This window comes from Sphingomonas sp. TF3 (assembly GCF_003985085.1).
Lineage (GTDB): Bacteria > Pseudomonadota > Alphaproteobacteria > Sphingomonadales > Sphingomonadaceae > Sphingomonas.
Map to the genome: position 1 here is coordinate 57,672 of NZ_RWKS01000014.1, position 57,671 is coordinate 115,342.

Consider the following 57,671-nt stretch of genomic DNA (forward strand, 5'->3'; position numbering starts at 1 on the left):
TCGGTCTTTCGGCGCAAGGTGCGACGATTGCGCCCGATTGGTGGACCGTGTTCCAGGACCCGCAGCTCGACTCGCTGGTCGCGATGGGGCTTGCCGCCAATCCGACGCTCGACCGCGCGCTGGCGCGGGCGCGAAGCGCGGAGGCGACGCTGGGAGTGCGGCGCGCCGACCAGTTGCCGCAGGTCACCGTTGACGGCCAGTCGCTCTACCAACGTTTTCCCGAACGTTCGCTGTATCCGCCGCCTTACGCGGGCAATGCCTATCCGATGTCGACGGTGCAGGCGAACCTCAACTGGAACCTTGATCTGTTTGGGCGTCAGCGCGCGTTGGTGGTCGGCGCGCGTGCCGATGTCGCTGCCGCAGCGCTCGATGCCGCCGCAGCCCGGCTGATGGTGTCGACCTCGATTGCGCAGGCCTATATCGGCCTGGCGCGGGCCGAGCGGTTGATCGGCGTCGCCGACAGTTTCGTCGCGACACGGCGGCAGGCGTTGGGCTTCGTCAATTCGCGGATCCACAACAAGCTCGCGAGCCAGTTCGAATTGCGGCAAGCGGAAACGCTGCTCGCCGAGGCCGAGCAAGCGCGCACGCGGGCGGTTTCGCAGCGGGAGTTGCTGGTCCATGCGATCGCTGCGCTGGTCGGGCGGGGGGCCGATTTCTACCCGCAGATCGCCAGCCCCAAGCTCGCCTTCGACACGCCACCGGTCGTGCCCGAGACGCTCCCCGCCGATCTGCTCGGGCGGCGTCCTGATCTTCTCGCCGGACAAGCGCGGATCGACTCCGCCGCGGCTGGACGGCGGGTGGCGCGCGCAGACTTCCTGCCCAATGTCAGCATCCAGGCGCTGGCGGGTTTTGCTGCACTTGGCCTTGGCAGCTTCTTCGATCTGGGCGCGCGCACCTATGGCGCGGGCCCGGCGATCCACGTGCCCATCTTTGAGGGCGGCAAGCTAAAGGCGCAGTATCGCGGCGCGACGGCGGCACTCGACGAAGCGGTTGCCGCTTATGACGACGCCGTGCTCGGCGCGGTGCGCGATTCGGCCGATGCGTTGACGCATGTCCGCGCGTCCGACCAGGACACCGCTGAACAGCGGCGCGTTGTGGCGGGCTTGCGCGAGACGGTCCGGCTCAACCAGGTCCGCGTCTCCACCGGACTCGGGTCGCAACTCGACACGATCGATGCGGGTTTCCGCTTGCTCGAAGCCGAGCAAGCCTTGGTCTCGCTCCAGTCCGACGCCCTCACGCATCGCATCCAGCTCATCGCCGCACTCGGCGGTGGGTTTCAATCCTCCCCGCCGCTTGCTGCGGCCCATGCGGACATGCCCTCATGAACGACCAGACCCCCGCCGACTGGAAGCGCCAGGCCGAAACGGCCGAATCTGTCGATCCGATCGTTGGCCCTGAACCGATCGCCGCCGAACCTGCGCCCGCGCCTGTCGACCCCGCGATTGCCCGCCGTTCGCGCACGCGGCGGATCGGTTTTGCCGTACTCGCGCTGATCGTGCTGGTCGGGCTCGCGCTATACGCGCTCAGCGTCTTCACCGCGCCAGCGACCGAAGCAACCGATGATGCCTATGTCGCGGGCAATGTCGTTGCGGTCACTGCGCGCGACGGTGGCACGGTGCTGGCGCTGCACGCCGACAATACCCAGTCGGTCAAGCGCGGTCAGCCGTTGATCGATCTCGATCCTGCAACCACCGCTGTCCAGATGGACGCTGCCGAGGCGGCGCTCGGGCTTGCCGTCCGCGCGGTGCGGGCGGGCTACGCGCAAGTCGACGAAGCCGGTGCCGAAATCGGGCAAGCCGAGGCCGATCTATCGCGCGCGCAGAATGACTATACGCGCCGCCAGGGTGCCGCGCGCGATGGGGCGGTCTCCGGGGAAGAACTGGCGCATGCGGCGGATGCGGTGACGACCGCTCGCGCGGCGCTTGCCCTGGCCCGCGCCAAGCAAGCGCAGGCCGCCAGCACGATCGCCGGCACCGATATCGCCAACAACCCACAAGTGCTGGCAGCGATCGCCGACATGCGGCGTGCGGCGATCGACGCCAGCCATATGAAGATCGTCGCGCCCGTCACGGGGATCGTGGCACAGCGCACCGTCCAGCTCGGCCAGCGCGTAGCGGCGGGCACCCCGCTGATGGCGGTGGTGCCGCTCGACAGCGTGTGGGTGGACGCCAATTTCCGCGAGACGCAGCTCCAGCATCTCCGGGTCGGGCAGCCCGTTACGGTCACCGCCGATGTGTATGGCAAGGGTGTGATCTTCCACGGCAAGGTGCTTGGCCTCGGTGCGGGCAGCGGCAACGCTTTCTCGCTGCTGCCGCCGCAAAATGCCTCCGGCAACTGGATCAAGATCGTGCAGCGTGTGCCGGTGCGCATCGCGCTGGATCCCGCCGAATTGCGTGCGCATCCGCTCAGGATCGGGCTCTCGGTCAATGCCGTGGTTGCGACGAGCAACCTGTCCGGGCCGATGGTCGCTGGCAGCGCGGCGCCGGCGGGGGGCGTGCAGCAAAGCCTTGACGGTGGTCCAGAGGTCGATGCGCAGATTCGCCGGATCATCGCGCAGAATCTCGGACGCGACCGGTGAGCGCAACCGCCGGCGCGGGGGCGGTCCCGCTGCGCGGCGCGACGCTGGCGATCACGTCGCTGGCGCTGGCGCTCGGCACGTTCATGCAGGTGCTCGACGGCACGATCGCCAACGTGTCGCTGCCGACGATTGCGGGCAATCTTGGCGTGTCGACCGATAACGGGACGTGGGTGATCACCTCCTTCGCGGTCGCCAATGGCGTCACGGTGCCCCTTACCGGCTGGCTGATGCAGCGCTTTGGCGTGGTACGCACGTTCACCGCCTCGGTCGTGTTGTTCACGATCGCCTCGCTCCTGTGCGGTCTGGCGTGGGATCTGCCTTCGCTGATCGGCTTTCGCATCCTGCAGGGAGCCGTGTCTGGGCCGATGATCCCGGGCAGCCAGGCGCTGCTGATCGCGATCTTCCCCGCCCATAAGCGCGGTACCGCGCTCAGCATCTGGTCAATGACGACGCTGACCGCGCCCGTGCTGGGGCCGGTGCTGGGCGGGTACATTTCGGACAATTACCATTGGGGCTGGATCTTCTTGATCAACGTCCCCGTCGGGATCGTTTGCGCGCTGATCTCGTGGCGCTCGCTCTCGACCCGCGAGACGCCGACGCGCAAGCTGCCGATCGACACGGTCGGGCTGATGCTGCTCGCCTTCTGGGTGTTCAGCCTGCAGACGATGCTCGATCTCGGCAAGGATCGCGACTGGTTCAACAACCCGCTGATCGTCGTGCTGACGGTATGCGCGCTGGTCGGCTTTGTGGCCTGGGTCATTTGGGAGATCACGGATGGCAATCCGGCGGTCGATCTCAGCTTGTTCCGACGGCGCAATTTCGCGTTCGGAACGCTGGCGCTGTGCCTCGGCTATGCGCTGTTCTTCGCCAACAACCTGCTGCTGCCGCTCTGGCTGCAGGAGCAGATGGGCTACACTGCGACCTGGGCTGGGTTTGTCGCGGCACCGAGCGGCATCGTCGCGGTCATCGCGACGCCGTTCGTCGGGCGGCTCAAGATCGATACGCGTTGGCTCGCGACGATGGCGTTCCTCGCTTTTGCGGGATCCTATTTCCTGCGCTCGCAATATACCCCCGATGCGAGTTTCTGGACGCTTATGTTCCCGCTGCTATTGCAGGGGCTGGCGATGAGCATGTTCTTCGTGCCGTTGGTCACGCTGTCGTTCGACGGATTGCCGGGCGAGCGCGTGCCGTCGGCGAGCGGAATTTCCAACTTTGCGCGCATCACTGCGGGCAGTTTCGCGGCGTCGATCATCACCACCTATTGGGATCGCCGCGAAGCGCTCCACCAGACTCGGCTGACCGAGGTCGGTACCGACTATTCGCCGACGTACCGGCACATCACCGATCAGTTGCAAGCCGCCGGCATGACCCAGCAGCAGGCGGCTGGCTCGGTGATGCGCCAAATCGTCAACCAGTCCTACCTGCTCTCCTCGCTGGAATTGTTCTGGATCTGTGGCTGGATGGCGCTGGTTATGATCGGCGTGATCTGGATGACGCGACGTCCGGCACCGAGCACGCATGTCGTGGCGGCGGATTAATACGGCACCGACCGGGCGCGCGAACCGGATATGCGCTCCCGTTCGGCTCCGCCGATTTAAAGTTCGATAATGCCGCGTTTTGCCGCGATCGTGACGGCGTGGGTCCTGTCCGAAGCGGAGAGCTTCAAAAAGATCGTTTTCATATAGCTTTTTACCGTCACTTCGGTGAGCCCTAGCCGGTTGGCGATCTGGCGATTGGAGTTGCCGTTCGCGGCCAGCGACAGCACGGTGGTCTCCCTTTCACTCAGAGCGTCTCCAGCGACTTGGAGCGACATCCCCGCCGCAACCTGCGGGTCCAGATGTTTTCCACCGCGCCGAACGGACTTGATCGTATCGATCAGTTCGTTGCGAAGGCTGTTTTTGAGCAGGTAGCCAGCCGCGCCTGCGCGCAACGCGCGAAGCGCCTGGGCGTCGCCCGCACTGGTGGTGAGAACCACAATCCGTGCGTCCGGCCATTCCTGGCGAATTCCGGCAATGGCATCGACGCCGTTCAACTTGGGCATCTGTAGATCCATGAGAACGACGTCGGGAAGATGCTCGCGATATTGGTTGATCGCCTCATATCCGTTCGACGCTTCCGCCACGACAACGAGGCCGGGCTGGGTCTCGATAACCGCGCGAATGCCCTCGCGGAGAAACGAATGGTCGTCCGCGACCAGAACTCTGATGGGCGATATATCCGTCACAACCGTGCTATGCCCTGTCGAAATTGCAGACACTAGGCGGAACTCGCGCACAACTTCGCCACGCGCTCGCCCACCGATGGCCTGAGCGGGTACAAGCGGAGGTGCCGTGTTCGTCAACCATATGCGGCAAACCGCGCTGCAGTCACTTCGCGCACGCCCAGCGTTTCCGCCATCCGTACCAGGTCGGCCAGCGATTGGGCATGCATCTTGCGCATCATGTTGCCCCGGTGGATCTTAACCGTAATTTCGCTGACGTTCAGTCGTCCCGCGACCTGCTTGTTCAAAAGGCCCGCAGTTACCAGGCTCATGACCTCCCGTTCGCGCGGGGTCAGACCATTATACAATCGGCGGGTGTGGTCGTCCCTGCCATGAGCCGCCCGACGGGCCTGGTTGAGGGCGACGGCCTCGGCGATGGCGGCGAGTATGTCGTCGTCATTGCATGGCTTCGTCAGGAAATTGACCGCCCCGGCTTTCATCCCGCGCACTGTCATCTGAATGTCGCCGTGCCCGGTCATCAGAATGATCGGGACATGGATATGGCGGTCGAGAAGCTCTTGCTGGAAATCGAGCCCGTTCAAACCGTTAAGGCGGACGTCCAGCAGCAGACAGGCCGCCTCGTCCGCGCGGCTGCATGTCAGATATTGGTCGGGCGTTTCGAAGGTGAGCACCGTAAATCCGACTGACCGCAGCAGGCTATCCATGGCCGCGCGCACGTCGCTGTCGTCATCAAGGACGCAGATCGGTCCGACGGCCTGTGTAGCGGTTGCGTCTATCATGATTTTTCCCACCAATGGACCGTTAGCCGAGCGGGAAATGCCCGCAGTCCATGGCCTAGTCCGAAAAAGCTTGCTCGCCAGCTATCCATGCAGGTGCGGGTGCCAGACCTTTGTATGATGAGCGCGCGCAAGGGGGCCGCCGGAGGTCATCCGGGGTGGCGCACCGCGTGACGCTGGCCAGGGCGAACCTGCCCCGTCGATCGGCACCATCCTTTCGTTGGCGACCGCGCAAAGGCGCAAATGATGCCAAGGTCGCGTGTCCTTTGTCCTTCAGCGCGCGCTTGCTACGTTCTTGCGGATCTGCATCCGCAAATCGCTGCTGAGCGATGCCGCGTTCGCCGCAGGCTGGCTCGCAGGCAACATAATTTCGACCGTAGCGCCGCCCGTTTCGGCGTCGCGCAAGCTGATCGATCCACCATGGGCCTCGATGATCGTACGACAGACAGAAAGGCCAATGCCCATCCCGCCGGGTTTGGTCGAGCGGAATGCCGCAAAAGCCTCGGCCAGAATTTCCGGGGGCCAGCCGGGGCCGCAATCGGTAATTTTCAGGCGGACAACGTCCTCAACGACCATCGTTTCGATCAAAATTCGGCGCTCGTCCGGGGGCGTTTGGGCCATGGCCTGCACTGCGTTTCGAACGAGATTGACCACCACCTGCTGCAACAGGATACGATCGGCGTGGAGCACCGTGCGGGCATTCAACACATGCACCACCCGCGTTCCGCTGTTGATGATATCGGTCTCGATCAGCGTCGTTGCCTCTTCGACAAGGGCATCGATTTCCAGGGCACTGGATTCGGTTTCGGTATTACCAATGATCAAGGCGCGGATGCGGCGGATGACGTCCATCGCGCGCTGTGTTGCGTGCAGCCCGGTCTGGATCGAGGCGTTGACTTCGCCGACCGCGATCGGGTCGCGCCGGAGCCACCGCGTTGCGGCGTCGAGGCTTGTTTGAATCGCGGTAAGCGGTTGCTCAATCTCGTGTGCGATCGAGGCGGACATCTGGCCAAGTGCCGCGCTCTGCTGGGCGCGGGCAAGCTGCTCCTTATTTTCGGCGATGAGGCGAGCGAGGCGGTTCTGCTCGGTCATGTTGAACAGGCTGACGACCACGCGCTCGAGCGGTGAACTGCCCTCGAGACCAAAGGCCATCAAGACATCCAGTTCCTCCCCCTTGGCGGTTCGCACGCGGGTTTGGGTTTGAAACAACGGCTGCTGCTCGGAGATCGCGGTGATGCAGGAAATGAACGCCTCGTCGCTGTCGACGAGGAAGTCGTCGAGTTGCCGCAGAAACGCTTGCTTGTCCGGCACGCCGATCATTCGCAGCGCGGTATCGTTGACGTCGGTGATCAAGACCCTCCGGCGCAGGTCGCCGACAAGGTCGGAGTGATGGGCGAGGTGCTGGCGTATATTGCGCACACCGCGCGCCTGCAAATCGGAAACGGCCGTTTCAATTGGCCGCAAGTCGCACTCCCAAATGGCGACCGCCATGCTGTTAAAGACACCGCGATAGCGTCGCTCGTCGGCCGCCAACTGCCGTTGCAGGCGTTCGGACCGAATGAGTTGTCGGGCTGTTACCGAAATCGCGATGATCCCGATTGCGAGGTTCGGCAAGGCCATCGGCCCGAAGCTGAGCGGCAGGCCCAGGACAAAGGCGGTTATGGCGAGACCGATGCAGATCGCCGCAAAGTGCGCAACCAGCGCCCGCGCTCCGCTATTGCCAAGGATGAGCAGCGGCAGAATGTAAAGGACGGACAAAGCAGGTGATATGATGAAAATCGTATCGGCTGCGAAAATGGCAGCGGTCAGCGCTGCACTGATTACCAAGCTCCAGCCTGAAGCGATGCGACCCTCAAGCGCGCTTGCCGGACGGTACTTTGTCACGGTCGACGTCCTTATAGTGTCCCCAATCTGGCTACATTAGTGGTCCGTGGGCGTCGCCCGATACCCTCGAAAGGGTGGGCGCGCAGGAACTTTTGTTTGCAGCGGATGCGTGTCCCGCGCGCGGTCAGCCAAGGGGGCCGAAAATCTGGCTCAGGCATGCGACTAGACTTTCCGTCGTTCCAGGCTTTTCGAGGAGGCAAAGGATGCCCCCCTCGTTTGCACGCTCCCGGATTTGCTCGGTCGGATAGGCGGTGATCAGGATGAAGGGAATGCGGTCTCCGCGCGCGCGAAGGGTCTCGTGGAATTCAAGGCCGGACATGCCAGGCATATGAAAATCGGAAAGGATGCAGCCAAGCGATTCGGGTGGAGCGTCGAGGAACTCGAGCGCCGACCTGTAAGGCGCGACTTGAAGCCCAAGCGAGCGCACCAGGCTAACGGTTGCGGAGCGGACTAAATCGTCGTCCTCGACGATTGCCACAGTCCGTGCTTCCGGGTCCATTGACGCTCCTGATCGCAGCCCTGTGCGTCGTTCGCTCTTTACACCGTAAAATCGCATCAGAACATCATACAGAGGTCTGGGAATCACGGGGGGCGGCGATTCACAATCGCTGCGATCCGCACGAGATCGGCGACGGTGCGAACGCCCATCTTTTTCATCATGGTGCCACGATGCATCTTTACTGTGATTTCACTGATGCCCAGTTCGGACGCGATCTGTTTGTTCATCAGGCCCGCGACCACCAGCGCCATCACTTCTGTCTCGCGGCGCGTCAGTGCAGCGTGCCGCCTGCTTGCGGCCTCCAGCGCGCCCTCGGTTGCCAAGCGATCGCGATCACGGTCGAGTGCGGCGAGCACGGCGTCTATGATGTCCTGATCACGGAACGGCTTGGCGAGAAAATCGACGGCACCGGCCTTCATCGCGCGGACGCTCATCGCGATATCACCATGGCCACTCATAAAAATGATGGGCGCGCGGTCGCCGCGTTCGGCGAGCTTGGCCTGGATTTCCATGCCGCTCATCCGGGGCAAACGGACATCCACCACCAGACATGAAGGACCTGCGGGGAGGGGATGATCGAGCAACGCTTGCGCGGAATCGAACAGCAGGGTTTGCAGGCCGATCGAGCGAAACAGGGAATCCATTGCTCCCCGCACCATTGTGTCATCGTCGACAATCATCACGGTCGGTGCCAGATCGCCTGGCGCTTCGCCGCCTGCCTGCTCGCCTTGTGACACTCGCCCCCCTTCCAAGATGTCGCGTCGTGCGCGCGCCCGAAGTCAGACCCGGCGCGAGTGTCGCCGTAATATCGCTCGAAGCGCGGCCGTATCGCCCTTTGGGCTTGCGCGGCTGTCCCCGCGCTACCGCGCGGTACACCTGCTTATGCAGGCGCGTGCGATTCTGCCAGCAAACCCAAGTCTGGCAATCCCATACGAAAGGATGATCGACCGGGCGGCCTGATATCGCCCAAGCAGGGCGCGACGCACTTAGGCTGGACGTCGCATAACACCGCTGGGAGACCGTTATGCCGCTGCGACACAAGCGCCTGCGGATTGAGGCAGTGACCACCAGATTGAATGCGGTGTCGTCCCGTGGCTAATGCTCGGCGTCTGGTCACCCGACGCAATCTCCTGATCGTCGCGGTCTTGGGATTGATTGGCGTTCTGGGCGCGTTGGTCGCGAGTTGGCGGCCAGCGATCGCGCCGATTGCCGTTCCTCCACGCGCAAGTTTCGCGCAGACCGAGATCGCGCGCGGCGCAATTCTGGCCAGAATCGGGGATTGCGCGGTGTGTCACACCGCGGATGGCGGACGGCCGTTCGCCGGTGGCCGTGCACTGCCGACCCCGTTCGGCACGCTGTATTCCGACAATCTTACGCCCGATCCCGCCACTGGCATTGGCAATTGGTCGGCGGCGGCCTTTCGTCGTGCGTTGAAAGACGGCGTGGCGCGTGACGGGAGCCATCTCTACCCGGCCTTGCCCTATGAGCATTTCACCCACACCACCGATCGCGACCTTGATGCGCTTTATGCGTATCTGATGACGCGCGACCCGGTGGTGGCCCCGGCACCGCCGAACAAGCTGATCCCGCCGCTCGGATTCCGCCCGTTGCTGGCGGGATGGAAGCTGCTTTTTCTGCACAAGGGGCCGGTAAAGGGTGATCCCACGCAATCGGCCGAATGGAATCGCGGTGCCTATCTGGCCGAAAGCCTCGGCCATTGCGGGGCTTGCCATACGCCACGTAACCTCGCCGGGGCCGAGGAGCGTTCGCGGGCCTATGCCGGCGGCGTTGCGGAGGGCTGGCGCGCGCCCGCGCTCGATGCGCGTAACCCGGCTGCCATCGTATGGACGAAGGACGCGCTGTTCACCTATCTTCGTACCGGTATCTCGCCGCAACATAGCGCGGCGGCCGGGCCGATGGGGCCGGTCGTGGCCGATCTGGCGCAGGTGCCCGAGGGCGATGTCCGCGCCATCGCCACCTATATCGCCTCGAAAATGGCGGGGGGACGACGGGGCAACGCCGCCGTTGCGCGATCGATCGACGCGCCCGACCGTGCGGCGGGCACCAACCCGGCCGGTGCCGTCCTTTTCGCGGGGGCTTGTGCCGGCTGTCATGGACCCGGTGCACCGATGATGGGGCAGGGGCGGCCGTCGCTCGCGCTGGCAACCAGCCTGCGCGACGCCGATCCGACCAGTGCGATCCAGGCTGTGTTGCAGGGGATCGCCCCGCCTGTCGCCGACCGCGGCCCCAAAATGCCGGGCTTTGCCGACAGTCTTAGCAATGCCGAAGTGGCGCAGACGCTGGCCTATGCCCGCGCCCGCTATACGGACGAGCCGGCGTGGGCCGACCTCGAGAAACGCGTGAAGAGCGCCCGCAAGGAAGGCACCGCGCAATGACGATTTCGCTTACCGTCAACGGCGTCACCCATAAGGTGGAGGTCGATCCGGCGACGCCATTGCTTTATGTATTGCGGGGCGAATTGGCGCTCGATGGCGCGAAATATGGCTGCGGACTTGGCCAGTGCGGTGCGTGCACGGTCCAGCTCGATGGCAAGGCGATCTTCTCCTGCGTGACCCCCGTCGCAGTCGCGGCCGGGCGGGCGGTGCGGACGGTGGAGGGGCTGGGCACGATCGACCATCCCGGTCCGTTGCAACGCGCGTTTGCCGAGGAACAGGCGGCGCAGTGCGGCTATTGCATCGCTGGCATGATCATGCGCGCGCAGGCGCTGCTCGATGCCAATCCTCATCCTGACGAGGCGGAGATCCGCCGTCACATGCAGACCAACCTCTGTCGCTGCGGAACGCACATGCGCATCTTGCGCGCTATTCGCCGCGTCGCGGGGCTGCCGCGCGATGGACATACGGCATGAGTACAATTCTTCCTTTGCGTCCTTCGCGTCGCGACGTGCTTGCAGGCGGCGGGTTGCTGGTCGCCTTCAGTTTCGCATCGCGCAGCCTCGCCCTGGCGGGGGGCGGTGAAGGCGGCGGCGGCCCCCAGGTGCTCCGGCCCGACCTTCCGGGCGACCTGAAGATCGCGCCCGAGCTCGATAGCTGGATCCATATCGCGCCTGACGGGAGGACCACGGTGTTTTCGGGCAAGGCCGAGTTGGGGCAGGGCATCCGGACAGCGCTGCTTCAAGTCGTCGCCGAGGAACTCGATCTGCGGCCCGCGCAAATCGACTTCATCACTGCGGACACGGCCCGCACCCCCGATGAAGGGCTCACCGCCGGCAGCCATTCGATGATGGACGGGGGCACTGCGCTGCTGAATGCAGGCGCGAACGTCCGCATGATTTTGACTCGTCAAGCGGCGCAGCTTTGGAGCTTGCCGGTCGACCAGCTTACGACGTCGGGAGACGGCCATGTCGTCGCTCCCGATGGGCGGCGGTTGGCCTATGGGGCGATCGCGGCGAAAGTGTCGCTACATGTCGAGGCGATCCCGAACGCGCCCTTGCGCAACCCCGCGAGCTATCGGACGCTCGGGAAAAATTATCCACGCGTCGATATCCCCGCCAAGCTGACCGGCGGTGCCGCTTACGTCCAGGATTTGCGGCTGCCCGGCATGTTGCATGCAAGGGTGATGCGCGGCCCAAGCTATGGCACCAACCTCGTCACGCCCGATCTGGCGGCGGTGCGCCGGATGCCGGGCGTTGTCGCCGTGGTCGAGAATGGCACCTTTCTCGCGGTCGTCGCGACCAGCGAGTGGCAAGCAATTACCGCTATGCGGGTGGCGCAGCGGGTCAATTACGTCCGGACGATGCCACCGCTACCCGTGGTCGACGGGGTGCAGACCTTGCTCGGCCTGCCGTCACGCGAGATCGTCGTCCTCGATACGCATGACGCCACATCGCCGACGGAACACACGATCACCGCATCGTATAGCCGCCCGTGGATCAGCCACGGCTCGATCGGGCCGTCATGCGCGGTCGCGTGGCTCCGCGAGGACAAGGGCGAGAAAGCGCTGACGATCTGGTCGCACAGCCAGGGTGTGTTCGACGTCCATCGCGCGGTTGCCGGGCTGGTCGGCCTCAAACCCGAGCAGGTTCGCTGCATTCACAGCCCTTCGGCCGGGTGTTACGGCCAGAATGGTGCCGACGACGTCGCCGCCGAAGCTGCCCTGATCGCGATGGCCCTGCCGGGGCGGCCGATCCGGTTGCAGTGGATGCGCGAGCAGGAGTTTGGCTGGGAGCCGAATGGCTGCGGGATGATCACCAAGGTACGGGCATCGCTCGGTGCCGACCGCAAGATCAGTTCGTGGCAGTATGACGTGTGGAGCAATGCGCACAACAATCGGCCGGTCCAGCCCGGCGGCTATGCCGTCGCGCAACAAATCGTGCCGCCTTTCGCACCGCAGGTTCCCGCGCCAATCCCGATGCCCGAGGGCGATGGCGATCGCAATGCCAACCCGCTCTACCGCTTCCGCAACATGCACGTAATCTATCATTTCGTGCCGCAAATGCCGCTGCGCGTTTCGGCGCTGCGGTCGTTGGGTGCGCATCTGAACGTCTTTTCGATCGAGAGCATGCTCGACGAACTTGCGCTTGTCGCGCACGTCGACCCGCTCGATTTCCGCTTGGCGCATATGGAAGATCCGCGCGCGCGCGCGGTCATCACTGCGGCTGCCGAACGTTTTGGCTGGCGGTCTCGGCGCAAGGGCGATGGACGTCGCGGGTGTGGAATGGCGTTTGCGCGCTACAAGAATATCGGTGCCTATTGCGCGATTGCGATGGAAATCGAATTGGTGCGGGAGAGCGGCCGCATCATCGTCCACCGCGTCGTCGCCGCCGTCGATGCCGGTCAGCCGGGCAGTCCCGACGGTATTGCCAACCAGGTCGAAGGCGGGATCATCCAGTCGATCAGCTGGGCAACGCGCGAGGCCGTGACCTATGACCAATCGCGCCGCACCAGTTTCGACTGGGGCACCTATCCGATCCTGCGTTTCGAAGACGTACCCGGCTCGATCGATGTGGTCGTGCTCGATCGACCCGGTCAGCCGTTCCTCGGTGCCGGGGAAACGGCACAGGGGCCGACATCGGCGGCGCTCGCCAATGCGCTGGCGGATGCAACGGGGCTGCGCCTGCGCGACATGCCGCTCGATCCTGCGACGATCCTGACTGCACTCGGGCCCGAGGGGTAATGGCAATGGCCCGCACCCCCGCACGGGAACGGCATCGGCACGGCCGACTGCCGGTCGACTGCGCGATCGTCCAATATGGGCAACCGCTGGACGCCTGGTCGGCGTGAGCGACGCAAGCCTGGTCGTGGTCGGCGCGGACGGTAGGGTCGCGCCACAGAATTCGCCACCGTCGGAGGAGGACCGCCCGATTGGTCCGCTCGCCGCCCTGTCGGTGCGCAATTTTCGACATTTCGCCATTGGCCAGGGCATCAGCCTGATTGGCTCTTGGACCGAGACCGTGGCCCAGGCGATCCTTGTGCTGCAACTGACCAACTCGGCGACCGCAGTGGGATTTGCTACGGCCGCGCGGTATCTCCCGGTGCTGCTGCTGACGCCCTATGCGGGCTTGCTGGTCGACCGGATGAGCAAGCGCCGCTTGCTGGTGGCGACCGCGTCGCTGCTTGCGTCGCTGTCGCTGCTTCAGGCGGGTTTGGTGCTGACGCACCGGATCGACATGACCGTCGTGTTCGTGGTCGCGCTTCTGTTTGGATGCCTGTCCGCGCTGGACAATCCGGCGCGCCAGGCCTTTATCCCGGAAATGGTCGGCAAGCCGCTGATCCGCAACGCGGTCACCATCAACAGCACGATGGTCAATGTCGGTCGCGCGGTCGGACCGCTCGTTGCCGCGTTATTGATCACGACCGTCGGGATCGGTTGGTGCTTTCTGGTCAACGCGATCAGCTTCGCTGCCGTGCTCGCCGCGTTGCTGGCGATGCAACGGTCCGCGCTGCATCCGGTTCAGCGCGTGACGCCGGCCCCCGGGCAACTGCTCGAAGGTTTTCGCTATGCCCTGACCGTCCCCGAAATTCTCGGGCCGGTCGCGATGATGGCATTGATCGGTACGTTCACCTACGAATTCGAGGTTAGTCTACCGCTGTTCGCCAAGGTGTCGCTTGCGGGCGGCGCGGCAAGCTATAGTTGGCTGCTCGGTGCCTTCGGCGCGGGCTCGGTGGTGGGCGGCATCTATTGCATGCTGCGGCCGGAGCTTGGTCTGCCGCGGCTGGTTCGGGCGGCATCCCTTTACGGGGCGGCGATGCTTGCGACAGCGTGCGCACCCTCGCAAGCGATTGCGGTCGTTCTGCTGTTTGTCGTCGGACTGGCGAGCATTACCTTCATCACGACGGGCAATGCGACGATTCAGTTGGCAGCCGCGCCACAATATCGCGGGCGGGTGACCGCCTTGTGGTCGACCGCGTTCGTCGGATCGACCCCGATCGGGGCGTCGATCATCGGGCTGATCGACTCGATCGATCCGCGCTGGGGGCTGGGGGTCGGTGGGATCGCATGCCTGGTCGCCGTGCTTGTGGGGAGAGCGGCGGCGCGCGCACACCAATAGTGTGCGGCGACGATTCTCTTGGCGTGGCGGGTCGAGCGTGTTTCCCTTTTGTGGGAGAAAGGTGAAGCCGGGTTCGGCAATGGGGTAAAATGGGGCATCTGAATCTCTTCGGCATCGTTGCCCTTTGCGCCGCTGTTGCGACGCCGGGGATGACGTGCGCGTCGCCCCGGCCCGTGAAAGAGGTCCGCCTGCCGGCCCAGCCGTTGCGCGCCGCGCTGCAGACGCTGGCGCGCCTGTACCAAGTTGAGCTGCTTTTTTCCGATGCCGCAATCGGCACGACCGGCGCGCCTGCGGTGTCGGGCAAATATCGTATCGACGACGCGCTGAAAGCGGTGCTCGATGGAACCGGTTTCGTCGAGCGGCGTACGAACGGCGGCGGGTACATCGTCGTCAGGGCGACCGAGAGCGAGACCGAAGCGGCGACGGCACCCGTTCCGGAGATCGTGGTGGTTGGCAGGCGTACGCAGAATGCCGACATCCGGCGCTTCACCAACGATGTCCAGCCGTATCAGGTCTTGACGCGCGCCGATATCCGCAGCGCCCATGCGTCGACGGTGGAGGAACTGATCGGAAAGCGGATGTCGGCGGATGCGCGAGGCGTCTCGTTCATGCACTCGCCGATCTCGGGGCAGGCGTCGCCGCAGTCCACGGTCAATTTGCGCGGGTTGGGCGCGGACGAGACGCTGGTCCTGGTAGATGGACGCGCGATGCCGCGATTACCGGGCCGAACGCTGACATTCGTCCAGTCCGACGTCAACGCGGTGTCGCCGGAAAGCATCGAGCGTGCAGAAATTGCGACGTCGACTGCGGGCGGTATCTACGGTCCAGGTGCGATCGCCGGGGTGATCAACCTGGTGCTGCGCCGCGATTATCGCGGAGCCGCGTTGACCGTGACCAGTGGTGTGACGCAGCGTGGGGACGCCCCGCAAGGCCGGGTCGATGCGCGGATCGGCTTCACCCCCGATCACGGGGCAACCGATGTTATGGTCTCCTTCAGCCGCGCAAGCAGCAGCGCCCTGCACATTGGGGACCGGGACTTCGCGCAGAGAGCGAATGATCGCATCCTCGCCACCGCTGGCGCAGCCTATGAATATGGCGATCTGCCCGTTTCCGATTCGGTCAACATCGCGGGTTCCGGGCGCGTGCCGTTGACCTTCAAGCCCGAATATGGCGGCGGTGCGCTGGGCAGCTTCATCACCACCCTGCCGCCCGGGAACGGCCGTTCTGCCGCGCAGACTGCGGCGCTGCTGCTCGCCAATGCCGGTCGGCTCGACACCACGCCGTCGAGCAGCGAAGAGGGCAGGCTACGCAGCCTGACCGTCGCGCAGGAGACAAGTTCCATCCTCGCCACTATCCGCCATCAGTTCGGCGGTATTGAAATTTACGGCGATTTCATTCGGCTGGTCGACAAGGGGGCCGTCAGCGGCACAACCTATGGTGCCTTTGTGCAGATGAGCGCGACCGATCCGAACAATCCGTTCCAGCAGGACATCGATCTCAGCTTGCCGTTCTACGCGTATTACAGCGCCACGCGCCAGCGGATCGTCACGACCCGGGGAAGCGTCGGCGCTGTCGTGGGCCTGCCGGCCGGGTGGAAAGCAAATCTCGATCTCAGCCTCGGTTCGGCGCGACAGGAATTGCGGCAGAGCGGGGAGACGATGAACCTGACGGCCTTGTTGCAATTGGCCGGCTTTGCATCGCCAAGCCCCGACGCGATCAATCCGCTTGGCGACAGCACAGCATTGCAGGCCGCACTGGCGAGCAATGCCGTTCCCGTCTTTGTATCCTCGGTTCAAACCAACCGGATGAGCGACCTGTCGGTGCGGTTGAGCGGGCCTGTCATGGCTTTGCCGGGTGGGGCGCTGTTCGCGACGATATTGGCGGAGCAGCGATACGAGCGCGTGGCACCGACCACCTATGTGAATCAGGTGTTCGGGCTACCGCTGTCCAACACGCTCCGGGGATATTCCGAGCGTGTGCGCTCCGCTTATGTCGAAGTGCGCGCTCCCCTGGTCTCGGACCAAGCGCGTTTTGCACCGTTGCGGGGGCTTGAAGTGCAAGTCGCAGCCCGCATCGACGCCACGCGCGTCAATGCCTCGCCCGACCCGAAAGACGATCCCCAAATCCTGTATGAGCGCTATCGCGGCAGCGAACGGCCGGTGATGGTCTTTACCGCTGGCGTTAAGGTGCGCCCGCTGTCCAGGCTGTTGCTACGCGCCAGCCTCGCGACCGGCGAAACGTCTCCACCGCTGCAGCAACTTGCCGGGGGTTCTGCACAGGGAGCCGCGATCGATCCGAAACGCGGCAATCAAATCATCGCCCCACCGGCCTACACACTGATCGTGTTCAAGGATCCGTTGGTGCCCGAGCGCGCCGCGACGCTTTCGGCCGGGTTCGTCGCCAACCCGTTTGGCGAGAGCGGGACCAAGCTTTCGGTCGACTATTCGCACATTTGCCGCAGCCGTGAGGCCGGTGGGCCCGTTGGGAGTGCGCTCGTCATCTTGTACTACGAGGATCGCTATCCCGGCCGTGTGACACGGCTGCCGTTAACCGCGGAGGACGCGGCGAAGGGCTATACCGCCGGGGCAGTGACGCAGATCGATACGAGCTACACCACGGTGGGATGGACCACGATCGATGCGGTCGATGCGCGGATCGACCTGCCCTTTCGGAGTGCCCGTCATGGCGATATCGGCGTCTTCCTCGCCGGGACCTGGCAGCCGCTTTACCGGCATTATCTGGCCAACGGCTATCCCCTCCAAAATTTGACCAATCGGATCGACGGCGCGCTGGCCCTCCGCGGAAATGCCGGGCTAAACTGGACCAAGGGGCGGCTGGAGCTGGGTCTGGCCGCACAATATTACGGCGCTTACAGCGTTGAGCAGGGATCGGCCCTTACCACCACCCTGAACCCACGACTCACTGCCCGGCAGGGCAGTGCGCGCATTCCGGCGAGCGTGACCCTCGACTTGGCGGTCGCGTATCGCATTCCTTTCGATCCGGGCGCGGCGCGCGGGCGGACGCTCGATCTCCGCTTTGGTATTGAGGACCTGCTGGATCATCGCCCCGCCACCGTGGTCAGTCAGGAAGGCGGTTATAGCGGCTATGGCGACCCCCGGCGGCGGCGTTTCGAGTTCACGCTCGCGCTGGCAATCTGAACGCCGAAAAAAAAGCGGTGTGGCTTTTCGGGGAATGCGCGTCTTTTGTCCAATGACTGCGTTTGCCCTATCTCTCCGGCGCGATCCGGTGCCATTGCGGGGGGTGGTACTTTGCGCCCTGATGCCGCACAGGTATGGCGTGCCCGATCGCAAAAACTCTCCGGCGAATGACGCGCGTGGCCTTGCGCTTGAGGCCTTGCGCGACCCGCTGATCGGCTATTTTCGTCGCCGTGTGGCCGAACAGGATGATGTTCAGGATCTGGTTCAGGAGGTCTTTCTGCGTCTGTCCACCCGCGGCGGCGAGGACGGCATCGAGAATTTGCGGGGGTATGTTTTTCAGGTCGCGGCCAGCGTTCTGGCCGATCGCGGACGTCGACGCACCGTTCGCAAGCATGATGCGCATATCGAGTTCGATCCCGATCGAGGAGGTGGCGCGGAACTTGGCCCGGATCGGATCGTCGCGGGCCGCGAGGCGCTCAAGGCGGTGATGGCCGCAGTGGCGCAGATGCCGGATCGTACGCGAACCGTCTTCATTTTGCGCCGCCTGGAGGGAATGGCCTATCGCGACATCGCGGCGCAACTGGGCGTGTCGGTCAGCGCGGTCGAAAAGCATATGCTGCGCGCGACCGAGCGCCTTGCGCGATTGGGAGAGGCGCAGTGACGGTGCGTGTTACTCGTGCGCTCCTGCGCGGACTGTCGCCGACGGATGCGGCCGCATTGTGGAAGGTCCAACAGGATAGCGGGGCACCGGTTGAGGCCGGACTGTTCGCAAGCTGGCTCGAGGACGATGCCAATGCCGCCGCCTGGGGGAAGCTGGAAGACGCATGGTCAGCGTTCGATGCAGCAGATGATGCGGTGTTCGAAGATTTGCGCGCCGCAGCGCTGGCCGCAGGGCCGTGGAACGCCACCACAACGCCGTGGCGTTGGGTGGCCGGGGCAGCGGCAGCGGTCGCGGTGATTGGCGGTGCTGCGCTGCTGCTTCCCCGACCGGCCAAGCCTCCTGTCGTCGCCGACATGCGTGACGCGGGGGACATTTTGGTCGCGAGTGGTGGAGCGGTGAAGGCAATTGTGCTGCCCGATGGGTCGCGCATGACGCTTGACGTCGACAGTCGCGCGCGCGTGGCGTTCGGCAACGGGCGTCGGGTTTCTCTCGACCGGGGGCGTGCCTTGTTCGACGTACGGCACGATAGCGCGCATCCGTTTAGCGTGGCGGCGCGCGGACGGACGATCATCGATGTCGGGACACGCTTCGAGGTCGGTGTCGCGCCCAGTTCGCTGAGAGTTGCCTTGTTCGAGGGCGGTGTCCGCATCGAGGGCGGTGGCAGCGCGACGGTGCTGCGTCCCGGTCAGGCGTTCGTCGCAAATGCCGGTAAGCCGGATCGGGTGTCCTTATTGGCACCGGGCGCGGAAGCACTGTGGCGTCAGGGCTTGGCGGAATTCGACAATGCGACGCTCGCCGAAGCGATCGAACAGTTAAACGCGAGCAGTGAGGTCAAGTTGGTGATCGTCGATCCGCGGGTGGCTGCGCTGCGCGTATCGGGACGCTTCCGACTTCACGATCCGCTGCGCTTCGCCACGACGGTGGCTGAAATCCTGCCAGTGCGCGTGGTACGGATCGATCCCGCGCGGATCGAGTTGCGCTACCGCCGTTAAAATCCTCAGTCCCGGATGATTGTGATCGCGTCGTTCGATGCGGCGATGAGATTCGCCACCAGCAGGCGCAGTTCGGCCAGATCCGGCTCCGGTTGCCGCAGCAGGTGGTCGCAGGTCCGCGCGACAGTGCCGATCCCGACCAACGTCTCGTAAATGCGGATAAGTGGGGTTGCCTCCACCGTAGCTCCTTCACGGATCGCGCCACTCTCGATAGCGCGTTGGATGGTCTGGCTAAGATACAAACTCGATCTCCGCGTGTTCGGATGGAAACATCACCTGTCAGACGCACGCGCACCAACAATCCACATGGGAAATTTCGTCGCGGGAAATCGGCCGCTTGCTTATGCCGGTTGCGCCGCACGGTTTGATCGGCCAGCTATATCCGGCCCCGCGCGCCCGCGGCTGGGCAGATCAAGGGGGGCGAGGGGGCCGCGATGCTGGAAGGGAGAGCGCTCAGGCGACGGCTCAATGGCGCGGCCGCGCTTGCAGTTGCGCTGGCGATATTCGCATTGGACGCGCTCAGCCCCCTGCAAGGCGCTGTAGCGGTTCTTTACACACTCGTCGTCCTGATGGTGGCGCGCAACCACGATCGCCAACTCGTCCTTGCGACCAGCGGTCTTGGGGCCCTGCTCGCGGCGGGTGCCTATGTCGTCAGCCACGGCGGTGAGCCTTTTGGCTCGCCCGCGATGCGCCTCGCGGTCAGTCTGGTCGCGATCGCGGTGACGGCCTGGTTGTGTCTGCGCAACCAGGCGGCGGTGCAGGACAGACTGCGCTCGGAAGCGCGCTATCGGACGATCTTCAGCGCTGCGGGCATTGCCATCTGGGAGACCGACTGGTCGGCCGCGCATAGCGTGCTGCGCCGGGGGCAAGAACCTGATGCGGCGGCGATTTCCCGCGTCGGGCAAACCGCCGTCCTACGCGATGCCAACGACGCCGCGGCACGCCTCTTTGGACTGACCGACCGCGCGGCGCTTATCGGCGGGACCCTCGTGGCCTATTACACGCCCGCTGCCGAAGCCACACTTGGCCGCATCGTTTCTGCGCTCCTGCGGGGAGATCCGGTGATCGACGAGGAAACACGCTTTCGTACAGCAGCCGGAACGACGGTCGACGTCGTCTTGCGGGTGACACTTCCGCCCGGCGGCGACGGGTGGAGCCGTGTTCTGGTGATGGCGCTGGACATGACCGAACGCAACCGCGCCCAGGCGAAACTGGCCCAGTCGCAGGCCGAACTTACGCATGTGTCGCGGATCACGACGCTCGGGCAACTGGCGGCTTCGATCGCGCATGAGGTCAATCAACCGCTGGCAGCGATCCTCACCTTTGCCAATTCGGGCAAGCGCTGGCTCGCGCGCGAGGCACCGGACGCGGCCGAGGTCGCGGATTGTCTAGGCAACATTGCCACCACCGCCACCCGCGCCGCCGACGTGATTACGCGAATCCGCGACCTCGCCCGCCGCGCCGATCCCAAGCGCGAACGGGTGATCCTCGGCCCGTTGGTCGACGCGACGCTGGACCTGTTGCGCCGCGAATTGCAGGCACATGGCGTCGCCCTGCACCTGAGTGGCCTGGACGGGCTGCCACCGATATACGGGGATCGCGTCCAGATCCAGCAAGTGCTGATGAACCTGCTGCTCAACGCAGATCAAGCCATGATCGCCACCCCCGCCGACCAGCGCAGTCTGTCGCTCGAGGTGTGGCATGACGCCGAAACGATCGTCCTTGCGATACGGGATCGCGGCGTTGGCATTGCTGGGAACCCCGAAGCACTGTTCGCACCCTTTTTCACGACCAAAGTGACCGGGCTCGGCATGGGGTTGTCCATTTGCCGTTCGATCATCGAGCAGCATGGTGGCACGCTGGTGGCGGCGAACAATGCCGATGGCGGCGCGACCTTCACCGTGCGGCTGCCCGTCACTCAGGAAACACCCTCGGACCACGATAGCGCGCGCGCGGGTTAGCTTCCCAGCAACTGGTCCACCTGCGCGCGGAATTGCCCGATGCGCTGGCGGTCGGCGGATTCGGTGTGGTCAGGCTTGGCGGCGGCCACCGGACAGTCGGCGGCGATCAGGACGTTGGTGATGGCGTCCGCGCTCATGCCGGGGTCGGCGCGATGAATCTCCGCGATTGCCTCTGCGATGACATTCTCGCGGTCGGGGCCGGAAAGTCGGCCGGTCAGTCCCGCGACGTAGCTCGCACCGCCAATGGAGGCTGGTGCCACGGCCGCCGGATCTGGGCAACCCACGGGCTTGGACGGTGGCGCGCAGCCGCCAAGCACCATGCCCAAGGATGCCGTCATGGCGAGGTATCTCATGCGATGTCTCCCGGATACGCCGATACCGGCTTCGCCTGGTCGGGTTTGCAATTATGTCCCCGGGGTCCGCGCTCCAATCTATACGAAGGTTTGCACGCCTAGGTATGATGGCGGCGTTTCCGCGCGCTTCGTAGCCTGCGCTCCATTTCAAGGAGCCAGCCACATGTCCGTCATCCCGCAACCCCCGATCCAGCCAATCCGCGATCAAGCGCTTGTGCTTCCACTTCTGTCGTTCAGCACGGGCGCGGCCGACGGCTTCGCCTATCTGGCGCTGGGGGGAATCTTCACCGCCAACATGACCGGAAACGCGGTGTTGGCCACGGTGTTCACGCGACCGGGATATGAGACGGTGTTGGCCGGGGCGCTGACCGCAATCGGGGCGTTTGCGCTGGCGCTGGCCGCGGGTTTCCGCATGACCCGCGCGCGCGGCAACGATGCGTCGCTGGTCGCGCTTATTGCCTCCGCCCTGTGCCTTGCCGCGGTGGCGTTATGGTGGTGGTTCGGGCCGCATACGGGATTGGCGGTGTTCGGGCTGATCACGCTGTCGGCGGCGGCGATGGCGCTGCAGACGGTCGCGGCGAAGCGCGACGGCGTGCCGCACGGTGCGACGACGACCTACGCTACGGGGACGCTGACGGACCTTGTCGGAGACATCGTCGATGGCAAGGCACCATGGAGCAGCCCGCGCTGGCTGGTGTTGCTGGCCTTGCCTGCGGGTGCCTTGCTGGCGGTCGGGATCGCACTGTACTGGCCGGCGGCAACACCGCTCCTGCCACTTGTGTCGACGACCGCCAGCATCGGCTTGATCCGGCGACGGCGCGCCGGTTAGCGAAGGACCTTCACGGTGCCGACGAGATCAACATTTTGCGGTATTGCGCTGGCCGGTTTCACCTTCACCCGCATGGCGTCGAAGGTCAGGCAGTTGCCGGGCGCAATCACACCGACCTCGGCATCCCAAGAAACCTGGATCGGGTAGCCGTGGCGGGCGGCTCCAATTGCGTTGGGGTCGGGCTTCCCGGCGCAAATCTCGATGTCGTGGACGCGTTTGAAACGGATCAATTCCACATCGCGTTCGCCGTTCAGGAAGAAGGTGTTGCGCGGCGCGTCCCATTCCGCTTCCTGCATGACCGGATCCGAGGGGGGCAGGCCCTCATTGGTCATTTTTTGCGCCATGGCACCACTGGCACCAAGCATTCCAACCGAGACGGCTGCGGCAGTGATCAGTCGAACGAACAGAGTCATGGTACTTCTCCCACTTGTGTCCGCATGAGATGCCGCGCCGGGCCGCTGTCCCTGAATCATACGTTGGTCTAGCCCAGACCTTGGTGTGGGGCGGCAGCTCCGGATGTCTGACCCAACCTTCGTATGACTGGCACGGCGCGCTGGGTGGCGCATCTTGGCGACGGGCGGCCCCAATGCACCGGCCGCCCAATCCCCCTTTGCAAGGATGAGTCATGACCGACACCCACAGTGCAAGTTCCGCTCCGCACCACGAAGTGCCAACCTTCGGCAACCCCGATGAGCCGGCCGAAGGCACCATCAACACGCGGGACGATCCGCGTAGCAACACGATGGGCGGACCGCGTAACCCGGTGATCGAAAGCCAGTTTCCATCGCAGATGGACGCTCCGGCGACCGATATCAGCACCCAGCCGTTTTTCTGGTCATCGTTCAACATCTCGCCGCGACGCCAGCAAAAGGGCGGGTGGGCGCGCGAACTGACCCAGGCCGATTTCTCGATTTCCGACGAGATTTCTGGCGTCAACATGTACCTTGCGCCGGGCGGCGTGCGCGAGCTGCATTGGCATCAGACCGCAGAATGGGCGATCATGACGCGCGGTCGTTGCCGCGTGACGACGCTCGATCGCCACGGCCGGCCGAGCGTCGAGGATGTCGAGGCTGGCGACCTGTGGTATTTCCCGCCGGGCCTGCCCCACTCTTTGCAGGGTCTCGGGCCCGATGGTGCCGAGTTCGTCATCGCGTTCGACGATGGTGCCCAGTCCGAAAGCAATACGCTGCTGATTACCGACTGGTTCGCGCACACTCCGCCCGACATTCTGGCCAAGAATTTCGGCATGCCGGTGGAAACTTTCGCAAATATCCCCTTGCACAATTTGTGGATCTTCCAGGCCGACGAACCGGGTGATCTTGCCGCGGACAAGGCGGCGGCAAAGGTCGTCGAGGGAACCGAGCCGGTGATCTTCCGCCTCGGAAAATCGCCGAAGATCCTCAATAACAGCGGTGGGTCGATCCAGATCGCCGACAGCAGCAACTTCAAAATCGCGACCAACGTCGCAACGGCACTGGTCACGGTCGAGCCCGGCGGGATGCGCGAAATGCACTGGCACCCCAATGCCGACGAATGGCAATATTATCTGCGCGGCAGTGCGCGGATGACGGTGTTCAACACCGGCCCCAAGGCTACGACCAACGATTTCCGTGCGGGTGACGTCGGGGTCGTGCGGCGCAATCTTGGTCACTATGTCGAAAATACCGGCGACGATGTGCTCCAGTTCGTCGAGGTGTTCCGCTCCGACCATTATGAGGAAGTGTCGTTGGCGAATTGGCTGAGCCACTTGCCCCCGGCGCTGGTGAGCCAGCATTTGAACATCGACCCATCGGTCCTGGCGAAATTCCCGCAAGGCACGCGCGGCATCGTGCCGCTGTCAAACGGGTGAGCATCGCCTGACCGGTAAGCCCGGACCAACCAAGGTATGAATTGCCGGGATCGGAGCGAGGCGGGCAAACGTCCGCGTGGCTTCGATCCCACGGAGGTGCCCGTTCATGACCGTCGAACACCCCGTTATGCAGTGCCGCATCGTTACGCGGCGATGAGCGGCAGCGTCCTACCGTATCGCTTCCAGCCCGAGGAGCGGCCGGTTTTCCCCGGAGCGCCGTACGCCCCGCGCCAAACGACGTTGAATCGCTGCCTCTATGCGCTTTCCGCGCTCGTCATGGCGATGACCGCCGGCCTGTCCAACGGCCTGGTCAGCGTCAACCTGTTGTGGATTTCCGGGAATGTCGGGCTCTATGCAAGCGAGGGCAGCCTCTTGCTCGCCGTATATGTCGCTTTCAACGCCACCGCGAACCTGCTGCTCGTAAAGGCGCGGACGCAATTCGGCATCCCGGCGACCATGCATACGGTGCTGGTGGTGCTGATCGGCGGTCAGTGCCTGCAAATGCTATGGCCCAGCTTCGGCATGGAGGTGGTGGCGCAAGCGGTCAGCGGGATAGCCGCGGGCGGGCTGACCTCGCTCACCCTCTACAATCTGTTTCAAGTGTTTCCGCTGCGCTATCGACCGATGGCGCTTGTCATTGGGTTCGGCTTGCCACCGCTTGCCATTCCGATCGCGCGGCTCTTCCCGATCGACATCATCGCGCTGAACGATTGGTACGGCCTGCACGTCATCGTCGCGACGATGGGGTTGGCCGCGTTGACGATGCTGGTGCTCATGCCGTTGCCCCCGACGGAGCGGGCAAAGGTGTTCGAGCCGCTCGACGCAGCGACGGTCGGGCTGACGATTCCGGCAATGCTCCTGATCTGCACCGTGCTGGCGGAAGGGCGGTTTCTGTGGTGGACCGACGCCCCGTGGCTCGGTTGGGCGCTGGCCATTGCCCTCCCGTTGCTGGGTCTTGCGCTGTTGATAGAGGCACGCCGGGCGCGGCCCCTTCTTTGGGTGCGGTGGTTCGCCACCGTCGATATCCTCCGGTTTGCGCTGATCGCGCTCGTCTTTCGCGTCGCGCTGGCCGAACAGACGTACAGCGCGATCGGCCTGCTGACGCTTGGCGGGCTGACCAGTGACCAACTGCACACGCTGTTTCTGTTCGTTCTGTTCGCGATGGTCGCCGGCACGATCGCGGCCGCCGTCCTCGCAAAGCCCGAACGCTTCACCGAGCTTATGCTGGTGGCGGCGCTGGTGATCGCGCTCGGGGCATGGCTCGACACCGCATCCACCAGCGAAACCAGGCCAACGCAGCTACTGCTCAGCCAGTCATTGCTGGGCTTCGGCGCTGCGCTGTTTCTGGGGCCGGCCTTGCTGGATGGGTTGCGGCGTGTGACCCTCAAAGGGCCCACGCATCTGGTCAGCTTCGTCGTGCTGTTCAGCACCACGCAGAATGTGGGTGGGCTGATCGGGGTGGCGTTTCTTGGTACGTTGCAGACCGCGCGCGCGCGCCTCCACGCCGAAGCGATCGCAGAAAGCGTTTCGCTGGGTGACCCCGGTGTCATATCGCGCCTGGCGCAAAATGCCGAGGGTATCGCCCGCGTCGTGATCGATCCGGCGCATCGGCAGGGCGAAGCGAACGCGCTGCTTGGCTCCGCTTTGCAGGATCAGGCCAATGTGCTGGCGTTCAACGATTCATGCTGGGCTGTCACCTGGATCGCCTTGGCCACCACGCTGCTGTTGCTGAGCACCCTCGTCAACAGCCGTTTTCGACTTTTTGCAGGCGCACGCCACCTGAGGGGTAACGAATGAGCGACCGTGAGACTTCCCCCGCAGTGTCGTCCGGGGCTGCTGCCCCTGAAGCGGCATCGGCGGCACCAACCGTTTGGGAGCCGCCCAAAAGATCCTTTCTCGTCATGGCGGCACTGGTTGCAATGCTGCTGATCGCCATCGCGGGGATTCTCCAGCTTTGGGGCATAGGTCCGTTTGCGGGTGCCGATCAGCGGACCGACAATGCCCTGGTCCGCGGCCGCACAAGCGTGATCGCGCCGCAAGTCAGCGGCTATGTCGCACGGGTGCTGGTGCGAGACTATGAGCGCGTCGAGCGCGGCCAGATTCTGGTCCTGATCGACGACGGTATCTACCGCGCGCGCGTCGAGCAGGCGCGCGCCAACCTCGATGCCCAAATCGCGGCCCTTGCGAACAGTCAACAGGCGCGCGCGGCCCGTGCGGCGGGGGTGGTCGGCCAGTCGGCAACGATCGCCGGTGCAGAGGCGCAATTGCGCAAGGCCAAGGCCGATATGGCTCGCGCGGCCGAGCTTGTCGGCGACGGGTCGATTTCCGTGCGCGAGCGCGACAGCGCCTCGGCCGCCCTGACACAGGCGGAAGCGCATCTGCGCGAAGCAATCGCCAGTGAAGATATTGCGCGGCAGGATTTGCGCACGGTCGATGTCGGCAAACGCGGGCTGTCGGCACAGGTCGAGGCGGCGCGGGCGCAATTGCACCTTGCCGAGATCGATTTGCTGCACACCGTGATCCGCGCGCCCGAGCCGGGGCAAATCGGCGAAGTGCACGTTCGGCTCGGCCAGTTTGTCACCAATGGGACAGAGTTGATGCAACTCGTCCCGCCCGACCGTTGGGTGATTGCCCAATATAAAGAGGCGCAAACCTATCACATGGCGGTCGGCCAGCGCGCCAGCTTTACCGTCGATGCGCTGGGCGGCCATCGAATGCTTGGCCGCGTCGTGCGCATTGCACCCGCGAGCGGCTGGGAATTTGCCGTTTTGAAGCCGGACAATGCCACCGGGAATTTCGTCAAGATTCCGCAGCGGATCGGCGTGATGATCATGGCCGATCCGGGCCAGGCGCTGCTCGATCGGCTTCGTCCGGGCATGTCGGTCGAAACGCGCGTCGAAACGGACGAGCGGCGATGATGCGTCGAGCCAGCGCGGCGGGCGCGGTGCTGCTGCTTGCGGGGTGCGCCGGGCCTCGACCGTCCATCCCCCAATCGGCAGCGGTCGTCGCGCCCACGGCGTGGCGGGTCGATGGAGGCGCGGGGGCGATCCAGGCGATCCAAAACGACTGGTGGGAAAGTTTCGGAGACCCCGCGCTAAACGCATTGGTGGGTGAAGCGCTGCGCAACAACGTCGACGTCATGGTCGCTGCATCGCGGGTTGCGCAGGCGCGGGCACAGTTCCGCCTTGTCGCGAGTGCGGCAAGGCCCGCGATCGGCGTTGGCGGTCAAGGTGGCTATGGTCGCAGCCTCAACGCTTTCGGGGTCGGCTTGGACCAGGTCGATGGCACGGCGTCGGTGACTGGATCATATGAGCTCGACCTTTTTGGAAGGTTGGCGGAGGCTCGCGGGGCCGCGCGGGCGGACCTGCTGGCGAGCCAGGCCGCGCGCGACACGGTCCGGCTGGCGGTCGCGGCGCAGGTGGTCGAAGGCTATATCGGGTTGCGCGCGCTAGAGGCGCAGCTCGCGATTGCGCAAGACACGCTCGCAACCCGTGCCCAGGAACTTGAGCTGATTCGTCATCGTGCCGCCGCCGGTTATTCGCCTGCGCTCGATCTCGCTCAGGCCGAGGCGGAGTATCAGGTCGCGGCGCAACTCGTGCCGGCCACGCGATCGGCGATCACCCGGCAGGAGAACGGTCTTAGCCTGCTGTTGGGCAAAGCGCCGGGCGCGATTGCGCCGGGTGCCGCCATTGACGGTTTGGTCGCGGTGCGGGTGCCCGTATCGCTTCCCGCACAGGTCTTGCGGCAGCGTCCCGATATCGCTGAGGCGGAAGACCGCGTGGTAGCGGCCGATCGTCAGCTCGATGTCGCCCGCGCAGCATTTTTGCCCCGCATCCAGCTATCGGCCTCGGGCGGCGCGGTGGCATCGAATATTCTTCCCAACCCGGTCAGTCTGTTTTCGCTTGGCGGATCGATCCTTGCGCCGCTGTTCGAAGGCGGTGCCTTGCGCGCACGACAATCCATCGCAGCCGCAACGCGGAATCAGGCCGCCTTCGCTTATCGCAAGGCGGCGCTGACGGCGTTTGCGGAGGTTGAAAACGCGATGGAAAGCAACCAGCGTCTCGCACAGCAACTGGCCGCAGCCGAGCAGCAACGCGCCGCGCTCGCGACCGCAAGGGCGTTGGCGGTCAACCGCTACCGCGCCGGATACGCGCCCTATCTCGATCAGCTCGACGCCGAACGGGGCTTGTTGAGCGCGCGTTTGTCGGTGGTTGATCTGCGGGCCGCACGGTTGCGGGCGATCGTCGTCCTGTACCGCAGTCTGGGTGGCGGATGGTCGGCCCCGGTGGGAGGCTCTGCGGTCGCGCCTTGAGACCCTGAAAGGCCCGGATCGACAACCCGCCGATCACAGCGAGGCGGTAGGGGAAGCGTTTGTTTTCGCAGCATTAAGCCGCGGCTAAACCCAACGTATAATTCAGCGGCCAAGGGTTTTGCGGCATCCCTGAGCGGAAGCTGAACAGCTTTCTCGAACCAGTCGGCTCGGGTCCTCGCGAAGCGCCATGCGGCGTTTCCGCTCTAAGGAGATTATCGTTATGATCACGTCTCGGTTTTCCAGTGTGGCCGCCGCACCCGTCCTGGCGGCAGTCCTCGTCGCTACGCTGTCGGGGTGCGTGACCACCAAGGAGGCGATCGCGCACAAGGAAAACGATCTTTCCGCAGCGGGCTTCATCGATAAGCCGGCGAACACGCCCGAACGTCAGGCGATGCTGGCTCGCTTGCCCGCGAACAAGTTCGTTCGCAACGTCAAGGGCGACACCGTCAAGTATGTCTATGCCGATCCCAAGTCCTGCAACTGCCTCTATGTCGGCACGCAGCAGGCTTATGGCGCGTATGTGAAGACGATGCAGGCGAAGAATCTCGCCGACGAGCAGCAGATGACCGCTGAGGAATATAGCGATCCGGCGTGGAACTGGGGTGCCTGGGGTCCCTGGGGCGGGTTCGGTTGGGGCTTCGGTCGTGGCTACGGCTGGTAATTCCTAAGACGGCGGGGCTCGATACCATCGAGCCCCGCCGCCAATTGTCGAGCTGGTCAGACGCCCGTCCCAACTCGATCGATGTTTAAGTGGATCGGCGGTTTTGCCGACGCGCCAGTCGGGCCTTCTAGCTTGCCCGCTGCCACTTGCGACGCCAGACGAGCGGCGTCTGATCCACAAATCGCCGGAACAGTCGCGTGAGATGGGCCTGGTCGGCCAGCCCGCAGGCATTTGCGATCGCGCTCAGCGTTTCCGACGTCGTTACCATCAGCATTTGCGCTTGGGCGATCCGACGACGCGTGATGTAGGTCCGCGCGGTCTCTCCCAGGCTGACTTTGAACGCACGGCAGAAATGCCCCTTGCTCAGCCTGGCGAGCGCCGCCAGTTCGCCGATACCGATCGTCCGGTCGAGATTGCGATCGATATGGTTGGTCACCACCCGGATTTGCCAGGCCGCCAGGCCGCCGCGAATGGTGCCTGCAGCCGGCGGCGTTTCGGGCGGGCGCGAAACGCCGCCGTCCGGTGCGGTATGCAGCATCTCGTCCAGCAGGCGAAGGCATTCTCGCGCGGCGTCGAGATCGGTCTCCAGGGCAACCTGCGCGCCGCGAATGAGGGCAGCCGCAGATACAGGCTTGGATTGCTCGACAGAATTCAGCAGCATGTCGCCAGTCTCCGGTCTGGTTTATCGTCCGGGTCGCGGGCGGTGCCGCGCAACCTCTGGACTTGGCTAGCATGCGGAGAGATAGGGAACTTTTATACGGAGGTATGAAGTAGCCCGGCCATGCCGCCGTGGCTGGGCAGTGCGCTTCGCCGACCGACCGCGCTCAATAGCGCGGCTGACCAGCCGTCGACGCCCCGATTTTGCCGCGAAACACCCAGTAGCTGAATCCGACATAAGCGAGAATGACCGGCAGGATCACCACAATGGCACCTGCCACGATGACCTGCGTGCGATGCACCGAAGCGGCCTGCCAGATCGTCATGACGCCGGGAATGGCTGCAGGCCAGATGCTGATCCCAAGACCGGCGAGCGCGGTCAGAAGCAGCACGATCGTGGCCGCGAACGGCAGCCATTCGCGTTTGCTCCACAAGGACCTCCACGCCGTAAGCCAGGCAAGCGCCGCAAGGATCGGAAGCGGCGCGAGATACACTGTCCCGGGGAGCGTGAACCAGCGCGCCCAGACAGAAGGCAATGCAAGCGGCGTCCAAAGACTGACCAAGGCAATCGCCGCGCCGGTCGCCAGCAGGCCGACCCGCGCAATCTCGCGCGCGAAGATCTGGGTGTTGCCATCGGTTCGCCAGATCAGCCATCCTGCCCCAAGCAGGGCGTAGAACGCGACCATGCCCAGACCGGTGGCGACCGAGAACAGTTGCAGCCAGTCGAACGGACTCCCCGCAAATTGACCGTTTGCCACGGCAATGTCGCCGGTGATGAACGCGCCCAGAATGGCACCTTGGCAAAATCCGGCCAGTGCCGATCCACCCGAGAAAGCCATCGTCCAGCCGAGCTCGAGCGGGCCGCCCTGTGATCGGAACTCGAACGCGACGCCGCGGAGGACCAGCCCCAGCAGCATGAGCGCGAGCGGGACGTAGAAGGCGGGTAGAAGAATGGCAAAGGCACCGGGGAAGCCGGCGAGGAGCACCATGCCCCCGAGCACCAGCCAGGTTTCATTGCCGTCCCACATCGGCGCAAGCGAGCGCATCATGGCGTCGCGCGTCGCGGTCGCTGGGGCGAAGGGGAACAGGATCCCCACGCCCAGATCGAAACCATCCAGCGTGACGTACAAACCGATCGCGAGCGCAGCGAACAGGGCGAACAGGACGGGATAATCGATCATGGCTTGGTCCTTGACGTCGCGTCTGGCAGGCCTTGGGCTCCTGCGGGGCGGCCGACCGGCGGCGTTGGTGCGAGGTTCGACGGGCCGCGGAAGACCATTTGCCCGGCATAAAAGAAGAAGCCCAGCAACAGCAGGTTGTAGAGGATCAAGGCGACCCCGAGCGAACTGGCGACTGCCCCACCGGCAAGCGGCGATACGGCGTGCGCGGTGCGGAGGTGGCCATACACAACCCACGGCTGGCGACCGACCTCGGTGATCGTCCATCCCGCGAGCGTCGCGACGAAGCCCAGCGGCACACTCGCCATGCAGGCAAATTGATACCAGCGTGTGTCGTATAGGCGTCGACGCCAGCGCAGGAAAAGCCCCGTCATGGCGATGGCGAGCAACAGGATGCCGCACCCGACCATGATCCGGAAGGCAAAGAATACCGGCACCACCGGCGGGCGGTCGATCGCGGGCACGCTCTTGAGGCCCTGGACCTGGCCGTCGAGCGAATGCGTCAGGACGATGCTGCCGAGCACAGGGATATCCAGCGCATAGTCGTTACGCTCCTGCTTCTCGTTCGGCCAGGCGATAAGCGTGAGCGGGACGCGGGACGCCGTGTCCCAGCGAGCCTCGATCGCCGCCAATTTGATAGGCTGATATTGGCGGGTATTCTGGCCATGCTGGTCGCCAATTTCCAGTTGCAGCGGCACCAGGATCGCGGCGAGCCAGAGCGATGCCGAAAACGCCGCGCGCGCAGCGCTCTGGTCGCCCGGGCGTCCGCGCCACAGCCAGAACGCCGAGACCCCCGCCACGACGAACGCGCCAGTGACGAAGCTTGCCGTCACCATATGCGCAAAGCGATAGGGCATCGATGGGGTGAATATGACTCCCCAGAAGTCGGTGGCGACGAAGCGCCCGTCGGCGGTGGTGGTGAAGGCCTGGGGGGTCTGCATCCAGCTATTGGCGGAAATGATCCAGAAGGCGGAAATCACGGTTCCCGTCGCGACGATCAGGCACGCGGCAAAATGGATTTTGTCGCCCACCCTTTCCCGGCCGAAGAGCATGATTCCGACAAAACCGGCTTCAAGAAAGAAGGCCGTCAGCACCTCCAGCACGAACAACGGCCCGATCACGTTGGCGGTTGCGCGGGCATAGGCCGACCAGTTGAGCCCGAGCTGGTATGAAATCACGACCCCGGTGACGACGCCCATGCCGAAAGCCAGCGAAAAGACCTTGATCCAGAAGCGTTGTAGTTCCTGCCATACGGGATTGCGTGTGCGCAGCCACGCTGCACCGAGGAACACGATGAACCAGGCAAGGCCGATCGTGAAGGCCGGCCACAGAATGTGATATCCCATGGTGAACGCGAACTGGAGCCGCGACAGGATTAGCGTGTCCATAATGCTACTCCGCGCAAGTGAGCGCTGGCCGAGAAACCCGGCGTGGCGATGAACGGGGACGTTCTGGCGGTGGCTGTGTCATGGCCCGAGGAGTGCACGACCCCTGTGGGGGCGTATTGCACGGTGTTGCTTTACTTGAACGATCGCAACACATCCCGTTTCCGACGCGAATGGGGCACAGCGTCCACCGCATCGCCCGGCAAAACCGGGCATGAAACGGACCATCCGGCCCATTGACCGGCGCGCAACCGTCCGGGTGTTGTGACCGACAATTTCTGCCGCCGCCCGTTTGCGATCCGCCGATGCCAAGCTGACACCTTCTCCCGCCACCGTGGCTTGGTGCGCGGCGATGAGCGGGAGGCGCATGATGCATAAAAGTAGCGCCGGACAGACACCGGTTGGGGGCGGTGGTCTATCCGGCGCTTCCGATCCGGGGGATCGGGAGGGGAGAGCCTTTTAAAGGCTCTCGTGCAGAAAGTTGGGAGGGGGGCGGGTAACTCTCTGCACGGCCTAAGTAAGGTTTTGCGTACCGCGAAAAAATCATACGATGGTTGTGGTTACTCGCCAGATGTGGGCGGCACCGTGGCAGGGCGGGGGGCCACGCCCGTGAGCCCGGCGCGTTGGACTGCGGTTGCGCCCGTGCTGCCTGCGACGGCCGGTCGCACGCGAACCGGAATCGATTTGTAGGACGGCGTCAGACACTGTTTGTCGATGTGGCCGAGCGCGACGAGCGCCTGGCTCTCGGGATAATAGGCACCGCAACATTGCGGCGGCAGATCATAGCGGATTACGGTGAGCCCACGCACGACCCGGTCGGGATGGGCGTGCGCCAGGGCCGTCTCGACATCGACAAGATCGCCCTCCGCCAGGCCCAGCCGCGTCATGTCGGCTTCGTTCATCATCAGCACATCGCGACGCCCGAAAACGCCGCGATAGCGATCGTCCAGGCCGTAGATCGTGGTGTTGTACTGGTCGTGCGATCGCATCGTGGCGAGCCGCAAGATGTCGGGATCGTCAGTGTGCAGGTCTTCTTCAAGGTGGTCGAAGATCAGGAAGTTGGCCTTGCCGGAAGCGGTGTTCCAGATGCGTTGCTGCGCGGCGTTTGGCAGTTGGAAGCCGCCGGGCTGGCGTATCCGATCGTTGAAACCGGCAAATTCGGGATAAACCGACTCGATCTTGTCGCGGATCACGGCATAATCCGCGACCAGCCCCTCCCAATCGACATCGACCGTCGAGCCAAGCGTCGCCCGCGCAAGGCTGGCGAGAATCCAGGGTTCGGAACGGGCTTCGCCGCTTGGCGGTTTGAGAAACCCGCGCGATGCGTGGACCATCGACATCGAATCCTCGACCGTGATCGATTGCGGTCCGGTCGCCTGTTCGTCGCGTTCGGTCCGGCCGATCACCGGCAGGATATAGGTCGCCTTTCCGGTCAGCAGGTGCGTGCGGTTGAGCTTGGTCGCCAGCGACACCGCAAGATCGAGCCGACGGAAACCCTCGAAGCAGGCGGTCGGATCGGGCGCGGCGATCGCCAGATTGCCGCCGAGGCAAATAATCGCCTTTGAGGTCCCATCGCGCATCGCCGCGATCGATTCGACGACCGAGTGGCCAAACTTGCGGGGTGGCTCGAAGCCGAAGGTATCGCGAAACCGGTCGAGCATTTCCTTTGACGGGCGTTCGGTAATGCCGACGGTACGGTTGCCCTGTACGTTGGAATGGCCGCGCAGCGGGCTGATACCGGCCCCGATCCGGCCGATATTGCCCTTGAGCAGCAGAAGGTTGACGATCTGTTGTACATTGGCGGTGCCGGTACGATGCTGCGTGATGCCCATGCCGTAGCTGACGATCGCGGCTTTCGCGCTGGCATAAGCGCGCGCAATGTCCTGCAGATTCTCGTGCGTCAGCCCGCTCGAACGTTCGATGTCCGCCCACTGCGCTTGATCGAGATTGGCCACGAATTCGGCGAAGCCCGAAGTGTGACCCGCGATGAAATCATGATCCAGCACCGGCGCGAGATCGGCGGCCCGGGCGGCGCGGTCCATGTCGACCAAGGCCTTGCAGATGCCCTTCAGGGCGGCGGCATCGCCGCCGATCCGGACCTGGAAATAGGTGGTCGCAATCGGAACCGACGTCATCGTCGCCATTTCGAGCGGCTCTTGCGGAGCCTGGAAGCGTTGCAGCGCCCGTTCCTTAAACGGGTTCATGACGATGATCGTCGCACCGCGCTTTGCCGCATTGTGCAGCGATGTCATCATCCGCGGATGATTGGTGCCGGGGTTATGGCCAATCGAGAAGATGAAGTCGCAGTGCTCGAAATCCTCGAGTGTAACGGTCGCCTTGCCCACGCCGATGGCGCGCGGCAGACCGACCGAGGTCGGCTCGTGACACATGTTCGAACAGTCCGGGAAATTGTTGGTCCCGAACGCGCGCGCGAACAGCTGGAAGACGAATGCCGCTTCGTTTGACGCCCGACCCGAGGTGTAGAATTCCGCCTGATCGGGATGGTCGAGCGCCCGCATTCGCGCACCGATATCCGCGAGGGCATCGTCCCAACTGACCACCTCATAATGATCGGTGGCGGGATTATACCGCAGCGGGTGCGTGATGCGCCCCTGATTTTCGAGCCAGTGGTCGGGTTGCTGCCAGAGGTCCGATACGCTGTGTTCGGCGAAGAACGTCGGATCGACCCGCTTTGCGGTCGACTCCCAGGTCACCGCCTTTGCACCATTTTCGCAAAACTCGAAGGCGGAGGTGTGTTTGGGATCGGGCCACGCGCAGCCTGGGCAATCGAAGCCGTTGGGCTGGTTGTTCTCGAGCAGCGTCTCCACGCCCTGAACAAGCACTTGCTGGCGCTTGAGCGTCTCGGCCACTGCCTTGAGAGCGCCCCAGCCGCCAGCCGGTTCGTTATAGTCGCGGATGCCATCGGGCCGTTTGTCAGTCATGCCCGCAAATTACCGCCTGGCGAAGCAGCGTCTTGGATCGCATGCGCCGAAATTGGACCGATGGCAGCCAAATTTGGGCAAGGTTGGCGGCACCGCCGAGGACCCGAAACTCTCGTATTATTGGCCGACCCGGGTTCGTTACGGCAACAGTCCGGCGATCGATGCGGCTTGGCGTCGTGTCGGTCGTGTCACGAGCGCGGGGTCGCTACACCGGCCGTGACCCAATGCCCAAAATAGCCTTTAGGAGCTTCTCATGGTCGAATTGCGCTTTCATTCCTCGGTTCGTGTCGCACTTGCCGCGCTATCGGTGCTGTCAGCGGTTACGGTAGCGGATGCTGCGACTGCGCCGGCCAAGCCCAAGCTGACCGAGACAATTACGTGCCGGGATTTCGTGCAGATGCGCGAGGAGTTCAAGCCGACGGTTGTCTCTTACGCGCTCGGCTACACGCACGCCAAGCAGCCGCAGCTCGATGCGGTTGATGTGGGGGGTGTTGCGCGGCTCGTGCCCGTGCTGGTCCAATCCTGCCGTGCCCGGCCGACCGAAACGCTGTTGCAAAGAATCAGCGCTTTTTTCCACCGGCTGTAACCGCGCTTGAACGATGTGCGGCGTCCGGCAGGCCTGGACGCCGCCTGCCGGGGCGCTGATCAGGATTGCGCCGCTGCGGTTCTTTTCGCCAGAATCTGCGCCCACGGATTTGGTTTCGCCGCGCCGATCCGATGTAGCGTGTTGCGGTCGTGATGCAGGAAGGGCTGGTCCTGCCCGCGCACCGCCAACGTGGTCTGAATATCGTAAGACCATGAATCATCGGGATTGAAGGTGATGTCGATCCGATAGGCATCGGTGCGGAACGCATCCTCAAGGAAATCGGTCGAGCAAATGCCGTAGTTGGTTGGTCCGCGCGTTGCCGTCAGTGTGATGGTCTTGTCGCCCGGTTTGCCGTGCCCGGATGCCAGCGCGGTTTGGCCGCGCGGGATGGCGAGCGTTTGCAGGATCAGGCCGGTTGCCGGTTCCCACAGCCAGTACCCCACCTGATCGTGAAAGGTGATGTCCTCTTCCACGGTCGTGATGTGGATGTGATAGCGCAAGCCGTAGAACAATTGCGGTCCATTGGCCTGCGGGTCGATCGGCTCGAACACGATGTGCTCGATAAACGTACGCTGTTCGGGACCCGCCGGTTTCGGCGCGGTATCGGATCCCTTGGTCGCCCGCCATGTGCCCGCAAGGGGACGGAGCGGACCCAGGTTTGCCAGGGTGTCCGGATCGACATCGCTCGGCTCGGTGAAGATGTCGCGGGGAAACGGATTCACGCAAGGGTCTCCTACAAAGGGGGAAGAGGGCGCTCGATCGCAACGCTTTTTAGGCTGGTCGCGGCGATTTGCCACCGCAATCGAGGGTGCGCAGCATCTTCCTTCGCCAGGGAATGACCGCCCGGAATACCGCGCGTGCGGCCCCCCGGGCAGTCCCCTTAACGTTCGCGAAGCGGATCCTACAGAATGCTGCCTTCGTGCACCATTTCGAACAGCTGCGCATTCTTGCTGTAATCGACATTGACGCCGATCAGCACGGGCCCCGGGGTGTCGAAGGCCTGGTGAAGTGCAGGCGCGATGGCGTCAGGGCCGGCGACCTGTATGCCCTTCGCGCCAAACGCCTCGGCATATTTCACGACATCGATTGGCCCAAGGTCCGTGCCCGAATGGCGACCGTATTTCAGCTCCTCCTGCGCGGCGACCATGTTGTAGCTGCCGTCGATCCAGATCATGTGGACAAGGTTCGATTTCAGTCGCACCGCGGTTTCCAATTCCATGCCGGAAAACAGAAATCCGCCGTCTCCCGACACCGACAGTACTTTCTCGCTCGGACGAACGATGCTGGCGGCGATACCCCACGGCAGTGCCACGCCCAGGGTTTGCTGACCATTGGAGATCAACACCTGACGTGCGCGAAAGCTGGTGAGATAACGCGACAGATACAGGCTGAACGACCCCATGTCCGAGCAGAGCGTAACGTCGGGCGTGAGCATCTTCTGGAGTTCGGCGATAATGCGCAGTGGATGGACGGGCGTCCCGCCTTGCGCGGCAGCTTCGGTGAGCAGTTGGACGCGGTCTGCGGCGATCACCTCGAGCAACGTCGCGGCTTTTGCGGAAGGTGCCTTGCGCGTAAGCTGCGGGGTCAGCCGGGTCAGGCTGGCCTCGATATCGCCGATGACCTCGACGGAGGGGTTATAGGCGTTCTCGATCTGCGCCGGGACGACGTCGATATGGACGATCGGCCGATCCGATCCCTGGTTCCAGATCGATGGCCAATATTCGACCGCATCGTAGCCGATCGTGACGACCAGGTCGGCGGACTCAAGCAAGGTGTCGGCGGCCTGATTGGCGATTTGCCCGACACGCCCACCGAATACGGCGAACTCGCGTTCCGAAACCGCACCCGCCGCCTGGAACGTGCCGACGACGGGCAGCGCCGCCAGGTCGAGCAGCGCGCGGATCGCCTTTGCCGCTCTGGGCTTGCTCGCCATCAGGCCGAGCAGCACGACGGGATTGTTTGCTGCGTTGATCAGGCGCGCCGCTTCCGCCAGCGCGCCCTCGGATCCTGCGCCGTAGCCTGGCATGCCGTTCAATGCGATTGGGCGGCACGCCGCCTCGCCGGTCATGATGTCGAGCGGCAATCCGACGAACGCCGCGCCCGGACGCCCGGTCTCTGCGGCGCGGAAGGCTGCAGACAGGATTTCGGCGGTGGCGGCGGGGGAGTCGACCTCGGCTGCATATTTGGTGACGGGTTTGAGCACATCGACCGAATCCAGCGTCTGGTGCAATGCCTTGAGCCGGTCCGCCACGGCGACGGAGCCCCCCAGCGCAACGATCGGGTCGCCCTCGGAATTGGCGGTGGCGAGGCCGGTGGTGAGGTTTGCCACGCCAGGGCCCGAGGTCGCGATCGCGACGCCCGCCTTGCCGGTCATCCGTCCGATCCCGCCGGCGATGAACGCGGCATTCTGCTCGTGGCGGCACACCACCGTCTGAATCGACGAATCGACCAGCCGGTCGAACACCTTGTCGATCTTGGCACCGGGCACGCCAAACACATGCGTGGTGCCGCGCTGTTCGAGCGTTTCAACGACGATGTCGGCGCCGGTACGCGGCCGTGTGCTTGTCTGCGTCATGACAATGTCCCATTCGGTTTGGAGGGTGATGTGGTTGGCTCGCCCTCCGCAGCGGCAATCTTCTGCGGCAGGTCGCTGTCGTCGAGATTGGAGCCGAGAAAGGCGTCGGTTTCGGGCAACTCGATGTGGAGACCGTGCATTGTGCAAGTTTGCGCGGTCGCGTCGCTGATCTGGAAATCCAGCACATGGCCGCCCGACCTACGATCGGCGGTCAAAAAATGCAGGTGAAAGCCCGGCACGCCGAGGGTTCCCGCAAAGGTCGGCGTGCGAAAGCCGGCCAGCGTGCCCGCAACATTGGTGAGAACGGTTTCGGCTTGCCCCTTTGTCGCATCCTGCAGGGGCGGGAAGGGCCGGTGCTGTTCGCGCACGGTCCTGGTCGTCACGCTTGCAAACTGCCCGTCGACACGGATCGCCGTAAACAGATTGGCTTCGGTCAGCGCCGTCAGGCGGTCGAGCAGGTCGGCCTTTGCGATATCGGCCACGGGCAGGCTGCGCTCGGGTTTGAAGAAGGTGACAACCGCGAACGGTGTCTTCTGATCGTCCGTAACGGGCCGCGCCGAACCGTCCGAACGGAGCTGGTAGAACACGCCGTCGAAGCCCACCATCTCGCCGTCGAGATCGTTGAACGTGCCAAGGCCGAAGTCCCCATGCCGATGCAGTTCGCCATAGGTCGTCAGCCCTTCGTAGACACCCTCGACCAGCGCCGACATCAGCGATGTCTGGTACAATTCGCCGGATTTCGCATCTGCCGCGCGTCCGCCGGCGATCGCAGCCGCCCCGATCATCCCCAGCGCTGAGTCCGTCATCACTGCATCTCCTTGCGGCGTTCGGTTTCAAGGCTTTGGAAAACCGTGCCGATCGAGCGGCTTGCTACAAAGTCGCGCCTTTCCAGGCACTCATACAAAGGTTGCGCCCTCCCGCCGGGGCGTCGGCAACCGACACCATCGTATGATTCAGCGGCGGCAGGGCGCTGTTAGACCACTCGCCTGATCTTCTGCCGAGGGAAAGAGCATGTCCGTCGAAAGCAAATGCCCCATGAGCGGCGGTGCGGTGTCCGGCAACGCCGTGCTGTTCGACATGACCGACCGGCTCTGGTGGCCGAACCGTCTCGACTTGGCCGTGCTCAACCAGAATGCGCCGCAGCCGACGCCGCTGGGGGATGCGTTCGATTATGCGAGCGAGTTTGCAACGCTCGACCTCGCGGCGGTCAAGCGCGACATCGTCGCGCTAATGACCGAATCGCAGAGCTGGTGGCCTGCCGATTATGGCCATTACGGTCCGCTGTTCATCCGCATGTCGTGGCACGGGGCCGGCACCTATCGCATCGGCGACGGGCGCGGCGGGGCGGGGCAGGGCGCGCAACGCTTCGCGCCGCTCAACAGCTGGCCCGACAACGCCAATCTCGACAAGGCGCGGCTGCTGGTGTGGACGATCAAGCAGAAATACGGACGAAAACTCAGTTGGGCGGACCTTTTGGTGTTGACCGGAACCTGCGCCATTGAAGCTATGGGGCTGAAGACCGTCGGCTTTGGCGGCGGTCGCATCGATATCTGGGAGCCGCAGAACGACACCTATTGGGGGCCGGAGCGGGTCTGGCTTGGCGGCGACAAGCGCTACAGCGGCGATCGCGAGCTTCAGGAGCCGCTGGCGTCGAGCCAGATGGGGCTGATCTACGTGAACCCCGAAGGGCCCGATGGCATTCCCGACCCCGTCGCCGCCATCCGCGACATTCGCGAGACCTTCACCCGCATGGCGATGAACGATGCGGAAACCGTGGCTCTGATCGCGGGCGGCCACACCTTCGGCAAGAATCACGGTGCCGCGCCGCCCAAGGAGTATGTCGGGCCCGAACCCGAGGGAGCGCCGATCGAGCAATTGGGGCTGGGCTGGAAGAACAGTTTTGGAACGGGCAACGGCGCGGCGACGATCACCGGCGGGCTGGAAGGGGCGTGGACGAGCGATCCCATCCGCTGGGACAATGGTTATTTTTCCAACCTGTTCGGCTATGAATGGGAGCTAACCGCCAGTCCGGCCGGCGCGCATCAATGGACGCCGATCAACCCGGAGGCGCAGGGTACCGTGCCCGACGCACACGATCCGTCCAAACGCCATGCGCCGATCATGCAGACGACCGATATCGCGCTCCTGCACGACCCCTCCTATGCAAAGATCGCGCGGCATTATTACGAAAATCCCGCCGAATTCGGTCACGCCTTTGCCGAAGCCTGGTACAAGCTCACCCATCGCGACATGGGGCCGCATCCGCGCTTGCTTGGCCCCGACGTTCCGGCGGAGCCGCGGCTATGGCAGGACCCGGTTCCGGTTTGCGACCACCCGCTGATCGATGCGGCCGATATCGCGGCGCTCAAGATCGAAATCCTGGCCTCGGGGTTGACCACGGCCCGGCTGGTGGCGACCGCTTGGGCGTCGGCCTCGACCTATCGCAATTCCGACAAGCGTGGCGGCGCGAACGGGGCTCGAATCCGGCTTGCGCCGCAAAAGGATTGGCCGGTCAATGAGCCCGAACACCTCGCCATGGCGCTGGCCGCGCTTGAACACGTCCAGCAGGCCTTCAACGCATCGGCACCTGGCGGCAAGCGGGTATCGCTCGCCGATCTGATTGTGCTGGGCGGCGCGGCTGCGATCGAGGATGCTGCCCGTCGAGCCGGCTATACGCTGGAAGTGCCGTTTACGCCGGGCCGGATGGATGCCGCGCAGGACGACACCGACGTCCAGTCCTTTGCCTATCTCGAGCCCAAGGTCGATGGTTTCCGCAATTATGTCGGAGCCACGCTGCCGTGGTCGCAGGAAGAAATGCTGGTCGATCGCGCGGATTTGCTGAAACTCACCGCGCCGGAAATGACCGCGCTGGTGGGCGGACTGCGCGTGCTCGGCGCGAATGTCGATCAGTCGACCCACGGCGTGTTCACCGACCGTCCCGGCGTGTTGACCAACGACTTCTTCGTCAATCTGCTGGCGTCGAGCTTGCGCATGACGTGGACGCCCGCGACCGAAGCCGACGTGTTTCAGGCGCATGACCGCGCCACGGGCGCAGTGACATGGACCGCGACGCGCGTCGATTTGATCTTTGGATCGAACGCGCAATTGCGCGCGATTGCCGAGGCCTATGCAACCGACGATTCGGGTCTGCTCTTTGTCCATGCTTTCGTCGCGGCGTGGAGCAAGGTGATGGACCTCGATCGCTTCGATCTCGCATGAGGGCGAGCCGCGCAGGCTTGGCGGTCCTTGCCTTTGCCGGGCTCGGTCTGGCCGGGACCGCCGATCCGGGATGCGCCCAGACCCTCCCCTCGGCCGCCCAGAACGGCGGCGAGAATGGCGAGGCGGCGCGCCGCTCCGAGCGGACATTGACCGTGACGCTGACCTATACCAGCGATGCCAACGCCGATGTCTCGGGTGGCGCGCGAACGGGAAGCGCGTATCTCCAGCGGATCGGTCTGATCGGCGACGCGGACTTGGCGCACGCGATCGGCTGGAACGGTGCCACCGCGCATATCAGTTTCCAATCTATCGTCGGAACCGGGCTGTCGGCCAGCCGGGTCGGCAATTTGCTGACGGTGAGCGGCATCGAGGCCCCCCCGGCGCTTCGCCTGTTCAATGTGTGGGTAGAACAAAAGGTGGGCAGCGCGACGTCGGTCCGCGTGGGCCAATTTTCCGCCGGGCAGGAATTCTCGATCAGCCCCACGGCAAATCTGTTCGTCAATTCGACCTTTGGCTGGCCAGGCAGTTTCGCGACCGACTTGCCCGGTGGCGGCCCCGCTTATCCCATATCGGTGCCCGGTGCGCGGCTGGCGACCACCTTCGATGGAGGCAAGACCACCGCGCGTATCGCGGTGTTCACGGGCAACCCGCCGGGGCGGGATGTGCACGGCTTTGCTGCCTGGCGCTTCGACCAGCCGCCGCTCGCGATCGCGGAGGTGGCGCGGTCGGCGGGCGGGGATGATCCGGCCTGGACCTTTGTGCTGGGCGGCTGGGCAAGCTTCGATCGCTTCGCCGATCTGCGATCCCCGACCGGGCGGCTGCTGCGCGGGGATCAGGCTGTATATGTCATCGGCGACGCGCGGCTCTGGCGACGGGCCGGGCGCAGCCTCCGCGGCTTCGCCCGCTTCAGCGCATCGCCCGCAAACCGGAACCTGATTGGCGTGTATGGAGACGTCGGCGCATCGCTGACCGGCCTAATTGCCGCACGCCCAAAAGATGTCATGGGGCTGGCGATCGCAGTCGCCGGCCTATCGCCGATGACGCCCGCGATTCCCGGGCCCATTGCCTCGCCGCCTCCGGAAATGGCGATCGAGGCAAGTTATCAGGCGAATTTCGGCAAGGGGTTCTCTTTGCAGCCCAATGCCCAGTTGATCCTCAACCCCTATAACGCGAACACGGCCACGTCACAGCGGCGCGCTATCGTAATCGGCCTGCGCACGGCCTTCCGTCTCTGAGCGACGTGTCTCGGCAACCGCGCCAAGCGGATTCGCTTCAACTCAACCCGCCGCCCAGAACGCGGTACAGGGTGACGAGATTGGTGGCGCGCGCGAGCCGCGTCGTCACCAGATCCCGCCGGGCGCTGTAGGCGGTGCGCTGTGCGTCGAGCGATGTCAGGAAGGAATCGACCCCTGCGCGATATCGTGCGTCGGACAGCCGCGCCGATATCTCAGCCGCCGATGCCCGTCGCGTCCGGGCGCCGATCTGGGCGTCAATCGTGCCGCGCGTCGCCAACGCATCGGCGACCTCGCGGAACGCGGTCTGCAGGGTCTTTTCATAGGTGGCGACTGCGCCCTGTTGCTGGGCCCGTGCCAGATCCAGATTGCCCTTGCGGCGACCGAAATCGAAGATCGGCAGGGTCGCGCCGGGTGCCACCGACCAGCTCTGGCTGTTGGCCCCGAACAGCCCGCTGAGCGCGGAGCTCACCGTGCCAAAGCTGGTGGTCAGCGAGATTGTCGGGAACATGGCAGCGCGCGCCGCGCCGATATTGGCATTTTGCGCAATCAGTTGATGTTCGGCCTGCAGCACGTCGGGACGGCGCAGCAATATCGAGGACTGGAGGTCGCCCGGCAGCGCGTTCAAGGTCCGGTCGGTGTCTCCCAGCCCTTGCGGCAGCAGCGTCTCGGGCGTCGGGGCCCCTACCAGCAGATCCAGCGCGTTGTGATCCTGCGCGATTTGCGCCCGCAGCGTCGCGATGTCATTCGCGGCGGATTCGTAATTGGTCTCGGCCTGGCGTGCGGCCAGTTCGGACTGCGTGCCGATCCGGAATTGCGCCCGCGTGAGTTGCAGCGACTGATCGTAGCTCGCCAGCGTCTCCTGCGCGACCGCGAGCAAATCCTGATCCGCCGCCAGCGTCAGATAGGCCGACGCGATCTCCGAGATGAGGCTGATCCGGGCGGCGCGCTGCGCTTCTTCGGTCGCGAAATAGCTTTGCAGCGCGCTTTCGCTGAGATTGCGCAGGCGACCCCACAGATCGAGCTCGAACGACGAAATGCCGACATTGCCGGAATAGACTTCAACGGTCGAATTGGAGGCCGCACTTGAGGCCGATCCACCGCTGGAAGCCGCTGCTGCCGTACCGTTGGAGATCGTCGCCGAGGCACCCAGGTTGACCGTCGGCAACAGGTCGGCGCGCTGCACCCGATATTGCGCCCGCGCTTGCAGGACGTTTGCTGCTGCCAGCCGCAAATCGCGGTTGTTGGCGAGGCCCAGCGCGATGACCTCGCGCAGTTTGGCGTCGGTGAAGAAGGTTTGCCATCCGATTTTTGAAATATCTGCGGCATCGCTGGACGCGGCGGGATAGGCCCCTCCCGTCGGCAAAGCGGCGGGCACCGCGCCCTGCGGTCGGACATAACCCGGTGCGAGATTGCATCCGGCGAGCGCGGCACTGGCCAGCAGCGCGGCTGCAATGCGGATCGTGCTGGTCATGGTCAGGCTCCTTGCGGCGCGGAATTGGAGGCGGATGGATCGGTGGGCGTGGTGGCAGCCTCCTGTGTCTTGCCTCGCGCAAACAGGCTGCGCACGACCACGAAGAACATCGGGATGAAGAAGATGCCGAGAACGGTGGCGCTCAACATACCGCCGACGACCGCACGTCCGATGGCATTTTGCCCGCCTGCGCCGGCACCGGTCGAGATGGCGAGCGGCATCACCCCGAAGATGAAGGCGAGGCTGGTCATGAGGATCGGACGCAACCGCATCCTCGCCGCGACGATGGCGGCATCGAAGGCCGTCATGCCCTCCCGCATCCGTTCTTCGGCAAATTCCACGATCAGGATCGCATTCTTTGCCGACACGCCGATCGTGGTGATCAAGCCGACTTGCAGATAGATGTCGTTGTTCAGCCCGGTCAGCATCGCGGCCAGCAACGCGCCGACCACGCCCAGCGGCACGACTAACAGCACCGAAATCGGCACCGACCAGCTTTCGTACAGCGCGGCAAGGCACAGGAACACGATCAGTAGCGACAATCCATAGAGCGCCGGAGCCTGACCGCCCGAGAGCTTTTCCTCATAGGACAAGCCCGTCCATTCGAGCGCCGTCCCCGGCGGCAGCTTGGCGTGAAGCTCCTGCATCGCGGCCAGCGCGGCACCCGTGCTGAGCCCCGGGGCCGAGCCACCCTGCAATTCCATCGCTGGCTGGCCGTTATAGCGGGTCAACTGAACGGGGGCCTGGGTCCAGGACAGCGTGGTAAAGGCGCTGTAGGGTACCATGTCGCCATTGCCGCCACGGATATAATATTTGTCGAGGTCTTCGGGCTTCAGTCGGAAGGGCGCATCGGCCTGGACAAAGACACGCTTTACGCGCCCGCGATCGATGAAATCGTTGACATAGGCGCTGCCCCACGCGGTCGAGATCGTGGAATTGACTTGCGACAGATCAAGCCCCAGCGCACGCGCCTTGTCCTGATCGACATTGATCTTGAGTTGCGGCGCGTCCTCCAGCGACATCGGCCGAACCTGGGCCAGGCGCTTGTCCTGCATCGCCATGCCGAGCAGCATGTTGCGCATCTGGACCAGTTTCTCATGACCCATGCCGACCTGGTCGACCAGTTGGAGGTCGAACCCGGTCGCGTTTCCGAGTTCCTGCACGGCGGGCGGCACGATCGCGAAGATCATTGCGTCGTGGAATTGCGAGAACGCCCCCATCGCGCGCCCGGCGATCGCCTGCGCCTTGTTGGCTGCACCTGAGCGCGCGTCCCAGTCCTTCAATTTGACGAAGGCGAGACCGGCATTCTGGCCCTGTCCGGCAAAGCTGAAGCCGCTGATCGTGAAGACGCCCTCGACATCGGCTTTTTCCTTGGTGAGGAAATAGTCGCGCACCTGCTCCAGCGCTTCGTTGGTGCGCGCGGTGGTTGCGCCCGACGGGCCCTGCACCAGCGCGATGACCGAGCCCTGATCCTCATCGGGGAGGAAGCCGGTTGGCAAGCGCACGAACAACAGTGCCATCCCGATCGCGATCAGCGCGAAAACGGTCAATGACCGTCCCCACCGGCGCGCGGTGCTGCGAGTGCCGCTTTCGTATTTCGCTGCGCCGCGGTCGAACATCGTGTTGAACCAGCGGAAAAAGCGCGAAAGGGGGCCGTTGCCTTCCAATTTGCTTGGATCGTGCGGCTTCAGGATGGTCGCGCACAAAGCCGGTGTCAGGATCAAGGCGACCAGGACGGACAAGACCATGGCCGACACGATGGTAATCGAGAACTGACGGTAAATGACGCCGGTGGAGCCCCCGAAGAACGCCATTGGCAGGAACACAGCGGACAGGACCAGCGCGATGCCGACCAGCGCGCTGCTGATTTCGTCCATCGATTTGCGCGCGGCTTCCTTCGGCGACAGATGTTCGGTCGTGATGAGTCGCTCGACATTCTCGACCACGACGATCGCGTCGTCGACCAGCAGGCCGATCGCGAGCACCATGCCAAAGAGCGTCAGCGTGTTGATCGAATAGCCTGCGACCGCCAGCACCCCGAAGGTACCCAGCAAAACCACCGGCACCGCGATCGTCGGGATCAGCGTTGCGCGCCAGTTTTGCAGGAACAGGAACATGACGAAGAAGACGAGGACGACCGCCTCGATCAGCGTGTGGATGACCTGTTCGATCGACAGCCGGACGAAGGGCGTGGAGTCGTAGGGATAGATGACCTTCACATCGGACGGAAAGGTCTTGGAAAGCTCCGCGACGCGGGACTTGACGGCTTCGACGGTCGCCAGCGCATTCGCACCCGGTGCCAGCTTGATGCCGATGCCTGATGCGGGTTGGCCGTTATACCGTGTGTTGAAGCCGTAATCAGCAGCACCGAGTTCAACCCGTGCCACATCGCGCAAGCGCACGACCGCGCCTGCCGTATCGGTTTTCAAGCGGATATCGCCGAACTGCTCGGGCGTCTGCAATCGCGACTGGATCGAAACGGTGGCGTTGAGCATCTGATTGGCGGGTGCAGGTTGCGCACCCAATTGACCCGCAGAAACCTGTGCGTTCTGCGCCTGCAACGCGGCGGTCACGTCGGCGACGGTGAGTTGATAGCCGTTGAGCTTGAGCGGATCGATCCAGACCCGCATTGCATATTGCGCGCCGAACAATTCTGTATCGCCGACGCCGTTAACGCGGCTGAGCGGATCCTGGACGTGCGAGGCAAGAATATCGGCAAGGTCCGACGCGCTGTGACGGCCGCCCTCCGAATAAACGCCGAGGATGAGCAGGAAGTTGGAGGTCGCCTTGGCGACCTGAATGCCTTGCTGCTGGACTTCCTGCGGCAAGAGCGGGGTCGCTGCCTGCAGCTTGTTCTGCACCTGCACCTGCGCGATGTCGGGGTCGGTGCCTTGCTCGAACGTCAGCGTGATCGACACCGTGCCGGCCGAACTCGACGATGACGAGAAATAGCGAAGGTGATCGATCCCCTTCATCTGCTGTTCGATGATCTGGGTCGTCGTGTTTTCAAGCGTTTGCGCATCGGCACCGGGATAGGTCGCGGTGATGCTGACCGAAGGCGGTGCGATCGAGGGAAACTGCGCGATCGGCAAGCTACGGATGCCGATCAAGCCGGCGACCATCAAGATGATCGCGATGACCCAGGCAAAAATGGGCCGATCGATAAAGAAACGCGACATGGGGGTTACTGTCCCTTGCCAGCAGCGGCGGCTGCGGGGGCCTTCGGGGTCCAGCGAACCGGTTTGACCGGCATCCCCGGCTGCAGGTTCTGCGCTCCTTCGACGATCACCCGATCGCCGCGCGCAAGCCCTGCGGTGACCAGCCAATTCTCGCCGATGGTGCGCGGGGCAGTCAGCGTGCGCGGCTGGATCTTGTCCCCGGCACCGACGACCATCACCACGGCGTTACCCTTTTCGTCGCGGCTGACCGCCCGCTGCGGGACGAGCAGCGCGTTGGCTTGCGTCCCTTCGACGAACTGGGCGGTGACGTACATGCCCGGCAGCAGCAGTCGGTTGGGATTGGCGAATTCCGCGCGGATCGTCTGGCTGCCCGTCGCGGGATCGACCGTGACATCGGCGAACTTCACGACGCCCTCGATGGGATAGATCGTGCCGTCCTCAAGCTTCAGCCGAAGCCGTGCAGTACCTCGCGTAAGACTGCCCGCCAGCAGTTTCTGGCGCAGCCGGAGTTGATCGGCGCTCGATTGCGTGATGTCGACATAGATTGGGTCGAGCCGCTGGATCGTGCTGAGCGCGGTCGCCTGCGACGCGGTGACCAGCCCCCCCGTCGTGACCGCCGAGCGGCCGATGCGACCTCTGATCGGAGCCCGTACCGTCGTCCGCGCAAGATCGATTTCGGCAGTACGGAGTGCGGCCTCCTGCGCGGCGACATCGGCGCGCGCCTGTTGCGCGCTGGTGACGGCATTGTCGTAATCTTGCTTGGCAATGGCATTGATCTTGACCAGCTCGCCATAGCGGCGCGCCAGTGCGTCGTTCGAGGCGATCGCTGCGCGTGCCTTTGCCAGCGCGGCGCGCGCGCTTGCGACGGTTGCCTGATAGGGTTGCGCATCGATCCGATAGAGCGGCTGGCCCGCGCGGACCTCGTCGCCCTCGGTAAACAAGCGCGCGGTAATCAACCCGTTGACCTGCGGACGGACGTCCGACGTCTCATAGGCGGCAGTGCGCCCGGCGAGTTCGGTGCTCAGCGTCACCGACTGCGGTTCCACCGTGACAAAGCCGACTTGCGGCGGGCCGGCGGCTGGCGCTTGGGGCTGGCCGTTGGAGCAGCCGGCCAGGAGGGCTACGGTGAGGACCGCGACGGAGCAAGGTTTGCGCACGCTTTCTTCCAATGTATAAGTGTGAGCGATCGATCACTCACATTTCCGCCGAGCCGGTAGCTTTGCGGATTTCAAATGACAAGCCTATTCATAGGAGGATTATGCCGACCACCCGAAAATTTGCCGATAAAGTGATGAAAAAGCGGGATTCTCGTGCGGAAGATCGGCGAGCGCGAATCTTGTCTGCGGCGCGTCAGCTCTTCACTCAATATGGCTTCCACGCCTCCGGCGTGGCGCGTATCGCCGCCGACTCGGGGGTTAAGGTCGGGCAGCTTTATCGCGATTTTGCCTGCAAGGAGGATATTGTCGCCGAGCTGGTGCGGGCCGATGTCGTCGAGTTTTTGGATGAGCCGGCGCTTCGTGCGGCAGTCGAGGCGCGCGATTTCGCGCTGGTCCGTGCGTGGATCGCGCGGTTCCTGGAAGAGGATCCGAACGATCCGGGCTCGTACGCGCTGTTCGCGGAGATGTTTGCCGAAGCAACGCGGAACGATCGTGTCGGGGACATCATGCGCGAGGTCGACGCCCTCGTCCGCGGCAATATCCTCAGCGCGCTCGACGCTTTGGCACCGGGCGAGGAGCGGGCCGCACGGCGCAGCGAGTTGGCGGATTTCATCCTCGCGGTCGGCCACGGCGTGTTGTTTCGCAGAATTTCGGATCCAGACGTCCATCACGCGGAGCTTTCCCGCTATATCGGGCAGCTGATCGACAGCGAACTGGCCAAAATTATGCAGGATCCCCCAGTGAACCCGACGCGCTGAGCGCGGTGCGTTGGGTTTGAGAGGATCCGTTGTGGCGCACGGCCCGCTAGGTCTGCCCGGCAAGCGCGCTTGGCGTCAGGGAATGCCGACGCCGTAAATGGCGTGATGCGTCACCACGAAGAGCGTTTTGCGCGCGCGGTCGTCAACAAGCAGTTGGAGCGGGCGCTCGGGGATATCAATCCGGCCGATCTCGGCACCGTCTGCGGCGAAAACGAACACCTGACCGTTGGCGACATACACGCGCCCCTGCGCATCGCTCGCCACGCTCTCTCCGCCGCGATTGGCGAAGGGGACGAGATCGGTCAGTGCGCCGTGCGCTCCCAGGCGTGCGCGATAGGTTTTGTTTTCTGATGCGTTAGTAACGAACACCGTTCCGCCAACCTCGGCAGTGGTAAAGCCATAACTGTCGAGAGCGTCGGAGAACCGCCAGCCGAGAAAGTTCGAAGGCCCCTGCTGGAAGGTCCGATAGGCGGGCAGGACCAGGCTGCCGTCGGGCGACACATATTCGCGCGCCTTGGGGAGGCGCATGTCGCGGTCGAACATGTCGGCCAGCGTCGGATAGGCGTAGGTTTTGGTGTCGAGCTGGTCCTTGAACTCGCCATTCACCCAATAATTGACCGGCAGCACGGTTCTTGCGCCCGGATGATCGACGGCGGGCGTCGACGGGATCACGCGAACGTCCGCGCCGCTGTTGGGCGTGAGGCTATAGACCGTCCCATTCCGGCCCTCCGACGACAGCACGAGCAGGTTGCCCGAGCGGTCGACCGCGAGATTGACGGGATCCAGCGGTGCGTCGTTGATCACGCGCAGGCCATCGGCGCGCGACCAGGCATAGATGCGCTGCTGGCGATGATCGACGAAATACAGCGTTCCGTCAGGAGCGAGGGCCGCTCCTGCGGCGGCATAGAAACCGCTCGCCAGCTTTTCCACCTTGGCGTCCGCGAAAGCGCCCTGAGTCGCCGGAGCCACGGTGTCCGAAGTCAGGTCGAGGGCTGCAAATTCCCGCTCGCGGACTTCGAGACCGCGCGTGACATCCTGAACGGCGTTTTCGTAGGGGAATTTGCTGGCGCGCAAATAGGTCGAGCAGCCATTTTCGTCGCACGTGCCGAAGCCACTTTCGGCATTGACGTGGACGTTGCGGAAATGGAGGTCGCGGGTGTCGGTCAGCCGCACGGCGGTCGGCGCGGGTTTGAGCGATCGTGTCACGCGATAGGCGTGATAATTGGCGATCAGAAGATCGTGGCTGTGGCGAATGTCGAACGAGACCGCGTCCTGGCTCTCGCCCGCTTCCTCCTCGGTCTGCGGCGCGAGGAACTCCCAATGGGCGACATGGTCGAGCACGAATTCCGCGCGGACATGGTGCTCGCTCGACATCTGATAGACATGGCCCGGGGTGTCGGTTTCGGACACCAACATGCCCGCTTGAGCATAGGTATCGGGGCTCCAGAGATTGGCGAAAGTGCCGCCGCCGCCGCGCACCCACAGGCTCGGATATTGCGCGTCCCAGCGCTTGGCCGGGTCGGGGTCGCCGGTGTGGTTGGCGTTATAAGGGTCGAAGCGACTGCCATCGGCGAGATCGGTGCCGTGGCCGCCCTGAAACTTGACGTCTTCGACCAGCGATTGCGCGCCGGCGTGCCAGAGCAGCGCGGTTGCGCGTGGATTGATGCCGCCGGTGAACAGGCCAAGACCGGAGACGATGGCGTCTCCACCGTGCGCACTCTCGATCAGCGCCTTGGCCGAGCCCACCCCTTGGAAGGCAGGCGTGCCGTCCGGCAGGATGAGCTGCGTCAGGCTCGGGTGCAAGGCGACCAGCACGCTGTCCGGCCTTAGCCGCAGCGTGTCGGTGACGAGATAGCGACCGGCGGGAAAATAGACAGTACGGTGCGCATCGATCGCGCGCTGGATGGCGGCGGTGTCATCGGTCTTGTCATCCCCGCGCGCGCCCAGCTGCTGGACATTGGCCCAGGAATCGGTCGCAGGCAGCGGCCGGATCGCGAGCGGGGGCGGGGCAGGCAGCCGTGGGATCGGCGTGGCGTCGATCACGGTCCTATAGCTTCCGGTCCGGCCCAGCCCGGGGACCATCAGGCCATAGCCGAAGGATGCCACGCGGTAGGAGCGGCCTGCACCTGCAACCGTCCTGCCGCTGTCGCGAAAGCGGGCGAAGGTCGGCGTGGCGCTGGCAACCGCATTCTGAAAGCCGATCTGCGTATAGACGTTGTTCTCATTGCTGATCACGACGGCGGCGTTGCGGATGTTTTCGAACCGGACATCCTTGCCCCACAGCCAGTCGCCATAGCCGCGATCGATGTCGATTGCGGTTGGCACGTTGCGAAAGGCGACGTTGACCAGGGTGAGGCTCGCCTCATGCTCGCGGATCGCGGATTCGCGTTGTCCGTCGAAGGTCGAATCGAGCAGCGTGAATTGCCAGGCGGGGGATGGTTTCTCTGTCAGAATGCCATAGCGCCCGCCATGAAAATGCAGATCCTGCGCCTGATTGGCGACTTGATAGAGACCGGCAAGGCCCGAGCCGATCTGGAAATCGATATGCGCCAGATAGGCGTGCTGCGCGGCGTGAAAGCGGATCGCGGCGGCGGCGGCGTTGCCCTTGCCGATCACGAAATCGATGTTCGATAGCGCAGGGTAGAAGGTGCCGGGATTGGCATCGGCAATATCGGGGTTGAACGGCACGCTGCCCGGTGGCGGAAACGGGGTGCGATAGGTCTTGGCGGTATCGGTGGCACCGGGCTTGGCCCCGGCGAACATCACCATGGTGGCGAGGCCCTGCTTAAAGCCGGGGGTCGCATCGCCGAGCACGATGACGGGCCGGGTCTTGCCGACGCCGAACACCCGGACACCTGGCCACACGAACAGGGTGCGGCTGATGCGATAGCGGCCCGAGGGGACAAAAACGATTCCGCCGCCGCCCTTCGCCGCGGCGGCATCGATCGCGGTTTGCAGCGCCGTGGTGTCGTCGGCGCGACCGTCGCGCGTCCCTGCAACGGTGATGGCGCGGGGATCTTCCGGGGCGGTCGCGTAATAAGACGTGGATGCGGCAACGGGCATTGCTGTTGCCATAAGCGCGGCCAGAAATGTGACACGAAACGGAAGCGACCATCCGGGCATCTTACATCCTCAAAAGAAACGTCCCGGCCACCGGCCGGGACGAGGAACCCGACCCACCGGGTCGGGGTAGGGGACCGTGGTGCTAGAAATTGTAGCGTACGCCAACCCGGAACAAACGCCCGAGCGTATCGTAAAGCGACTGATTGACGTCGATGCCGGTATTGGTTTGGGGCGAGGGTGCCGGATCATGATCGAGCAGATTGTCGATCTTGAAATAAGCGTTCAATTTCTTGGTGATGTTGAACGATCCGCCCACGTCGAGATAGAAGGCACCGGGCATCGTGTTGTTGTCGATCGTCGGGTGCTGCGTGGTCGAGACCGGGCAGCCGCTGCTGCAAACGACATATTCGTTGCTGTACACGCCATCGCTGAACCAGCGCTGCTGAACGCTGAGGCTGAACCGATCGGTGGTCCAGCTTTCGGTCGTCAGCAATTTCCACGACGGGGTGTTGCCAGCATTGACCCCCGCGCCCTGTGTCGGGATCGTGCCGGGGACGCCCGGATCGGTGATGAAGTTCTTCACATTGGTGGCGAGCCCGCGCAGCACGACGCGCCCGGGCAGGCCGAGCTTGGCGACGTCAAATTGATAGCTCGCCTCAATGTCAAACCCGTCGGTGAAGATCGAGGCGAGGTTGAATGCCTGGAGGTTGACATAGGGTGCTGTCCCCGCCGGTGGCGTGAGGTTGAACGCGCCGCATAGCGAGGTGATGTTATTGAGGTAGCACAGATTGACTTCCTGCTGCGAATTGAGCGTCGAGATCACCCCGTTGATCTTGATCCGGTAATAATCGAACGACGCGCTGAAGCCGGGCAGCCAGTGCGGGCGCGACAGCACGATGCCGGCCGTGGTGTTGCGCGCGATTTCGGGCTTGAGCGCGGTGTTGCCGATCGCATTTTGCAGGATGGTCAAGGTCGCCGGGTCGCCCGGCGCGCGGTTGGGATTGGGGTTGCTGAAGTTCGGCACGGTCGTGGTGATCGGGGCGGCGAACAGCTCCGACAGGTTCGGTGCACGCACGTCGCGCGAGGTAACCGCGCGTAGCCGCACGCCGTCGATCGGCGTGTCCCACGTGCCGCCCACCTTCCAGGTGTAGATCGTGCCAGAGGTACTGTAATTGGTGACGCGTCCGGCGACGTTCAGGTTCGCGCTGCCGAGCGAGTCCGATTTGAGGAAGGGCAGGTTGAGCTCGAGGAAACCTTCGGCGACGTGGTAGCTGCCGCGACCGGCGTGATAATTGCCGGCGTACCAATTGTTGCCTGCGGTATTGAGCACCGGATCGGCCGGATAGGTGCTGGTATAGGGCGTCTCGGCCGAGACGCCGTTGCCGTATGGATCGCCGACGACGTGATAGAATTCATTGCGATATTCGGCACCTGCGGCAAACGACACCGGCCCGGCCCACAGGCTGAGCGGTGATCCGCTGAAGCTGAAGGCAAGCGCATCCTGCGTCTGGCGGGTATGCTGGAATGGGCCGTTGGTCGGTTCGATATAAGCGAGCGCCGCCGCGCTTGGCGGGGTGCCGCCGATGATGTTGATCGGCACGCAGCCATTGGCGCGCGCGACCGGATCGGCGCAAACGATCTGCCCGCCCAGACTGATCGCCTGGATCGCGGCGTTGTAGCGCGAGGTCAGCGTGATGTTCTTGACGTGGATGTCGGTAATGTTCTCGCCATGCTCATAGGAGAAGTCGTAATTCCACGTCGTGCCGAACACCGGCACCTTGCCCGTCGCGCCGCCGACGAAGCGATATTGCTTGCGCGTCGGATAGACCGTGATGTTCGCGGGCAGCTCGCCATTGCTGCTGCCGAACTGGAAGCTGGTGATGCCTGCAGTGGCGCAGGCCGCCTGGATCGAGGCGGGGACGAATGGGTTGGAGCATTGCAGCGTCAGGCCCGACTTGGTCGCGCCCGGGTTTGGCTGGTTCATCGTGTCGACCTGCGCGATGTTGACCGTCGCATAGATCTCGTTGTTCGCGTCGAGGTCGAAGCCGACGCGGCCATAGCCGTTGTAGCGATCGAGCCGTGACTGCAGCGTGGTGCCGATGCCGACATTGCCCGACAGGTCGCCGCCGAGGCAGAAGCCGCCTTGCGGGTAGCAACCCGAGACGAGGCCGAACTGCGGCGTGCCCGGAAGGGCCTTGGACGGAACGCCGTTCGAGCCATATTGGAACTGGAACGGAACGCCGTTCACGTCGAACGCGGTGCCTTGCAGCGGCCCGCCCGTGATCAGCCCGTATTTGGTATATTGATAGGCCTGCGCATGGTCGCGCACGAGATATTGCGGCGACCCGTCATTGGTCACGTTGCGATTGATGAAGGTCGAGGTGCGATACCAGCTGCGCCCGTTGGCAAGTTGCTCGCCAAAGCCGCCGGCCGGAACGCCATCTTCATGGTCATATTCGCCACTGACTTCGACATGCAGGCGATCGTTGAAGAAGGATTTTCCGGCGGCCGCCTGGAACAGATACTGCTTGTTGTCGCCGTAAGTGGTGATGCCGCCCTGAACGTTCGCCTTGAACCCGACGAAGTGCTTTTCGGTGATGAAGTTGACGACGCCGCCGACCGCATCCGAACCATAAGAAGCGGATGCACCGCCCGTCACCACATCGACGCGCTTGATCAGCAATTGCGGAAACAGGCTGATATCGGGCACGCCGGTCACGTTCGCGCCGACGACGCGCTGGCCGTCGAGCAGCGTCAGCGTGCGGATCGTGCCGAGCCCGCGCAGCGAGAAGGAGCTCAGGCCCTGCTGTCCGCTGGAGGTGCTGTTGGTGCCGGTGGTGACGCCGGTCGAACCCTGCAGCGAGGGCAATTGCGCGATCGTGGTGAAGACGTTGGGCTCGGCGTTGCGCGCGATATCGACCGCGCCGATCGTCTGGGTCGGGGTCGGCGCGGTGAAGCCGCCGGTGGTGATGCGCGAGCCGGTGACGACGATGTCCTTGGCGGTATTGTCGGCGGTGTCGGCCGTGTCTGCGGGCAGCGTCGCGGGCGGCGGCGGGGCCGCAGGCGTGGTTTGCGCCTCGGCCGGTGCCGCGATCGCGATCGCCATCAGCGACGCGAGGCTGGCGGTCAGGAATGCTGTGCGCCTGCTGCTGGAACCGGGGGTGCGTTCTGTGATCATGTCGGTCATTGGGATCCTCACCTGTTTTTTGTTGTCGTTTTCATCGGGGTCATCCGCCGCGCATCGCGACGGCGTAAAGCGTGTGATGCGTAAGGATGAAGAGCGTCGCGTGATCGGTGCCTCCGAAGATCAACTGGAGGGGGCGTTCGGGCACGTCGATCCGGCCGATCTCGCTGCCGTCGGGCGCGTAGACGAAGACCTGCCCGTTCGCGATAAACACGCGGCCCTGGGCGTCGACCGCGACGCTCTCTCCGGCGCGCTCGACAAAGGGCTTCAGGTCGGAAAGCGTGCCGCCCGCGCCGACCAGCGCGCTGTATGTGCGTCCTTCGGATTCGTTGCTGGCATAAATGCGGGTGCCAACGCGCCCGTGGACCAGGCTATAGGCGTCGAGCGTGTCGGAAAAGCGCCAGCCGACATGGTCGTGTGTGCCCTGTTGCCACACGCGAAACGCCGGGAGCACGAGGCTACCGTCGGGCGAGACATATTCGCGGGGTTTCGGCGTGGCGGCGTCGCGCGCGAACATCTCGCCGAGCGTGGTGAAATGATCGCTCCGGGCATCGTATTGATCGCGGAATTCGCCATTGTTCCACCAATTGCCGGGGAGGAGCGTGTCCGCATCGCGGTGCTCGGCAACTGGCGTCGGGGCGATGACCGTGACGTCGGTCTTCGATGCGGCAGGATCGATCGCATAGACGCTGCCTTCCGGGCCGAGCGAGGACAGCACCAGCACTTTGCCCGAGCGCTCGACCGCGAGATTGACCGGATCGAGCGCGGCGTCGAGGACGATCTCGAGGCCGGTGGCCGCGCTCCAGCGATAGATCCGCTGGAAGCGATGCTCGACGAAATAGAGCGTGCCTGCGGCATCGACTGCCGCGCCCGAGATTGAGAAGAAGCCGCTTTCGAGTTTGCGTACCGGCCCGGCACCCGGCACCGCAGCGGGGGCCTCGGCCAGCACGGGGGTGGCGGGAATGTCGAGGCTGGCGAACTCGCGCTCGCGCACCTCAAGGTGCTGGGTCCTGTCCTGAATCGCATTTTCGAACGGGAATTTGCTGACCCGCACGTAGGTGCCGCAGCCATCTGCCTGGCAGGTCGCAAAGCCACTCTCGGCGTTGATATGGACATTCCGGAAACGAATGTCCGAGGCATTGGTCAGCTTCACCGCCGACACTGCCGGGTGAAAGGTCCGCGTCACACGGTAGCTGTGATAATTGGTGAACAGCAGGTTGCGCGAGTTGCGGATATCGAGCGAGGTCGAGTCCATCCCTTCGCCGACTTCCTGTTCGGTCTGCGGCGCGAGAAATTCCCAATTCTCCACGCCATCGAGCACGATCTCGTTGCGAACGTGATGCTCGGCCGAGAGCTGATAGACGTGCCCCGGCGTCTTGGTGTCCGACACAGTGAAACCGGCCTGGGCGAAGGTGTTGGGCGTCCACACATCGGCGAAGGTGCCGCCCCCGCCATCGGTCACCCAGATGCTCGGATATTGCGCGTCCCAGCGATTGTCCGCGACCGGATCGCCGCTATGCGCGTTGCGCGCGCCGAGCGGCAGGCCGTCCGCGGTCGGGGTGCCGCCGCCGCCCATGATCTTGACGTCGTCGACCAGCGAATCCGCACCCGCTTTCCATAGCAACGCCGAGGCGCGCGGATTGATGCGGCCGGTGAACAGCCCGAGGCCCGACAGGATGTTGCTGCCGCCCTTGGAGCTTTCGAGGATCGGCACCACGCCGCCGACGCCTGCATGAGCGGGGTTGGCGTCGGGCAGAACGAGCTGGGTCAGCGCCGGGTGCAGGCCCAGCAGCACCGTATCGGGCCGCAGCTTGAGCGTATTGGTGACGCGGTAGAA

42 protein-coding genes (2 of these 42 cut by a window edge) are annotated in these 57,671 nt (G+C 64.2%); 21 read left to right on the top strand and 21 right to left on the bottom strand.

The genetic code is table 11. The features are described 5' to 3' along the window. The 3 genes in view from EJC47_RS13645 to EJC47_RS13655 are tightly spaced (each overlapping or abutting the next) and all read left to right on the top strand, a layout consistent with a single transcriptional unit that may run on beyond the window. On the top strand, nucleotides 1–1,325 hold the 3' portion of the coding sequence (locus tag EJC47_RS13645; RefSeq protein ID WP_126848461.1) for an efflux transporter outer membrane subunit. 106 nt of this gene lie to the left of the window's left edge; only the last 1,325 of its 1,431 coding nucleotides appear in the window; its start codon lies off the left edge, out of view; its stop codon occupies nucleotides 1,323–1,325. Beyond that, nucleotides 1,322–2,578 (top strand): HlyD family secretion protein, encoded by a 1,257-nt coding sequence (locus tag EJC47_RS13650; protein WP_126848463.1) that lies wholly within the window; start codon nucleotides 1,322–1,324, stop codon nucleotides 2,576–2,578. The genes EJC47_RS13645 and EJC47_RS13650 overlap by 4 nt, the downstream gene beginning before the upstream one ends. Beyond that, nucleotides 2,575–4,116 carry a DHA2 family efflux MFS transporter permease subunit gene (locus EJC47_RS13655; protein ID WP_033967448.1) on the top strand — a complete coding sequence of 514 codons (1,542 nt, stop codon included), beginning with the start codon at nucleotides 2,575–2,577 and terminating at the stop codon, nucleotides 4,114–4,116. The genes EJC47_RS13650 and EJC47_RS13655 overlap by 4 nt, the downstream gene beginning before the upstream one ends. Nucleotides 4,117–4,172: 56 nt before the next feature. Here the strand turns inward: EJC47_RS13655 and EJC47_RS13660 are convergent, their stop codons facing one another. The 5 genes from EJC47_RS13660 to EJC47_RS13680 all read right to left on the bottom strand — a co-directional run bounded on the left by EJC47_RS13660 (nucleotide 4,173) and on the right by EJC47_RS13680 (nucleotide 8,638). Beyond that, on the bottom strand, nucleotides 4,173–4,802 hold the full coding sequence (locus EJC47_RS13660) for a response regulator transcription factor (protein WP_033967447.1): 630 nt from the start codon (nucleotides 4,800–4,802) through the stop codon (nucleotides 4,173–4,175). Between the two features lie 113 nt (nucleotides 4,803–4,915). Then, nucleotides 4,916–5,590 (bottom strand): response regulator transcription factor, encoded by a 675-nt coding sequence (locus EJC47_RS13665; protein WP_249340793.1) that lies wholly within the window; start codon nucleotides 5,588–5,590, stop codon nucleotides 4,916–4,918. 258 nt (nucleotides 5,591–5,848) lie between these two features. Beyond that, complete coding sequence (locus tag EJC47_RS13670) at nucleotides 5,849–7,459, bottom strand: sensor histidine kinase (protein WP_126848465.1); 1,611 nt, start codon at nucleotides 7,457–7,459, stop codon at nucleotides 5,849–5,851. 124 nt (nucleotides 7,460–7,583) lie between these two features. After that, complete coding sequence (locus tag EJC47_RS13675) at nucleotides 7,584–7,958, bottom strand: response regulator transcription factor (protein ID WP_033967444.1); 375 nt, start codon at nucleotides 7,956–7,958, stop codon at nucleotides 7,584–7,586. An 83-nt stretch (nucleotides 7,959–8,041) separates the two neighbouring features. Next, nucleotides 8,042–8,638: a response regulator transcription factor gene (locus EJC47_RS13680; protein ID WP_052192585.1), complete on the bottom strand. Its 597-nt coding sequence runs from the start codon at nucleotides 8,636–8,638 to the stop codon at nucleotides 8,042–8,044. A 411-nt stretch (nucleotides 8,639–9,049) separates the two neighbouring features. Here EJC47_RS13680 and EJC47_RS13685 point away from each other — a divergent pair, with 411 nt between their 5' ends. From EJC47_RS13685 to EJC47_RS13715, 7 genes are all read left to right on the top strand, one after another. After that, entirely contained in the window at nucleotides 9,050–10,354 is a 1,305-nt protein-coding gene (locus tag EJC47_RS13685; RefSeq protein ID WP_260591583.1) for a cytochrome c, read from the top strand. Continuing rightward, entirely contained in the window at nucleotides 10,351–10,827 is a 477-nt protein-coding gene (locus tag EJC47_RS13690; RefSeq protein ID WP_033967443.1) for a (2Fe-2S)-binding protein, read from the top strand. Before EJC47_RS13685 ends, EJC47_RS13690 begins: the two co-directional genes overlap by 4 nt. Then, on the top strand, nucleotides 10,824–13,094 hold the full coding sequence (locus EJC47_RS13695; RefSeq protein ID WP_126848471.1) for a xanthine dehydrogenase family protein molybdopterin-binding subunit: 2,271 nt from the start codon (nucleotides 10,824–10,826) through the stop codon (nucleotides 13,092–13,094). The genes EJC47_RS13690 and EJC47_RS13695 overlap by 4 nt, the downstream gene beginning before the upstream one ends. 103 nt (nucleotides 13,095–13,197) lie before the next feature. Further along, entirely contained in the window at nucleotides 13,198–14,469 is a 1,272-nt protein-coding gene (locus EJC47_RS13700; RefSeq protein ID WP_185867674.1) for an MFS transporter, read from the top strand. An 89-nt stretch (nucleotides 14,470–14,558) separates the two neighbouring features. Beyond that, nucleotides 14,559–17,627, top strand: a complete 3,069-nt coding sequence (locus EJC47_RS13705; protein WP_126848477.1) for a TonB-dependent receptor plug domain-containing protein — start codon at nucleotides 14,559–14,561, stop codon at nucleotides 17,625–17,627. Nucleotides 17,628–17,766: 139 nt separating this feature from the next. Continuing rightward, nucleotides 17,767–18,288 carry an RNA polymerase sigma factor gene (locus EJC47_RS13710; RefSeq protein ID WP_171010442.1) on the top strand — a complete coding sequence of 174 codons (522 nt, stop codon included), beginning with the start codon at nucleotides 17,767–17,769 and terminating at the stop codon, nucleotides 18,286–18,288. A 2-nt stretch (nucleotides 18,289–18,290) separates the two neighbouring features. Further along, entirely contained in the window at nucleotides 18,291–19,280 is a 990-nt protein-coding gene (locus EJC47_RS13715; protein WP_185867675.1) for a FecR family protein, read from the top strand. Nucleotides 19,281–19,285: 5 nt separating this feature from the next. On the opposite strand, the gene EJC47_RS21035 is transcribed toward EJC47_RS13715, so the two are convergent. Continuing rightward, nucleotides 19,286–19,459 carry a hypothetical protein gene (locus tag EJC47_RS21035; protein WP_156143110.1) on the bottom strand — a complete coding sequence of 58 codons (174 nt, stop codon included), beginning with the start codon at nucleotides 19,457–19,459 and terminating at the stop codon, nucleotides 19,286–19,288. 255 nt (nucleotides 19,460–19,714) lie between these two features. On the opposite strand from EJC47_RS21035, the gene EJC47_RS13720 reads away from it, so the two are divergent. Beyond that, on the top strand, nucleotides 19,715–21,241 hold the full coding sequence (locus tag EJC47_RS13720; RefSeq protein ID WP_126848483.1) for a sensor histidine kinase: 1,527 nt from the start codon (nucleotides 19,715–19,717) through the stop codon (nucleotides 21,239–21,241). Here EJC47_RS13720 and EJC47_RS13725 read toward each other — a convergent pair. Next, nucleotides 21,238–21,594, bottom strand: a complete 357-nt coding sequence (locus EJC47_RS13725) for a hypothetical protein (RefSeq protein WP_156143109.1) — start codon at nucleotides 21,592–21,594, stop codon at nucleotides 21,238–21,240. The two genes, EJC47_RS13720 and EJC47_RS13725, sit on opposite strands and share 4 nt — an antisense overlap. A 163-nt stretch (nucleotides 21,595–21,757) precedes the next feature. Between EJC47_RS13725 and EJC47_RS13730 the strand changes: the two genes are divergently transcribed. Continuing rightward, a complete protein-coding gene (locus tag EJC47_RS13730) occupies nucleotides 21,758–22,423 on the top strand; it encodes a YoaK family protein (RefSeq protein ID WP_171010440.1) in 666 nt (221 codons plus the stop codon). Here EJC47_RS13730 and EJC47_RS13735 read toward each other — a convergent pair. Beyond that, nucleotides 22,420–22,836: a hypothetical protein gene (locus tag EJC47_RS13735; RefSeq protein WP_126848489.1), complete on the bottom strand. Its 417-nt coding sequence runs from the start codon at nucleotides 22,834–22,836 to the stop codon at nucleotides 22,420–22,422. The two genes, EJC47_RS13730 and EJC47_RS13735, sit on opposite strands and share 4 nt — an antisense overlap. A 212-nt stretch (nucleotides 22,837–23,048) precedes the next feature. On the opposite strand from EJC47_RS13735, the gene EJC47_RS13740 reads away from it, so the two are divergent. The 5 genes from EJC47_RS13740 (at nucleotide 23,049) to EJC47_RS13760 (ending at nucleotide 29,245) form a co-directional block, all read left to right on the top strand. After that, a complete protein-coding gene (locus EJC47_RS13740; RefSeq protein WP_033967436.1) occupies nucleotides 23,049–24,272 on the top strand; it encodes a cupin domain-containing protein in 1,224 nt (407 codons plus the stop codon). 153 nt (nucleotides 24,273–24,425) lie between these two features. After that, the gene (locus EJC47_RS13745) at nucleotides 24,426–26,069 is read left to right on the top strand and encodes an MFS transporter (RefSeq protein ID WP_126848491.1); all 1,644 of its coding nucleotides are present in this window, start codon (nucleotides 24,426–24,428) and stop codon (nucleotides 26,067–26,069) included. After that, a complete protein-coding gene (locus tag EJC47_RS13750; protein WP_126848493.1) occupies nucleotides 26,066–27,190 on the top strand; it encodes an HlyD family secretion protein in 1,125 nt (374 codons plus the stop codon). The genes EJC47_RS13745 and EJC47_RS13750 overlap by 4 nt, the downstream gene beginning before the upstream one ends. After that, nucleotides 27,187–28,584 carry an efflux transporter outer membrane subunit gene (locus tag EJC47_RS13755; protein ID WP_260591584.1) on the top strand — a complete coding sequence of 466 codons (1,398 nt, stop codon included), beginning with the start codon at nucleotides 27,187–27,189 and terminating at the stop codon, nucleotides 28,582–28,584. Before EJC47_RS13750 ends, EJC47_RS13755 begins: the two co-directional genes overlap by 4 nt. Nucleotides 28,585–28,804: 220 nt before the next feature. Further along, complete coding sequence (locus EJC47_RS13760; protein WP_212742080.1) at nucleotides 28,805–29,245, top strand: hypothetical protein; 441 nt, start codon at nucleotides 28,805–28,807, stop codon at nucleotides 29,243–29,245. Nucleotides 29,246–29,372: 127 nt separating this feature from the next. On the opposite strand, the gene EJC47_RS13765 is transcribed toward EJC47_RS13760, so the two are convergent. The 4 genes from EJC47_RS13765 to EJC47_RS13780 form a co-directional block, all read right to left on the bottom strand. Next, on the bottom strand, nucleotides 29,373–29,906 hold the full coding sequence (locus tag EJC47_RS13765; protein WP_052192572.1) for a helix-turn-helix domain-containing protein: 534 nt from the start codon (nucleotides 29,904–29,906) through the stop codon (nucleotides 29,373–29,375). 163 nt (nucleotides 29,907–30,069) lie between these two features. Next, entirely contained in the window at nucleotides 30,070–31,083 is a 1,014-nt protein-coding gene (locus tag EJC47_RS13770; RefSeq protein WP_033967434.1) for a cytochrome d ubiquinol oxidase subunit II, read from the bottom strand. Continuing rightward, nucleotides 31,080–32,468 (bottom strand): cytochrome ubiquinol oxidase subunit I, encoded by a 1,389-nt coding sequence (locus EJC47_RS13775; protein ID WP_126848495.1) that lies wholly within the window; start codon nucleotides 32,466–32,468, stop codon nucleotides 31,080–31,082. The genes EJC47_RS13770 and EJC47_RS13775 overlap by 4 nt, the downstream gene beginning before the upstream one ends. 557 nt (nucleotides 32,469–33,025) lie before the next feature. Then, a complete protein-coding gene (locus EJC47_RS13780; RefSeq protein ID WP_033964482.1) occupies nucleotides 33,026–35,407 on the bottom strand; it encodes an FdhF/YdeP family oxidoreductase in 2,382 nt (793 codons plus the stop codon). Nucleotides 35,408–35,660: 253 nt separating this feature from the next. Between EJC47_RS13780 and EJC47_RS13785 the strand changes: the two genes are divergently transcribed. After that, nucleotides 35,661–35,993, top strand: a complete 333-nt coding sequence (locus EJC47_RS13785) for an HdeA/HdeB family chaperone (RefSeq protein ID WP_081988666.1) — start codon at nucleotides 35,661–35,663, stop codon at nucleotides 35,991–35,993. Between the two features lie 59 nt (nucleotides 35,994–36,052). On the opposite strand, the gene EJC47_RS13790 is transcribed toward EJC47_RS13785, so the two are convergent. From EJC47_RS13790 to budA, 3 genes are all read right to left on the bottom strand, one after another. After that, nucleotides 36,053–36,715, bottom strand: coding sequence for an FABP family protein (locus EJC47_RS13790; RefSeq protein ID WP_126848497.1), 663 nt, complete (start codon nucleotides 36,713–36,715; stop codon nucleotides 36,053–36,055). Between the two features lie 179 nt (nucleotides 36,716–36,894). Beyond that, nucleotides 36,895–38,568: an acetolactate synthase AlsS gene (gene alsS, locus EJC47_RS13795; RefSeq protein ID WP_033964484.1), complete on the bottom strand. Its 1,674-nt coding sequence runs from the start codon at nucleotides 38,566–38,568 to the stop codon at nucleotides 36,895–36,897. Further along, a complete protein-coding gene (gene budA, locus EJC47_RS13800; protein ID WP_126848499.1) occupies nucleotides 38,565–39,374 on the bottom strand; it encodes an acetolactate decarboxylase in 810 nt (269 codons plus the stop codon). The genes alsS and budA overlap by 4 nt, the downstream gene beginning before the upstream one ends. A gap of 205 nt (nucleotides 39,375–39,579) precedes the next feature. Here budA and katG point away from each other — a divergent pair, with 205 nt between their 5' ends. Further along, entirely contained in the window at nucleotides 39,580–41,787 is a 2,208-nt protein-coding gene (katG, locus tag EJC47_RS13805; protein WP_033964485.1) for a catalase/peroxidase HPI, read from the top strand. After that, nucleotides 41,784–43,022, top strand: coding sequence for a carbohydrate porin (locus EJC47_RS13810; protein ID WP_126848501.1), 1,239 nt, complete (start codon nucleotides 41,784–41,786; stop codon nucleotides 43,020–43,022). The genes katG and EJC47_RS13810 overlap by 4 nt, the downstream gene beginning before the upstream one ends. A 37-nt stretch (nucleotides 43,023–43,059) precedes the next feature. Here the strand turns inward: EJC47_RS13810 and EJC47_RS13815 are convergent, their stop codons facing one another. Genes EJC47_RS13815 through EJC47_RS13825 form a run of 3 tightly spaced genes read right to left on the bottom strand, consistent with a single transcriptional unit; the run spans nucleotide 43,060 to nucleotide 48,829 of the window. Continuing rightward, complete coding sequence (locus EJC47_RS13815; RefSeq protein WP_126848503.1) at nucleotides 43,060–44,493, bottom strand: efflux transporter outer membrane subunit; 1,434 nt, start codon at nucleotides 44,491–44,493, stop codon at nucleotides 43,060–43,062. Between the two features lie 2 nt (nucleotides 44,494–44,495). After that, nucleotides 44,496–47,672: an efflux RND transporter permease subunit gene (locus tag EJC47_RS13820; RefSeq protein ID WP_033964486.1), complete on the bottom strand. Its 3,177-nt coding sequence runs from the start codon at nucleotides 47,670–47,672 to the stop codon at nucleotides 44,496–44,498. Between the two features lie 5 nt (nucleotides 47,673–47,677). Then, nucleotides 47,678–48,829 (bottom strand): efflux RND transporter periplasmic adaptor subunit, encoded by a 1,152-nt coding sequence (locus tag EJC47_RS13825; RefSeq protein ID WP_126848505.1) that lies wholly within the window; start codon nucleotides 48,827–48,829, stop codon nucleotides 47,678–47,680. A gap of 101 nt (nucleotides 48,830–48,930) precedes the next feature. Between EJC47_RS13825 and EJC47_RS13830 the strand changes: the two genes are divergently transcribed. Continuing rightward, on the top strand, nucleotides 48,931–49,587 hold the full coding sequence (locus tag EJC47_RS13830) for a TetR/AcrR family transcriptional regulator (RefSeq protein ID WP_126848507.1): 657 nt from the start codon (nucleotides 48,931–48,933) through the stop codon (nucleotides 49,585–49,587). A 75-nt stretch (nucleotides 49,588–49,662) separates the two neighbouring features. On the opposite strand, the gene EJC47_RS13835 is transcribed toward EJC47_RS13830, so the two are convergent. The 3 genes from EJC47_RS13835 to EJC47_RS13845 form a co-directional block, all read right to left on the bottom strand. Then, nucleotides 49,663–52,710: a glycosyl hydrolase family 28-related protein gene (locus tag EJC47_RS13835; RefSeq protein WP_126848509.1), complete on the bottom strand. Its 3,048-nt coding sequence runs from the start codon at nucleotides 52,708–52,710 to the stop codon at nucleotides 49,663–49,665. A gap of 82 nt (nucleotides 52,711–52,792) precedes the next feature. Next, nucleotides 52,793–55,837, bottom strand: coding sequence for a TonB-dependent receptor plug domain-containing protein (locus tag EJC47_RS13840; RefSeq protein ID WP_126848511.1), 3,045 nt, complete (start codon nucleotides 55,835–55,837; stop codon nucleotides 52,793–52,795). A 40-nt stretch (nucleotides 55,838–55,877) separates the two neighbouring features. Further along, nucleotides 55,878–57,671, bottom strand: the 3' portion of a protein-coding gene (locus EJC47_RS13845; protein WP_126848513.1) for a glycosyl hydrolase family 28-related protein. Its footprint extends 1,245 nt past the window's final position; the window shows 1,794 of its 3,039 coding nt (coding positions 1,246–3,039); its start codon lies beyond the right edge, outside the window — the gene reads right to left on this strand; its stop codon occupies nucleotides 55,878–55,880.

Coding starts and splice junctions, on each gene's coding strand:
- EJC47_RS13725 (WP_156143109.1), bottom strand. CDS start 21,594: ATGAGATACCTCGCCATGACGGCATCCTTGGGCATGGTGCTTGGCGGC.
- EJC47_RS13785 (WP_081988666.1), top strand. CDS start 35,661: ATGGTCGAATTGCGCTTTCATTCCTCGGTTCGTGTCGCACTTGCCGCG.
- alsS (WP_033964484.1), bottom strand. CDS start 38,568: ATGACGCAGACAAGCACACGGCCGCGTACCGGCGCCGACATCGTCGTT.
- EJC47_RS13720 (WP_126848483.1), top strand. CDS start 19,715: ATGCTGGAAGGGAGAGCGCTCAGGCGACGGCTCAATGGCGCGGCCGCG.
- EJC47_RS13730 (WP_171010440.1), top strand. CDS start 21,758: ATGTCCGTCATCCCGCAACCCCCGATCCAGCCAATCCGCGATCAAGCG.
- EJC47_RS13745 (WP_126848491.1), top strand. CDS start 24,426: ATGAGCGGCAGCGTCCTACCGTATCGCTTCCAGCCCGAGGAGCGGCCG.
- EJC47_RS13650 (WP_126848463.1), top strand. CDS start 1,322: ATGAACGACCAGACCCCCGCCGACTGGAAGCGCCAGGCCGAAACGGCC.
- EJC47_RS13775 (WP_126848495.1), bottom strand. CDS start 32,468: ATGGACACGCTAATCCTGTCGCGGCTCCAGTTCGCGTTCACCATGGGA.
- EJC47_RS13760 (WP_212742080.1), top strand. CDS start 28,805: ATGATCACGTCTCGGTTTTCCAGTGTGGCCGCCGCACCCGTCCTGGCG.
- EJC47_RS13830 (WP_126848507.1), top strand. CDS start 48,931: ATGCCGACCACCCGAAAATTTGCCGATAAAGTGATGAAAAAGCGGGAT.
- EJC47_RS13770 (WP_033967434.1), bottom strand. CDS start 31,083: ATGATCGATTATCCCGTCCTGTTCGCCCTGTTCGCTGCGCTCGCGATC.
- EJC47_RS13765 (WP_052192572.1), bottom strand. CDS start 29,906: ATGCTGCTGAATTCTGTCGAGCAATCCAAGCCTGTATCTGCGGCTGCC.
- EJC47_RS13690 (WP_033967443.1), top strand. CDS start 10,351: ATGACGATTTCGCTTACCGTCAACGGCGTCACCCATAAGGTGGAGGTC.
- budA (WP_126848499.1), bottom strand. CDS start 39,374: ATGACGGACTCAGCGCTGGGGATGATCGGGGCGGCTGCGATCGCCGGC.
- EJC47_RS13840 (WP_126848511.1), bottom strand. CDS start 55,837: ATGACCGACATGATCACAGAACGCACCCCCGGTTCCAGCAGCAGGCGC.
- katG (WP_033964485.1), top strand. CDS start 39,580: ATGTCCGTCGAAAGCAAATGCCCCATGAGCGGCGGTGCGGTGTCCGGC.
- EJC47_RS13740 (WP_033967436.1), top strand. CDS start 23,049: ATGACCGACACCCACAGTGCAAGTTCCGCTCCGCACCACGAAGTGCCA.
- EJC47_RS13835 (WP_126848509.1), bottom strand. CDS start 52,710: ATGCCCGGATGGTCGCTTCCGTTTCGTGTCACATTTCTGGCCGCGCTT.
- EJC47_RS13810 (WP_126848501.1), top strand. CDS start 41,784: ATGAGGGCGAGCCGCGCAGGCTTGGCGGTCCTTGCCTTTGCCGGGCTC.
- EJC47_RS13780 (WP_033964482.1), bottom strand. CDS start 35,407: ATGACTGACAAACGGCCCGATGGCATCCGCGACTATAACGAACCGGCT.
- EJC47_RS13695 (WP_126848471.1), top strand. CDS start 10,824: ATGAGTACAATTCTTCCTTTGCGTCCTTCGCGTCGCGACGTGCTTGCA.
- EJC47_RS13820 (WP_033964486.1), bottom strand. CDS start 47,672: ATGTCGCGTTTCTTTATCGATCGGCCCATTTTTGCCTGGGTCATCGCG.
- EJC47_RS13750 (WP_126848493.1), top strand. CDS start 26,066: ATGAGCGACCGTGAGACTTCCCCCGCAGTGTCGTCCGGGGCTGCTGCC.
- EJC47_RS13735 (WP_126848489.1), bottom strand. CDS start 22,836: ATGACTCTGTTCGTTCGACTGATCACTGCCGCAGCCGTCTCGGTTGGA.
- EJC47_RS13680 (WP_052192585.1), bottom strand. CDS start 8,638: ATGATTGTCGACGATGACACAATGGTGCGGGGAGCAATGGATTCCCTG.
- EJC47_RS13675 (WP_033967444.1), bottom strand. CDS start 7,958: ATGGACCCGGAAGCACGGACTGTGGCAATCGTCGAGGACGACGATTTA.
- EJC47_RS13705 (WP_126848477.1), top strand. CDS start 14,559: ATGGGGCATCTGAATCTCTTCGGCATCGTTGCCCTTTGCGCCGCTGTT.
- EJC47_RS13755 (WP_260591584.1), top strand. CDS start 27,187: ATGATGCGTCGAGCCAGCGCGGCGGGCGCGGTGCTGCTGCTTGCGGGG.
- EJC47_RS13815 (WP_126848503.1), bottom strand. CDS start 44,493: ATGACCAGCACGATCCGCATTGCAGCCGCGCTGCTGGCCAGTGCCGCG.